The sequence below is a fragment of the Plantibacter sp. MCCC 1A11337 genome (assembly GCF_013349365.1).
GTDB lineage: Bacteria > Actinomycetota > Actinomycetes > Actinomycetales > Microbacteriaceae > Plantibacter > Plantibacter flavus_A.
The window spans coordinates 451,361-506,389 of the sequence record NZ_JABJWX010000002.1 but is presented as its reverse complement, the minus strand read 5'-3'; the positions used below and the strand labels follow the sequence as shown (position 1 = coordinate 506,389).

Sequence of the window (55,029 nt, the reverse complement as noted above, 5' to 3'; positions counted from 1 at the left end):
AGAAGATCGAGGGCATCTCCCAGATCGGCGGCAAGGAGATGGTGCAGTCGAGCGGGTACTCCTCGCGCATGCTCGACCGCTCGTCGACCTCGGTCGCCGGGGCGAAGCGTTCGGGTGACAGCGCGCAGATCAAGGTCGCGACCACGCTCGGTGACCTCCGCAGCACCGTCGAGGACCTCACTCCCAACCAGGCGGACCTCGGCGTCGGCCGCAAGATCCTCGGCTTCATCCCAGGCGGCAACAAGCTCGCCAAGTACTTCCAGAAGTACGAGTCCGCGCAGACCCAGCTCGACAAGATCATCAAGTCGCTCATGGCCGGACAGGACGAACTCCTGAAGGACAACGCCTCGCTCGCGGGCGAGAAGGTCCAGCTCTGGGAGACCATGCAGGCGCTCAGCGAGTACGCCGTCTTCGCCAAGGCGCTCGACGCCGCGTGCGTCGCCAATATCGATGAAGCCCGCTCCGCCGGGCGCATCGAGGAGGCGCAGAAGCTCGAGGCCGACGTCCTCTTCCCCGTCCGTCAGCGCCACCAGGACATCCTCACGCAGCTCGCCGTCTCGGTGCAGGGCTACCTGGCGATGGACCTCATCCGCAAGAACAACCTCGAGCTCATCAAGGGTGTCGACCGCGCGCGCACCACGACGATCGCCGCTCTTCGGACCGCCGTCGTCGTCGCGCAGGCCCTCGCGAACCAGAAGATGGTGCTCGACCAGATCGACGCGATCAACACCACGACGAACAACATGATCCTGCAGACCAGCGAGATGCTGAAGGACCAGACGACGCGCATCCACCAGCAGGCGTCCACCTCGGGTGTCAGCGTGGAGACCCTGCAGCGCGCGTTCGACAACGTCTTCCAGACCATGGACGCGATCGACACCTTCCGTGCCGAAGCGGCCAAGAACATGGAGGGCACCGTCAACGCGCTCGAGACGGGCCTCGAGAAGGCGAAGCCGTACCTCGAGCGCAGCCGTCAGGCCGAGCAGCGCGAACTGCGGTAGCCTCACGCTCGGGTGACCGGGCGCACGGGTCGCTGAGGACGAAGGGGACGAGGGATGGCATTCGGACGACTGCTGAACGCACTGCGGACCGGCGGGGCCGAGCCGCTCGGCGTCGTCGACGCCACGCCGGCGCCCGTCGGTGAGACCGAGGACGAGCAGACGGCCCGGCACCTCGACGAACTCCGCGACTCGGTGCGCTCCGTGGGGCGCGACCTCCCCACCCTGCTCACCTCGCAGCTCCGACAGATCGACGACCAGTTGCGCCTCGTCGTGGCGACGATCGCCGACCAGGGCGCGTCGACCGAGCAGCGCGTGCTCCTCGCCGCGATGGTGACGGACTACCTCCCGAGCCCGCTGCGCTCCTTCCTCGCGCTGCCGGCCGCGGACCGTACCGACGACTCCCGCAGCACGATCGTCTTCGCCCGTCAGCTGGAGCTCATCGAGGAGACCATCCGCGACCTGCTCAACCAGATCCGCATCGGTGCGATCGCCGAACTCTCGACGCACGGTCGGTTCCTCTCCGACAAGTTCCAGGAGCCCGACGCCGGTCTCGTGCTGGGTGCACACTGATGGCGTCGCTGATCGCGGGCGCGAACGCCGCGCTCACCGCCGAGAACCCCGGTCTCGACGCCGTGCTCATCGGGTTCGGCTGGGACGTCATCGCGAGCCGTGGGCCGCAGAGCGAACCCGTGCCGCTGGCGATCATGTGCGGCGACGACGGCAAGGCGCTGTCCGACGACCATCTCGTGTTCTTCAACCAGGTCGAGAGCCAGGACGGCGCGGTCACCTTCTCGTCCGAGGCCGACGACGAGGAGATCGACGTCGAGCTGTCGCGCGTGCCGGACGCCGTGTCGAAGATCGCCTTCCTGCTCTACATCGACCCCGACGTCCGCGGTCCCGGCGACTTCTCGCCCGTGCGCTCGGCGTTCGTCCGCGTCGCCACACCCGACGGTCGGGAGCTCGTGCGCTTCGACGTGCCGATCGCCGAGGTCCGCAGCAGCCAGGCGCTGCTCCTGGCGGAGCTGTACCGGCACCGCTCGGACTGGAAGTTCCGCGCCCTCGGACAGGGGTACGCCGGCGGTCTCGCGGGCGTGGCACGCGACTTCAGAATCGACCTCTGAGCCGTGCCGCTCAACACCTCCCCGGTGCGACGGGACATCGACTACCTCCGTCGTCGGGTGAAGCCGAGGCCCGCGCCGGTCACGCGGGCGGAGCCCGTGGCGAGCGCCCCGACGGCACCTCCTCCTGCAGCGCCGGCCGCATCGGCAGCACCGTCGACCGGACTCACGCTCGGTGGGCCGTCCACGTCCGCCGCCGCACCCCCTGCCTCGGTGGCATCGGCAGCGTCTGCACCGTCGACGGGACTCTCGCTCGGCGGATCCTCGTCGACCGCTCCCGCTGCGCCGTCGGCACGCCCGGCCACCACGCCCGCCGCAGCTCCGACGACCCCACAGCCCTTCCCCGCCCCGACGGCCGAGGAGGTCCGCGTCCTCGACGACGAGACCCCGCTGGTCCGGCTCGACCCGCGTCAGTCCGCGATCGGCAGCCTCATCGTCGGCGGAGCGACGGCGATCGTGTGGGAGACCGTCGAGCTCGTCACGGGTGTCGCGACGGCCGACGGTGTCGACGGCACGCCCGTGACGACGCCCGGCAACCGGCCGCTGCTCGGCTTCGACGGCGGCGACGCGATCCTCGCCCTCCGGCACGTGCACCTCATCCGTCGAGCGCTGTTCGTCGGCACAGCCGGTCGTCCGCTGACGGTGCAGCTCTTCGACGGTGAGAGCTTCGCAGCCGCCGATGAGACCGGCGCCGCCCCGGTCGTCTCGCTGCTGCGCATCGGGTCGAGACTCGAACTCCGCCTCGAACCGCTTCCCGCCGAGATCCCCCTCCAGACGCTCCTGCAGCAGTTCGGCTTCGAGCCGACGCCGTACGTCGTCGCCCGCGAACCCCGGAGACGATGACCATGCGGCACTTCAGTTACGTCGACGACAAGCGCGCGTCGCGGCTGTTCCACAAGCTTCCGAGCCCCATCAGCATCGACTCCCCGCCGGAACACGTGGCGGCGGCACTCGGTGCCACCCTCTACAGCCCGGGCACGCGCCCCACGCTCGCGAAGGACGTCGTGAAGCAGGCGAAGCACGGGTGCCTGAGCATGGTGCTGTGCCTCGAGGACTCGGTCCCCGACGACGCGGTCGAGTTCGCCGAGACGAACGTCGCGGAGGCGATGCAGCAGCTCGCCGCCAAGAACTCGGGGTCCAAGCGCCCCATGTTGCCGCTGCTCTTCATCCGCGTCCGCACGCCCGAGCAGCTCGAGCGGGTCGCCGGGCTCCTCGGTCCGGGACTCGACCTCCTGAGCGGCTTCGTCATCCCCAAGTACGAGAACAGCGACGGGGTGGCGGACCGCTTCTTCGAAGCGCTCGGTCGCGTGCAGCGCGACTACGGGCAGGACGGGTCGAACGGTGCGCGTCGGCTCCGGGTCATGCCGATCCTCGAATCGCCGCGGATGATCCACCGCGAGACCCGCGACGACACCCTCTCCGGGATCGTCGACGTCACCAAGGCCCACCGCGAGGACGTCCTGGCGGTCCGCATCGGCGCCACCGACCTCTCGAGCGCCTTCTCGCTCCGGCGCTCGCGTGACCTCACCGTCTACGACGTCAAGCTCGTCTCCTCGGTCATCGCCGACGTCGTCAACGTCTTCGGTCGACCGGGCGACGACTTCGTCATCACCGGCACGGTCTGGGAGCACTTCCACAACGCGGAGCGGCTCATGCGCCCGCAGTTGCGCATGACGCCGTTCCAGGATGCGAACGAGGCGCAGCTGCGGCAGAAGCTCCTCCTCAAGGGACTCGACGGCCTCATCCGTGAGATCGCCCTCGACCAGGCGAACGGGCTGCTCGGCAAGACGGTCATCCACCCGAGCCACGTGCCGGTCGTCCACGCGATGTCGGTCGTGAGTCACGAGGAGTACGTCGACGCCCTCTCGGTCGTCGGCGACGTGGGCGGCGGCGCCAACGCCTCCCCGTACCGGAACAAGATGAACGAGATGAAGCCGCACCAGGCGTGGGCGCGCAAGACCCTGCTCCGCGCGGAGGCCTTCGGGGTGGCCGCGGAGGAGACGACCTTCGTCGACCTCCTCGAGACGAGCATGCGGTGACGGTATCGATGGGCGGCTACGGGGCCGTGGCAGCGAACACGACCTTCGACGACCTCCTCGAGACGAGCATGCGGTGAATGTATCGATGGGCGCATGGACAGGCGGTTTCGTGCGCGACGCCGTCGGCATCGGCCTGCGCTCGGACGCGTCCCGGAGCCTGATCCCGGTGGAGGACCTCGTCGGTCTGGCGCTCCGCGACAACCCCAAACGCGCGCAGCTGCTCGTGTCGACGGTCCTCGCCAAACACGTGCCGACCGTGCCCGGCCTGGCACTCGCCGCCGGAGAGCTGCTCGGACTGCTGGTGCGCAGCGCGCTCGACGGCAGCGATCCGGAGACCGCTCCGTTCGACACCGTGGCGCAGCTCCTGGCCCGACGGGAACGGCCGGATGCTGACGGTCTCGCGGCCCTCACCGCCGTCCGTGAGCACCTCGCCCAGCTCCGCGATGCAGCCCCAGCGGCCGGCCCGGAGCTCGTCACCGTCGGTTACGCCGAGACGGCGACCGGGCTCGGCCACATCGTCGCCGACGCACTCGGCTCGCCCTACCTCCACTCCACGAGGCACGAGGCGGACGTGCCCTTCACGCCGTTCGAGGAAGAGCATTCGCACGCGAGCGACCATCGCCTGTATCCGACTGACCCCGCGTGGGCCACGGTCGGCGGGACCACGGTACTCGTCGACGACGAGTTGAGCACCGGCCGCACCGTCCGCAACACGATCACCGCGCTGCACGCCACCACGCCGCAGGCGCACTGGGTGGTCGCGGGTCTCATCGACCTCCGTTCGGATGCGGACCGACAGCGCTTCGACGACCTCGCCGACCGGCTCGGCACCCGGATCACCGTCGTGGCGCTCGGTGTGGGTGCCGTCGACCTTCCGGAGGACGTCCTCGCCCGCGCGCGAGCGGTCATCGACGCCGCACCCGCCGCGTCGTCCGCCGGATCGACCACGGCCGGCGACGTCGTCGTCGTGGACGCCTCCGGCCTGTCGCCCGTGCGGAGCGCGCGCTTCGGTGCGCCAGGACGCCTGGACGACGCGATGACGGCCGCGATCGCCGACCGGGTCCTTCCGGAGCTGCCGGACGGCGAGGTCGTGGTGCTCGGCTCCGAGGAGTTCATCGCGGTACCGCTGGCCGTCGCCGCCCACCTCGACCGCACGCGCGGAGCGACGCGCTTCTCCACCACCACGCGGTCCCCCATCGCCGTCATCGACCGTGACGACTACGCCATCGCGAGCGCGGTGTCCTTCACCAGCCACGACCGCACGATCGACGGCTTCGGACCCCGCTTCGCCTACAACCTCTCCCGCGGTGGTTCACGGTTCGCGGCGGTGGTCCTGTTCCCGGAGCCGGGCGCCGACCGCGAGCTCCTGCTCCGGCCCGACGGCGTCGTCGAGGCATTGCGGACCGTCACCGACCACGTCATCGTCGTCCTCCTCTCCGAATCCGTCCCGACCCCAGCCGAATGGAACCCCGCACCGTGACCATCGACGCCGCCGCCCTCCCCGAGCCGCTCACCGGACCGGACTTCGGGTCCTACGACGCCTCGGAGGTGCGCTGGCTCCTGACCGACCTCGGCGACACCCGCCTCGAGGCCGACGCCTCCGAACGCGAGGCCGCGATCCAGAGCGGGCGCGCGCATTACGCCGAGTCGCTGCCCATCGAGTACCTGCCCTCCCCCGAGTACGAGGAGCTCTATCGCGACGCCCTCGCGCGGTCGAGCCGGCGCCTCGCGGTGGCCGTCGGCGTCGTCACCGACCTCGTCCTGGCCTCCCGTGCGGACCGCCCCGTGCTGGTCTCCCTCGCCCGCGCCGGAACGCCCATCGGGATCCTCATGCGTCGCTGGGCGATGGAGGTCCGTGGGATCGATGTGCCGCACTACACGATGAGCATCGTGCGCGGGGTCGGCGTCGACGGGACCGCGCTGCGCTACCTCGCGACGCACCATGACCCGGAGCAGATCGCGTTCGTCGACGGCTGGACCGGCAAGGGCGCCATCGCGCGCGAGCTGACGGCGGCACTGGAACTCTTCGCCGAGACCGACGGCATCCGCTTCTCCGACGAGCTGGCTGTCCTCGCAGACCCCGGCCACTGCGTGCCCGTGTACGGCACCCGCGACGACTACCTCATCCCCTCGGCATGCCTCAACTCCACCGTCTCCGGCCTCGTGTCCCGCACGGTGTACAACCGCGAGCTGCTCTCCGACGACCAGTTCCACGGTGCCAAGTTCTACCGCGAGCTCAGCAGTCACGACGTCTCCGGCGCCTTCCTCGACGCGGTCTCGGGCCGCTTCGCCGAGGTGGTCGACGACGTCGCCGCGGGTGTGGAGGAGGCCTCGACGGCCGACCGTGAACCGAGCTGGATCGGCTGGGAGGCCGTCGAACGGATCCGGGAACAGTACGACATCCCGACCGTGAACCTCGTGAAGCCGGGTGTCGGCGAGACCACCCGCGTCCTGCTCCGCCGAGTGCCGTGGAAGGTGCTCGTGTCGCCGGACGCCCTCGACGACGTCGCGCACGTGCTCCTGCTCGCCGAGCAGCGCGGTGTGCCGGTCGAGGTCGTGCCCGGGTTGCCCTACAGCTGTGTCGGGCTCATCAACCCGTTGAGCGACGCCGCGGCGGGAGACGCCCAGTGAGCGCCCTCGTCGCCTGCGACCTCGACCGCACCCTCATCTACTCGCCGAAGGCGTTCTGGCTCGAGACGCCGGACCCGGAGGCGCCGTCGATCATCGTCTCGGAGCTCTGGAACGGCGTGCCGATCTCGTTCATGACGCGCGAGTCGGAGCGCCTGCTGATCGAGCTGCGCTCGCAGGCCGTGTTCATGCCGGTCACGACGCGGACGGTGGCGCAGTATCAGCGGGTGCAGCTGCCGGGCGGCGCGCCCGCCTACGCGATCACGAGCAACGGCGGCGAGATCCTCGTCGACGGCGTCCCGGACGCCGATTGGCGCGACCGGGTGCGAGCGCACCTCACCGACCACACCGCTCCGCTCGACGAGGCGCTCGCGCGCTTCGAGGAGCTGGCTTCGCCGACCTGGATCCTCAAGACGAACGTCGCCGACGCGCTGTTCTTCTACTCGATCGTCGAGCGCGACGCGATCCCGGCGGGCTGGCTCGAGCAGGTCGAGCAGGATTGCGAACGGCTCGGGTGGACCGTGTCCCTGCAGGGACGGAAGCTCTACTGCGTGCCGCGGACGCTCACGAAGCACGACGCCGTCAGTGAGGTCGCCCGCCGCCTCGACGGACCACTCGTCCTCGCGGCCGGTGACTCGCTCCTCGACCAGTCGATGCTGGAGACCGCCGACCTCGCGTTCCGACCGGCGCACGGCGAGCTCGACGACGAGGGCTTCACGATCGACACGCTGACGGTCACCGAGCGGCGCGGCATCCTCGCCGGCGAGGAACTGCTGCAGCTGATGACGGCTGCGGCCGTCCGGGGCCGCTGACCCGAGGCCCGATCACCAGGGCAGGTCGAGACTCGGTACCAGGCCGCCCGCGGCCGCGCCGGAGCCCGGGCACACGAGCACGCCATCGGCGTCGGCGAGCCCGCGGAGCATGGCTGCTCCCTGCCATGGCGTCGGCTCCGCATGCGGCGTCGCCGAATCGGGATCGTGCACCGAGCGGTAGGGGCGCAGCACCGTCCCTGAGCGGGCCCCGTCGACGGGCGAGGCGAGCACCGCCGGTCGCAGGGCCGGGAGCTCGAGTCCCTGGAGGCCCGCGAGCACCGGGTGCACGAGCGTGAGGACGCTGAGCAGGGCGGCGAGCGGGTTGCCGGGGAGCCCGACGAACAGGCGACCGTCCGGCAGCCGCGCGAGCAGCGCAGGGCCACCAGGGCGGACGTCGACGCCGTCCACGAGGAACTCGGCACCCGCGTCGCGGAGCAACGCTCGGACGTGATCGGCTCGGGAGTCGCCGGTACCACCCGTGGTCACGACGAGGTCCCGCTGGTGGCGGGCGGAAGCGGTGACCGCACGCGTCAGCCCGAGGGCGTCGGCCGTGGAGGGCGCGTCATCGCCGACACGGACGCTGGACGTGACGACGCCTCCGAGCGAGGCGATCACTCCCGGGAGCGATGGGCCGAAACTGTCGCGGACGAACCCCGGGCCGGGAACACCGCTCGTGACGACCTCGTCACCCGTGAGGACCAGGCGGACCCGCGGTGTCGGCACGACGGGCACGCGGTCGAAGCCGGCGCCGGCGGCGACAGCGAGGTGGACGGGACCGAGACGCGTGCCGGCGTCGAGGACGGTCGACCCCGCGGGTGACTCGGTTCCGGCGGGTCGGATGTGCCGCCCCTGCCGCGGTTCCCCGCTCGGTGCGGACGGTGCGAGGTGGAGGAGGACCGCTCCCGAGCCATGCCCGATCACGCCGTGCTCCAGTTGGAGGACCGCATCGGCGCCCGACGGGATCAGCCCACCGGTCAGGACGTCGACCGCGACACCGTCGCCGAGTCCGACCGACCGCGCGCGCTCGGCGTCCTCACCGGTCAGCAGGGTCCACGGGCCGCTCCCGGCCACCGCCCAGCCGTCCATCGCCGAGGAGGCATAGTGCGGGATCGCGATGGGCGAGACGAGCGGCGCCGCGAGCACGTGTCCGAGGGCCTCGGCGAGCGTCAGGGTATCGACGACGTCGGACCGATGCGCCGCACCCGTCGCATGCGCGATGCTGCGAGCGCCCCTCCAGGAGGCCCTCGTCATGCGGTCGTGTCCGAGGCGACCAGCCGTTCGACGGCCGTGGTCGCAGCCTCGGCGGCGGCGACCGGATCCGCCCCGCTCGCGAGCGCCTTCCCGACCGCGATACCGACGAGGTAGGTGGTGAGCGGGGCGGCCGGACGCCGCACGGCGTGCGCGGCCGTGCCCGCGAGTCCGAGGACGGCGTCGATGTCGACCGCGACGTCGCCGAGCTCCAGTTCGGCGGACACTCGTTCGGTCCAGTCCGCGAGGACGGCATGCAGGTCATCGGTCATGGGAGACGCTCCTCAGGGTCGGCGGTCGGCGTGGTGGACATGTTCGGCACCGGCGACTCGGCGGCGGTGCCGACCCCGAGTTCGGCGGCGTCGGCCCAGGTGTCGACGTCGGCCGAGCCGCCGTCGGGAACGGACACCTGGCGGAGGACGAGTCCGGCGAGCAGCTGGCGGACGGAGACACCCGCGAGGTCACCGCCGGGTCGTGACGCCCGGAGTGCGGCGACCCGGCGTTCCAGGGCCTCCCGGTGGTAGACGGCGAGCAGCGACTGCTCACGACCGGAGTCGTCGACCTCGACCCAGCCGTCGGCATCGGTCCCGGCCGCGGCGGCGGCTGCTTCGAGCACCACGGCGAGCGCCGGCGCGGCATCCGGCATGTCGCAGGCGAGGACGGCGACCTGTGTGGGGCCCTCGGCCGCGAGGCCGTCACGCAGGGCGTCCAGGCCCGCGGCGATGGCCGCAGCGGGGCCGCCGAAGGCGGGGTGCTCGCGGACGAAGCGGACCGGAGCGGTCGTCTCGAGCTCGGGGCCGACCACGACGACACGGCCGCCGGCCGCCCGCGCAGCATCGATCGCGAGCTGGAGGAGCGTCCGCCCGTCGCGGAGCAACGACGCCTTCGCGACGCCGCCGAGGCGGGAGGACCGCCCTCCCGCGAGGATGATCGCATCGACGGACATGGCACCAGCCTAAGCCGCGATCCAGCCCCCGAGGCGGCTGCGGATCCGGTGAGGCACCTTGCCCTCGTCCGATGGTGGTGATAGCCATGAGCCATGACTCGCATCACGGCGCGCAGACGCGTCACCCGCATCACGGTGGGACAGCCCGCACGCACCCGCGAGGACGTCCTCGCCGTCGAGGAGCCGCTCGAGATCCGCGTCGGTGGTCGTTCGCTCGCCATCACGATGCGGACGCCCGGTCACGACGTCGACCTCGCGATCGGCTTCCTCGTCTCGGAGGGCGTCATCGGTCGGGGTGACGACGTCCGCACCGCGCGGTACTGTGCCGGCGCGACGGACGAGGGCGTCAACACATACAACGTGCTGGACGTCGCGCTCTCCCCCGGCGTTCCCGCCCCCGATCCGAGCCTGGAACGGAACTTCTTCACCACCAGCTCGTGCGGCCTCTGCGGCAAGGCGAGCATCGACGCCGTCCGGACGAGCTCGCGGTACTCCGTCGCGGACGACGACTTCCGCCTCGATCCGGCGCTCCTGGTGACCTTCCCCGACCGCCTCCGGGCACAGCAGGCGGTCTTCGAGCGCACCGGCGGTCTGCACGCGGCCGGCCTGTTCGACGCCCGGACCGGCGAGATGCTCGTCCTCCGCGAGGACGTCGGCCGACACAACGCCGTCGACAAGGTCGTCGGATGGGCGGCGAAGGAGGGGTTGCTCCCGCTCCGCTCCATGGTCCTGATGGTGTCGGGGCGCGCGAGTTTCGAGCTCACGCAGAAGGCCTCGATGGCCGGCATCCCGATGCTCGCCGCCGTCTCCGCGCCGTCGTCGCTCGCCGCCGAACTGGCCACCGAACTCGGGATGACGCTCGTCGGTTTCCTCCGTGGCGACTCGATGGTCGTCTACAGCGGAGCGCATCGCCTTGCCGACCCGGCCGAAGGCTCGGCACCAGCAGCACTCCAGACCGGAGCGAACGCATGAGCGCCGAACCGCCCGTCGAGGACGTCACGGACGCCGACATCGAGGTCACCCACCCGAAGCACGTCGCCGTCGGCCTGCCCGGCATCCTGCACTCGATGGAGCCCGCCCTCCGGCGACTCGGGCCGAAGCGGACCGCGGAGCTCTTCACGTCGATCAACCAGCGCGGCGGCTTCGACTGCATGAGCTGCGCCTGGCCCGACCCGGACGACCGCAAGAAGCTCGAGTTCTGCGAGAACGGCGCGAAGGCCGTCATCTGGGAGGCGACGCCGGTCGTCATCCCGAGCGCCTTCTGGGCCGAACACTCGCTCACCGATCTCGCCGACAAATCGGAGTACTGGCTCGGCATGCAGGGGCGACTGTCGGAGCCCGTCTACAAGCCGGCCGGTTCGGACCACTACCGGCCGGTGGGCTGGGACGAGGCGTTCGCCATCGTCGGCGAGCAGCTGCGCGGTCAGGAGTCCCCCGACGAAGCCGTGTTCTACACGAGCGGCCGGGCGTCGAACGAGGCGGCGTTCGTCTATCAGCTCTTCGTTCGCGCCTTCGGGACCAACAACCTCCCCGACTGTTCGAACATGTGCCACGAGTCCACCGGCACGGCGCTCGGCGAGGTCATCGGCGTCGGGAAGTCGACCATCCGGTACGAGGACTTCGAGCAGGCCGACCTCATCATCGTGATGGGCCAGAACCCGGGCACGAACCATCCCCGCATGCTCACGGCGCTCGAGGACGCGAAGCAGGCGGGCGCGACGATCGTCTCGGTGAACCCGCTGCCAGAGGCGGCGCTCGAGCGGTACAAGAACCCGCAGACGGTCCGCGGCATGGTCGGGCGCGGCACGGTCATCTCCGACCAGTTCCTGCAGATCCGGCTCGGCGGCGACATGGCGCTGCTGCAGGCGGTCTCGAAGCGGGTCCTGGAGGCCGAGGCGGCGGCTCCGGGGACGATCCTCGACCACGCGTTCCTCGCCGAGCACTGCCTCGGACTCGAGGAGCTGACGGCCCACCTGGCCGACCTCGACGAGGCTGCGGTGCTCGAGGCGACCGGCCTCACGAGCGAGCAGATCGACGAACTCGCCGAGCGCTACATCGCGTCGAACGCGACGATCGTCACCTGGGCGATGGGTCTGACCCAGCACAAGGCGGCGGTCAACGGGATCAAGGAGATCATCAACCTGCTCCTCCTCCGCGGGAACATCGGCAAGCCTGGCGCCGGTGCGTCGCCGATCCGCGGGCACAGCAACGTGCAGGGCGACCGGACGATGGGTATCTGGGAGCAGATGCCCGAGTCCTTCCTCGCCGCCATGGAGCGTGAGTTCGCGGTCCCGATGCCGCGGGAGCACGGGGTCGACGCGGTGAACGCGATCCGAGCGATGCAGCGGGGCGAGGTCCGCACCTGGATCTCGCTCGGCGGCAACTTCGTCGCGGCGATCTCCGACACCGCCGCCGCCGAGGCCGCGATCCGTGGAACGCAGCTGTCCGTGCAGATCTCCACGAAGCTCAACCGCTCGCACGCGGTCACGGGCGAGGCGGCGATCATCCTGCCGACCCTCGGGCGCACCGAGATCGACCTGCAGGCGAGCGGGCCGCAGATGGTCAGCGTGGAGGATTCGGTGTGCGCTGTCCACGCCTCGCACGGCCGCATCCCGCCGGCAGCGCCCGGTCTGCTCTCCGAGGTCGCGATCATCACGCGCCTCGCGCGAGCGACGCTCGGCGAGGACTCGGGCATCGCCTGGCAGGCGTTCGAGGACGACTACGACACGATCCGCGATCACATCGGACGGGTCGTGCCGGGCTGCGAGGGGTACAACGAGCAGATCCGCCGCGAGGACGGCTTCGTCCTGCCGAACGGGCCGCGGGACTCCCGCACGTTCACGAACCCCGAGGGTCGCGCCCTGCTGACAGTCAACGAGCTCGAACCGATCCACTGCCCGCCCGGTCGGCTGGTCCTGCAGACCCTGCGGTCACACGACCAGTTCAACACGACGATCTACAGCCTGAACGATCGGTACCGCGGCATCAAGAAGGGCCGGAACGTCGTCTTCGTCAACCCGGACGACCTCCGCGACCTCGGCCTGGAGGACGGGCAGACGGTGGACGTCTTCAGCGAGTGGGCCGGGCAGCCGGATCGGGAGCTCCGCGGCTTCCGCGTCGTCTCCTACCCGACCGCTCGCGGATGCGCCGCGGCGTACTTCCCCGAGGCGAACGTCCTCGTCCCGCTCGACTCGACGGCCGACCGCAGCAACACCCCGGTCTCGAAGGCGATCGTGGTGCGGTTGCAGCCGGCGGCCTGACAGCCGGAGCGACGTCGACCCGGGCGACGGTCTGAGCGGTTCATTCGTACGCTCGGAGGAGTTGCCAGCGTCCGCGCGCGGCATCGAGTCGGATGTCGAAGACGAAGGACCGGCCGTCTGCAGCGGTCGCCTGGAACCGCCAGGCGGGGGTCGCCGCGGGCGGATGGGTGACGAACGAGACGTTCGGCTCGAGCGGGGTCGGGGTGTCGGTGACGAGGTACCGGGCTCCATCCCAGAACAGTCGCTCCGGCACGCCTGCCGGCGTCGTCCAGACCGCGATCTCGGTGCTCGTGATCAACATGCGTGGCCTCCCGTCGTTCGAACATACGTTCGATAGAGAGTGAGCCTAACCCGACATCCGACGACACGCCAGCCCGGATCGGCCGGGGATTCAGTCTCCCGGCGTGTCGGCGAGGAACCGCTCGATGTCCTCGCCCATCACCGTCGCCTCGGTGTGGTGCAGGTAGTGGCCGCCGTCGAGTCGGACGAGCTCACCCCGCTCGACTCCGGCGAGCTGCTCCTCGTGGAGGGGCACCCAGTCGGAGAGTTCCGGGTCGTCGCCGACGACGAACATGAGGATCGGCAGGTCGGCCGGGAACGCTTGGGATCGGGCCGCCTGGAAGTTGCCGGGCGTGTGGGCGATCTCGTCGAGCAGCGTCGGCGACATCGCATTGCGGTTCGTCAGGATCGCGAGTTGGCGCTTCGTGGCGGCGTCGTACGGGAGGCCCTCGTACGGGTCGGGCGCGATGGCGGTGAGCAGGCGGAGGATGCCGAGCGCCTGCAGCGCCTCGACCCCGTCCGTCGGCGTCGACTCGTCGCTTCCGGGCTGGGTCGGGACGCTCGTGTCGATCCCGATGAACGCCGTCACCTCGGCGCGGAACCGCTCCAGATACTCGAGGGCGTAGACACCGGCGATCGAGTGTCCGGCGAGGACGTAGCGGTCGATGCCGAGGTGCTGCAGGGCGGCGTGCACCTCGCCGGCGATGTTGGCCGAGGTCCGGGGCACGTCCGTCTGATCACTGAGGCCGTAGCCGAACGGCTCGACGACCACCACCCGGTACTGGTCGCGAAGCTCGTCGACGAGCGGCTCGAAGTCGAGGCCGGGTGCCGCGGTGCCCTGACCGGGCAGCAGGACGATCGTCTCGGCGCCGGATCCACTGATGACGACGTTCATGTCCTTGCCGTCGACGTCGACCGTCTGCCCATAGGGCTGCAGTTCGCCCGCTTCCGACGAACTCGCGACGGCGTTCACGATGCTCGTCGTCGCGAGGCCCGCCGCGACGAGGCCGGCGATCGTGGCGATCGAGATCAGTGGAACTTTCAGGAGCTTGCGCATCGTCACCCGTCGTGTGGAGCCAGCGGCGGGCGGTCGCACCGCGCCGATTCCATACTCATGGGGCGAGCGCATCACCACATCCGCCGCTGGGCGAAGACGTGCCAGGTGTGGCTACGCAGTTGTACGCAAGCAGAACCCGACTCCGAATGCGACCGACGACGGAGCCGGCTGGAAGCGGTCGGCTTCCAGCCGGCTCGTGGTCGGTTCGCCTACTCGGCGGGCGGCGGGCTCTGCGGCTGCGCCGGCTGCTGTGACTCCGCCGGCTGCTTCGGCTCCTGCGGAGGGCGGGACTCCTGCGGACGCTCCTGGTCCTGCTGCGGAGGCGCGGGCGGAACCGGCGACGACGGAACCTGCGGCTGCGGAGGGCCCCACTGTTGCGGCGCGAGCTGTGCCGGAGCAGGCTGGCCGGGCGCGGAGCCCTGCCAGGACGGCGTGGGCCACTGCTGGCCCGGCTGCGGCGGGGTGGGCTGCTGCGGTGCGGGCTGCCCCTGGTACGGCTGCCCCTGGTAGCCCTGCCCGGGGTGTCCCTGCCCGTACTGGCCGGGGTTCGGCTGGCCGCCGTACGGCTGCTGCTGCCCCTGGCGTGGCGGCTGCGGGTACGGCTGGGCCTGATACGACTGCTGCGGCTGCTGTCCCGGGTAGAACTGCTGGCCCTGGTATCCCTGCTGCCCCGGATAGCTCTGAACCGGGTAGCCGGGTGCGGCCTGCTGGTACACCTCCGGGCGGTACGGCTGCTGCCCGTAGGTCACCCGCTCGCCCTCCGGCTTCGGCGAGAACGCCCGGACGATGACGGGGATCACGGCGGAGATCGCCGCAGCGAGCGTCGTGGCCGCGGCGATGCGCCACCACCAGTCCGCCCAAGTGCCCTCGGGGAACGCCATGGGCAGCACGAGCACGAGGACCGTGGCGATGATCAGCGCGATCGTCACGATGCCGGTGGCTCTGACCACGGTGGACGTGGCACGGGTGACGAAGTGGAGGAAGTACACCTGGATGATGATGAGCGCCAGACGCACGATGATGAGGATGCCGAGGAACAGCATGATCTGCGTGGACCAGACGAACCCGTCGGAGGTGTTCGGCGGCTGGAGCCACCCGTTCCACAGCTTCAGGAGGCCGACGGTGACGAGGAAGATGTTCACCAACGTCGACGCCGCGAGATACCACTTGTTGGGCCCGTGCCCTGCTGCGGCGTCGAGCGACACGGCACCGACGAAGGCCGCGAGCAGGAGCAGCGTGAGCCAGACCCGCCCGGCGATGTCGGCCTGATCGCCGACGATGATGAAGTACCCGCCGATGATCGCCGCCGCGACGAGCGTTCCGATCGTCAAGGTCAGCGCGAGCACGGCCGACCGTGAGCGGCGCGGTGTGGTCTCGACCATTCGAAATCCCCAATCTGTCGTGAGTGCCAACAGTACCGGGGCACGATCCGAGCGGAAGGGAGCGGTCCCTACCCTGTGGAGTGCGCCGGTCTGGGAACGCCTGTGATGCACGCTCGAGCAGAGGTTGCCACCCCACCCCCACCCCCTTGATCCGCACTACTGTGGACTCCGTCCCCGCAGAGCCCGCAGCGGTGTGACCCCGAGCCAAGGAGAAGCACATGTCGGTCGGCCTGCTCGCCGTTGTCGATGACATCCTCAGCGCAGCCCTCAAGGCGAGTGCGAAGACCGCCGGCGTCGTCATCGATGATGCGGCCGTCACCCCGCAGTACGTGCAGGGCCTCACCCCCGCCCGGGAGCTGCCGGTCGTGTGGCGGATCGCCCGCGGCAGCCTCATCAACAAGTTCGTCATCATCATCCCGATCGCCCTGCTGCTCACGGCGTTCGCCCCGTGGGTCCTGCCGTTCCTCCTCATCATCGGAGGCACGTACCTCTGCTTCGAGGGTGCGGAGAAGGTCATGGAGTGGTTCGGCATGCACCACGCGGAAGCGGAGGAGGACGTCCGCGACGAGAAGAAGCTCGTCTCCGGCGCCGTCCGCACCGATCTCATCCTCAGCACGGAGATCATGCTCATCTCCCTCGCCAGCCTCGACTCGGGGCTCGGCATCTGGATGACGCTGGGGGCCCTCCTCGTCATCGGCCTCGTCATGACGGCGGTCGTCTACGGCGCGGTCGCCCTGCTCGTGAAGATCGACGACATCGGACTCCGGCTCATGAAGAACCCGTCACGCGGCGTCCGCCGCACCGGTGCACGGATCGTCGCGTCGATGCCCGCGGTCTTCCGCGTCATCAGCATCGTCGGCACGGTCGCGATGCTCTGGGTCGGCGGCCACCTCGTGATCGCGAACCTCGCCGAGACCCTCTGGCACGGCCCGTACGACCTCCTGCACGTCGTCACCCACGCGATCGAGGCCGCAGGACCGGTCGTCGTCTGGATCGCCGACACCGCGATGTCCGCCGTGTTCGGACTCGTCCTCGGCCTGATCGTCGTCGCGATCGTGACCGGGATCTCACGCTTGCGCTCACGGAACCAGCCCGCGAAAGCTGCTCACTAGCGACGACAGCCGCGCTGCCGACCGTCAGCGGAGCGGGCGGGCGTAGCAGAGCGACATCGGGATGACCTCGTACGGCGAGTAGATCGGGATGGGTTCGTACCCGAGCCACTCATAGAGCCGCACGGCTTCGGGCTGGCGGTCGCCGGTCTGCAGGATGAGGCGGGAGGCCCCCTCGGCACGGGCGGTGTCCTCGACGGCTGCGATCAGGCGCTTCGAGACGCCCCGGCCGCGGTGGTTCGGGAGGGTGACGACGCGCTTGAGCTCCCATTCGCCGTGCAGACGGCGCAGGGCGGCGTGGCCGACCGGCTCGCCGTCGATGAGGGCCAGGAAGGTGGCGCTGATGTCGGCAGGATCGACGGCGAACGCGGTCTGGGCGCGCTCTGCGGCCTCGGGGTCCCAGTCCTCCCAGGCCGATGCGTACCGCGCACCCATCTCCTCGTCCATCGCGGCGCGGAGCCGCACGGCCCGCTCGTCGTCCCAGGCGACTCGCTCGATGACGACGGGGTTCAGCTCGGGCATGCGGTTCCTTCGGGACGGGCTGCTGCGGCGCGATCGGCACGTCGACGCCGTCTGCCAGTGTCCCACGCGAAATCCGCACCGGCCCCGCCAAGGGCGATCCGGCCCCGCAGCGACCGAGCAGACCGGGCGATGGGGACTCCTGCCCAGCCTGCGCTGCTAGCGTGGCGATCCCCAGAGAACCCGTCAACCGCGGAGGCACCGTGCTCACCATCCCAGGCGTCGTCGTCGGCCCCGCCCTCCGACTCATCCGGGCGAACCGGGCCTTCGTCAGCGAGGCCGGAGCGCGCCGCCGGATCCGGGAGCGCACCCTCAGGCCGGCGTCATACGGTCCACCCGGCACCCTCCGAAGCGACGTCCGGGTCGACGTCGAACGTGTCGGAGACTGGCCGGTGTACACCGTGTCCCCCACGCGGCGACCGACGATTGGCGGGGTCGTGTACGCGCACGGCGGCGGCTGGGTCGGCGAGATCGCACCGCAGCACTGGACGCTGGCCGCCACCATCGCCGCGGAGACCGGCGCCGTGGTCACTCTCCCGATCTACCCGCTCGTGCCCTACGGCACGGCGGCCGAGGCACAGACCGGCGTCGTCGAGCTGGTCCGGCGCAGCATCGAGCGGCACGGGCCGACCGTCCTCGCGGGCGACTCGGCCGGCGGTCAGATCGCACTGTCGGCTGCGCTCCGACTCCGGGACGAGGGCGTCGTCCTACCGATGACCACCCTGTTGTCACCGGCGCTCGACCTCACCTGGAGCAACCCGCGGATCCCCCTCGTGCAGCCGAGTGACCCCTGGCTGGCGACGCCCGGCGGACGCGTGTTCGCGGAGCACTGGCGCGGCGATCTGGACATCACCGATCCGACCGTGAGTCCGCTCTTCGGCGACCTCGCCGGGCTCGGACCGCTCACGGTCTTGAGCGGGACCCGCGACGTCCTCAACCCCGATGCCGAGGTGCTCGTCGAACGAGCCGAAGCGGCCGGCGTCATGGTCGACTACCACGAGGGCGCCGGACAGTTCCACGTCTGGGCACTGCTGCCGACCCGTGCCGGACAGGCCGCCACGCAGACGATCGTCCACAGCGTCACGCGCGGGCTGCACTGAGTCGCCCGAAACGGCTCGAGATCGCGGCGGAATCGAACACGTTCGGCGACTCAGGGCCGGATCGAGACCAGGCTACGCGGTCCGGCGCTTTCGGACCTCACGCAGGACCATCTGCTCCGGGCACACGGTGGACAGGAAGTCGCCAACCGATAGAGCGAGGCGCTCACCGACGAGTGAGTAGAGGATGCGGTTCGCGTCGCGGCGCTCCGAGACGAGGCCGGCCTGGCGCAGGACGCTCAGGTGCCTGGAGATGGTCGGGCCGGTGGCGTCGAAGCGTGCGGCGATCTCCCCCGCGGCGAGCTCGCCGTCTTTGAGGTCCTGCAGGATCTGCCGTCGCGTCGGGTGAGCGAGCGCGGCGAAGATGTCCGACGCTGTATCTGCCATGTTTGCAATCTAGCACAATTGCGATATACAGTTTCGCTATATTGCTAACAAGCGAAGGAGACAGCATGCGAGTGGCCATCACCGGCGGGACCGGGTTCGTCGGACGGCACCTCGCCGAGCGGCTGCGGCACGACGGACACGAGATCGTCGTCGTCTCCCGACGCACCGGCGTGGAGGTCGACGACGTCGAGGCGTTGACCGCTGCGTTCACCGACTGCGACGCGGTCGCGCACTGCGCCGGGATCAACCGCGAGCTCGGCGAGCAGACCTTCCAGCGCGTGCACGTCGACGGCACCCGGGCGGTCGTGGATGCGGCCCGTCGCGTCGGCGTCGGTCGGATCGTGCTGGTGAGCTTCCTCCGCGCCCGCCCCGACTGCGGCTCCGGATACCACGAGACGAAGTGGGCGGCCGAGGAGATCGTGCGGGGCTCGGGTATCGCGCACACCGTCCTCAAGTTCGGCATGATCTACGGCGCAGGCGACCACATGGTCGATCACGTCACCAAGGCCGTCCGCACCTTCCCGGTGTTCGCGACCGTCGGCTACCGCGAGCGCCGCGTGCGTCCGGTGCCGGTCGCGGACGCCGTCGACGTCCTCGTCGCAGCACTCGAGGGCCGGGTGCAGGAGCCGACCGTCGCGGTCATGGGCGCCGAGGAACTCGAGCTGGGTGCGGCCGTGCGCCGGATCGCGCACGTGGCCGGACGCCGCCCGCTGTACGTCCCGGTACCCGTCTGGACGATCCGCCTGCTCGCGCGCGCGACGGAACGCCTGATGAAGACGCCGCTCGTGGCGAAGGCGCAGGCGCAGATGCTGGCCGAAGGGGTGAGCGAGGCGGCTCCACCGGCACCGGAACTCCCTGCGGACCTCCGTCCCTCACGCCGCTTCGACGAGTCCAGGATCCGTGCCGCGCTCCCCGCTGGCCGGTTCACCCTGTCCGACCTGCGGAGGTTCCCCTGATCAGGCGCCGGCCGTCGGGCGCGGCCCCGTCGACTCGCGTTCGATGAGTGTGGTCGCGAGCTCGAGGTGGTGGGAGAACGGCTTCTCCCCGGCATGCAGGCGGAGCAGGGTGTCGACCGCTGCACGTCCGATGTCGTGCATGGACGTGTGGACCGTGGTGAGGAGCGGGACGGTCAGCATGGCCGAGTAGGTGTCGTCGTAACCGACCACACTCACGTCCTCCGGCACCCGAAGTCCGGCCCGCAAGACGGCGCGCACGACCGCGAAGGCGTCGGCGTCGTTGGACGCGAACACGGCGGTCGGCGGATCCGAGCTGGCCAGCATGCGCGCGACGGCGTCCCCGGCGGTCCCCATCCCCTCCTCGGAGACGAGGTCCGGATCGAGCGGGATGCCGGCCCCGCGAAGTGCTTCGCGGTACCCGACGGCCCGCGCCCGCAGGCCCGGATTCGCCGGGTTCCCTCCGACGAAGGCGATCCGCCGGTGGCCGAGATCGAGCAGGTGCTCGACCGCCTGCTGCCCGCCGGCGGCGTGGCTCGAGCCGATACTCGCGACCGAGCGGTCGAGCGGATCAGGCGAGTCGACCGCGACGAGCGCGATGCCCGCGTCGAGGCACGCGTCGACGACGTCGGCGGCGATGGGGGTCGTGACGACGATCATGCCGATCGCACCGCGCGCCGCGACGCCGTCGACGAAGCCGCGGTCGAGCGCCACCTCGTCTCCGGTCGCATCCGTGGAACCGAATCCGGAACCGGGCGACAGCACCCGCGTCACGAGGTCGATGTCCGACCGCTGTGCCGCGGCGACCATGCCGTCGAGCACACGGAGGGAGTAGACGCTGTGCAGGGTGTCGAACACGACGTGGATGCTTCGTGGAGCACCGGAAATCGACCGGGGTGTCGGGCGGTACCCGAGCTCGCGCACGGCCACCTCCACCCGGGCACGGGTCGCCTCGGACATGCCCGACCGACCGTTGATCACCTTCGAGACGGTCGCGATCGAGACTCCGGCGCGGTCCGCGATCGATGCCAGCGTCGGACCCGTCATCGGCGTTCGTGCCATGGAGTCCCCTCCCTCGTCCCGCAGCGGGCAGCCGTCGGTCGCGCCCAGCCTAGCGAAACTGTTTCGAGTCGACGCGTTGACGATGCCACTCGGCCTCACTTAACGTCGGGATCACGGCGCGCGACGCCGAAAGACTTTCGTCATCCCGATCTGCACTGGAGCACGTCATGACCACCATCCCGTTCACCGGCGACTGGATCGTCCGCGCACCCCGAGGCCCGTTCGCCGCCGTCCAGGGCGGTGCGGACGACTCGCGAGCCGTGACCCTCCCGCACGACACCCTGCGCGACGCCGCGCGCTCGCCGGACGTACCCGCCAAGGGAGGGGCCGCCTACTTCCCCGCCGGCGCCTTCAGCCAGGTCAAGACCTTCGAGGTCCCCGCCGAGTGGTCCGGTCGCATCGTCCGGCTCGAGGTCCAGGGCGCGTTCCGACACGCGATGGTGTATCTCAACGACGAGTTCGCCGGCAACCGTGCCGACGGTTTCGCGCGCTTCTTCGTCGAGCTCACTCCGTTCCTCCGCTTCGGCGAGACGAACACGCTGCGCATCGAGACCCGCGCAGGACAGGACTCCCGCTGGTACGCGGGAGCCGGCCTGCACCGGCCGGTCCTCCTGCACGTCGACGAACCCACGCACGTCGAGCCCGACGGCGTCCGCATCACGACGATCCGGATCGAGGACGACCAGGCGGTGCTCGAGGTGGCGACGACCGTCGTCAACCGGGGTCTCATCAGGAGTGCGTGCATCGTCGCGACGGAACTGGCCGGCCCCGACGGGAGCGTGGTCGAGGGCGAGCGCACGCCGGTCACCGTCGCGCCAGGCGGTAGCGCGCTCATCCGCCAGCGGCTGTACGTGCCGGACCCGGCCCTGTGGAGCGTCGACTCACCGGCGCTGTACTCGGCGCGGACATCGCTCGAGGTCGACGACCGGCCCGCCGACGAGGCGGCCGTCGTCCGCACGGTCCACGGCATCCGCACGGTCACGGTCGACCCGCGGAAAGGTCTCCGCATCAACGGCGAGCCGGTGCTCCTCCGCGGCGCCTGTATCCACAGCGACAACGGTCCGCTCGGTGCAGCATCGATCGCGCGCGCCGAGGAACGGCGTGTCCAGCTCCTCAAGGACGCCGGATTCAACGCGATCCGCGCGGCCCATAACCCGGCGTCGCCCGCCATGCTCGACGCCTGCGACCGCATCGGCATGCTCGTCATGGACGAGGCCTTCGACATGTGGGGTCGGGGCAAGACGGACAACGACTACTCCCTCGACTTCGCGCAGTGGTGGCGGGCCGATCTGGAGTCGATGGTGGCGAAGGACATGAACCATCCGAGCGTGATCATGTACTCGATCGGCAACGAGATCGTCGAGGTCGGCACCCCGCACGGCGCGATCCAGGCGCGGGAACTCGCCGAGCACGTGCGCTCGTTGGATCCGACACGACTCGTGACGAACGGCGTGAACGCGACCCTGGCCGTGCTCGACGATCTGGACGGCATCATGGCGTCGGACCAGGGGTTGAACGAACTGATGGGCGAAGCGGGCGCGAACATGATGAGCCTCATCGGTTCCTCCGACGCCGTCACGACGAGGACGGAGGAGTCCAGTGCAGCCCTCGACGTCCTCGGCCTCAACTACGCGGACGGCCGCTACGCGAGCGATGCCGAGCGGTTCCCGCACCGCGTGATCGTCGGCTCGGAGACCTTCCCGACCCAGATCGGCGACCTCTGGCCACTCGTCGAGGCGAACCCGAACGTGATCGGCGACTTCACCTGGACCGGCTGGGACTACCTCGGCGAGGTCGGTATCGGTGCGACCTCCTACGCCGAGGACCCCGAGGCGAACGGCGCACTCGAGCGCGAGTTCCCCTACCTCACCGCGTGGTGCGGCGACTTCGACATCACCGGCTGGCGGCGGCCGGTGTCCTACTACCGGGAGATCGTCTTCGGTCTGCGGTCCGAGCCGGCCATCGCGGTGCTCCGACCGGAACGGCACGGGCAGACGATCACGATGCAGTCCCCGTGGGCGTGGAGCGACTCGGTCGACTCGTGGACGTGGCCCGGTTTCGAGGGCGCGCCGGTGACGGTCGAGGTCGCCGCCGACGCCGACGAGGTGGCCCTGCTGCTCGACGGTGTCGAGGTGGCGCGGGGCCCGGTGGGTGGACGCCGGCCGAAGCTCGCCGAGTTCGAGACCGTCTACCGGCCGGGCACGCTCGAGGCGGTCGCGTTCCGCTCGGGCGCGGAGGTCGGCCGCGCCGCGCTCGTCTCCGCCACCGGCCCGACCAGGCTCGTGGCGACCGCCGACCGGACCACGCTCCGCGCCGACGACACCGATCTCGCCTTCATCGCGATCGAGCTGCGTGACGCGGCCGGCGTCCTGGTGACCGGCGCCGACCGCGAGATCTCGGTCAGCGTCATGGGCGCGGGTCAGCTCGCGGGCTTCGGAACCGGTGCCCCGAAGACGACCGAGCGCTTCGACGCGACCACGCGCACCACGTTCGACGGACGGGCGCTGGCGATCGTCCGGCCGAGCCGGGCCGGCGCCATCACCGTGACGGTGAGCGGTGCCGGCCTGGCGGACGTCGTCCTGGATCTGGAGGCGGCGGCTTACTGAGTCGCCCGGATCTGCACGATCTCGGCTTGAATTCGTGCAGATCCGGGCGGATGAGTCCGCCTAGTGCGGGTCGAGGCGGTTGAGCATCGCGACCGTCTGGTCGTACTCGCCGCGCACCTCGGCGTAGCGGAGGAACTTGACGTTCTCGACCTGGATCTCCGTGGCGTCGGGCTGAGACTCGATGAGGCCCATGACCTCGTCGGCGAACGCATCGAGGGGCATCGCGAAGTCACTCTCCTCCTGGCCGGGCATGAGCGAGGTGCGGACGGCCGGCGGGACGAGCTCGACGACGCGGACGCCCGTGTCCGCCAGCTGGAGGCGGATGGACTCGCTCAGCATGTGGATGGCCGCCTTGCTCGCGTTGTAGGTCGGCGTCACCCGCAACGGGGTGAAGGCGAGCCCTGACGAGACGGTCATGATCGTCGCGTCCGGTCGACTGCGGAGCTGCTCGATGAACGCACCGATGAGCCGGATGGGCCCGAGGACGTTCGTCGTGATGATCTCCTCAGCGGTCGCGACGAAGTCGGAACCGGTCCAGTCCTCCCCGCGCATGACGCCGGCCATCGTGATGAGCACGTTCAGCTCGGGGTGCTCCGCGATGACCTGCCTCGCCGCAGCTTCGATGCTCGCGGGGTCGGCCGTGTCGATCCGCACGGTGTGGAGGCCGGGCTCGTCGGCTGCGATCGACTCGAGGAGTTCGGTGCGTCGCCCGCCGATGATGACGGTGTTGCCGGCTGCGTGGAGGCGTCGTGCGAGAGCGAGGCCGATGCCGCTCGTCGCGCCGGGGATGAAGACGGTGTTTCCGGTGATCTGCATGCATCGAGTCTCCGTCGGTGACGTCGGCCGCACCAGGGTCCGGCGATCCATGGATCCGCGATCCCTGGATCGCCTGGCCGCGGAGGCGGATACTGGCGGGATGGATCGCCAAGCGCTCGCCGACTTCCTCCTCCGACACCGGTCGACGTTGCAGCCCGCGGACGTCGGTCTGAGCAGCGGATCTCGGCGACGGACGGCGGGGCTCCGACGCGAGGAGGTCGCGCAGCTCGCAGCGATGTCGACCGACTACTACGCGCGGCTCGAGCAGCAGCGGGGTCCACAGCCGAGCACGCAGATGCTGGGTTCACTCGCCCGCGCCCTCCGGCTGAGTGCCGAGGAACGCGACTACCTGTACCGGATCGCCGGGCACAACGCTCCGACCCGTCTCGCAGCGACCGACTATGTCGCGCCGGCACTCCTGCGCGTCCTCGACCGGCTCACCGACGCACCAGCGCTCATCCTGTCGGCGCTCGGTGAGACGCTCGTGCAGAACGATCCTGCCCGGGCGCTGTTCGGTGATGCGAGCCGGTACCGGGGCCTGGAACGCAGCGCGATCTACCGCTGGTTCCTGCACCAGGAGGAACGCGAGCGATACCCCGCCGAGGACCGGGACCGGCAGAGCCGAGCGCAGGTCGCGTCGCTGCGTGCGGCCTACGGCTCCCTGGGGGCGCAGTCACCGGCGGGCGAGATCGTCGAGGCACTCACCGGGCACAGTGAGGAGTTCCGGCGGCTGTGGGCGACGCACGAGGTCGGGCGGCGCTTCGAGGACCACAAGGTGCTCATCCACCCAGAGATCGGCCCCATCGAGCTGGACTGTCAGGCCCTGTTCACCGAGGACCAGTCGCAGGCGCTCCTCGTCCTCACGGCCGCGCCGCACACCGAGGCCGCAGGCAAGCTCAAGCTCCTCGCCGTCCTCGGCACCCAGACCTTCGAGGGTGCGCGGTAGCGGAGGCGCCGGCCGAGCGGTTCAGCCCGTCGGTGCTGTCCGCAGCTTCCGACGCCGGACAGCCCCGCCGATCGCGACGCCGACGACCCCGACGATCACCGGGACGACCAGCCCGAGGACGACGACTGCTAGGAGCGCCAGGACGAAGCTCGGCATCATGCCGCCGCCGATCAGGTCGACCACGAGCAGCGGGATGAACGCCAGCAGCACGAGCCAGGCGAGCCCCGGCTGACGCGACACCGCGAGGATCCCGACCGCGAGCCAGACACCCGCACCCCACAGCAGCAGGCCGAGGACGAAGCGCCACGAGTCGTACGCCTGGTACGGCAGGAGCTGAGGACCGGGTGCGGCCAGATCCGGGTTGCCGATCACGACCAGCGAGGCGATGACGAGGCCGATGGCGGCGAGCACGAGGGCAAAGACTCCGAAGACACGCACGGCTACCTCCTAGGGGACGACTGCTGGACACCTGCGGTCGGGTCAACCATACGGGCAGGCGCGCCGCGCTCGGTAAGGAAGATGTGCTGGACTTGCCTGATGACCACACCGCTCGAACGCGCGCTGGCCCTGCAGGCGATGCACGTCCCCGGAGACAGGCCTGCGAGAAGGTCAACTCGCAAGGGTGACGCTGCGATCCCCGAAGTCGGCGACAACCCGGACCTGACCGCCCAACGCGGCGACGTACTTCCTGATGGTGTCGAGTTCGAACGACTCAAGCTGCCCGTGTTCGATGGCCGACACGCGACGCTGCGATACGCCCATCGTCTTACTGAGCTCCGTCTGCGTCAGATCTGCTTCCTTCCGCAGCGTGACCAGTTGATAAGCGAGCACTTCTGCCTCGGCGGCGTGGCGAGCGGCTGCGACGCGCTCCGGATCTCGGCCCAACTTCGCGCGCGCGCTCCCCCAACTCACTGGCTTCTCACTCATCGTCATCACCCTTCTGCCATTCACGAAATCGCTGTTCTGCGGTCTTGATCGCCGGCGGATACCAGCCTCTCCAGTCGCCGCGCTTGTCACCATCACCAAGAGAATCCCACGACTCTTCGGATCGAACACGAAGAGGATCCGAACCGAATCCGCGCGAAGCTCCTTCATGTTGTGGATCGTGCTGCCTTTGATCCGATCCACGATGGGACGTCCCAGCGACGGGCCATATTCGGACAGCATGTCGATACGGGCGGTGATCTGGTCGCAGAGATCAGGATCGAGCTCGGCCAAAGCAAGGATCTGCTTCTCGACATCGGGCCAAAGCCGAATGTCCCAGGTGTACTCCACCACGTCATTTTAGAATGCTTGAGTTCTCAAGACAACCCGATCGAGCATCCCGATCCGACGCCGCGCGATACCCTCACGGACTCGACGGGATCACCGTCGCCGTCGCTCCGTCGATCAGCAGGGCCTGATCGTCGCGGAGCGGGACCAGCGGGTAGTCGTCGGCATACTGCTCCAGCGTCCGGCTGATGAGCTCCGGCGGGTACGGCGGCAACTGGCCGTCGGCGTGCGGGATCACCGTTCGGTCGTCCAGCGCGAGCCCGGCGAATCCGGTGAGTGTCGGGCCGTCGGCAGGGTCGTCCAGGAGCGAGGCTGGGGTGGCGTCCGGTCCGGCGATAATCGATCCGGCGCTGGAACCGATGTACGGCAGGCCCGCCCGCACGTGCCTGGTGATCACCGTGTCGTTCCCGGAGATCCGCAACGCCTCGAGCAGGGCGAAGGTGCTTCCACTCGCGACGTAGACCGCGTCCAGGTCCGCCAGCGTGCGGTCGAGGTCGGCAGGCGCGGTCTCGCGGACGGTGACCCGGACGACCTCGTGGCCGAGGGACTCCACCGACTCGCGCTCGGCGCGGACGAAGGGAGCCTCGGCGAACGCCACCTGTGCGTCGTCGACGTACCCGAGTCGCAGCCGACGACCCGCCGCATCGGTCGACTCGGCGAGGAACGGCGCCATGGCGCCCGGTTGGCGGGACAGCAGGAGGATCTTCACGGAGACACGCTAGAAGATACCGCCGACACGGCCGCTCGCGGGCCTGTACCACCATCACCGCGAATGCGCGGGATTGGACCGGCTCCCCTGGCTGTGCTGGAGTGGACGTATGACATCACCGCAGGTCCTGGACCGGGAACAGGTCCGCGCCGCCGTGGACGTCGAGCAGCTCACCGAGGAACTCGGTGCAGCACTCCGCTCGTACACGGGCGAGGGTGCACCGCAACGCATCCGCGTCCCGATCAACGACGACCTCACGGCCATGGTCCTCGTGCCCGGTCGCCACGAGGGCATCCCGGCCTACACGGTGAAGGTCCATGCGAAGAACCCGACCGCACGCGAGGCCGTGCACGGGACCATCCTGCTCCACCGCCTGCCCGACGGCGCCCTGTTGTCGATCATGGACAGTGGCTGGCTCACGGCCCAACGAACCGCGCTCAGTGCCGCGTACGTCCACGACCACCTGACCGCAGCCGCGACACCGGGACCGGTGGCGATCATCGGAGCCGGCGTCCAAGGGGCGACCTTCGCGCGAGCCTTGCAGCGTCGACGCCCCTCGGTCGGATTCCGGATCCACGACCCGGATGCCGCCCGAGCCGAGTCGCTACGGGCCGAGCTGGGCGAGGGCTCGACGGTCGCGGCGACGGTCGAGCAGGCGTTGACGACGGCGACCTCGGCGATGACCGCGACCTGGGGACGCCGGCCGGTCGCCGAAGCCGCGGCGCTCGCGGCCTGCGAGCACATCACGGTGCTCGGCATGGACGAACCCGGCAAACGCGAGCTTCCCGAGGAGACGCTGGCGGGTGCGACCCGCTACGCCGACGACCCAGCCCTCGTCGAGCCGATCCTGCAGCGACCGACCACGCCGATCAGCCTGGTGCTCCGGGGTGAGCGGATCGCCCGGTCCGCGCACGATCGCACCGTCTACCTCGCCGTCGGCCTGCCGATGCAGGACTGCGTCGCAGCCTGGCACGTGCACAATCGGGCGGGGTAGCCTGAACGCAGTGAACCGTTCTTCCGCTCTGTGACCCAGAGGCCTTTCAGCGACACCCGTTCGCTCCTCCAACGAGGGGCGGTGATTTCGTGCGCCCGGAACGGGAGCTCCCTGCGGAGTTCCCCTGTACCCCGGCCCCCACTCGAAACCACTCCGGAAAGAACACCCACGTATGACGTCCATCGACGCTTCTTCCACCCCCTCCGACGGCCGCTCGGCGCTTCGCGCGAACTGCGCTGACTGCTTCGCGCTCTGCTGCACCGCCTTCGGGTTCCAACGATCGACCGACTTCCCGATCGACAAACCAGTGGGAACGCCCTGCCACAATCTGGCGGACGACTTCTCCTGCACCATCCACGAATCCCTGCGTCCGAGAGGATTCCGCGGGTGCACCGTCTTCGACTGCTTCGGCGCGGGCCAGCTCGTCTCGCAGGAGCTCTTCGGCGGCACGAGTTGGCGGGAACGCCCCGACACGAGCGCCGAGATGTTCGCCACGTTCTCCGTGGTGCGCCAGCTGCAGGAGATGCGCTGGTACCTCGTCGAAGCCGCCGAGCGAACGACCGCGTCAGACCTGATGGCGCACATCAGCCGGCTCCGTACCGGGATCCAGCGGACGCTCGACGGTGGGACCTCCGAGGTGCTCGCCTGCGACGTCGATTCCCTCCGCGCCGAGGTCCGGCACCTGCTGATCGACGTCAGCGAGGAGGCGCGGGGCGGGTACCTGGCCGGCGCCGACACCGCGCCGGACGACGACCTCCATCCCTCGGCAGACCTGGCTGGCCGCGACCTGCATGCTCGTCGACTGTGCGGAGCCGACCTGCGCGGTGCGGTCCTGATCGGCGCAGACCTCCGCGGAGCGGACCTGGCAGGCGTGGACCTGCTCGGTGCCGATCTCCGCGGTGCACGACTCGACGGGGCCGACCTCTCGGACGCCCTGTTCCTCACCCAGATGCAGCTCAACGCGGCCCGAGGTGACGAGGCGACGCTCGTACCGACCGCCCTCGACCGACCGGGTCACTGGACTGGGCCCTTGCCCGCCTCCCCGACGGATGGGGAGTTGTCCCCGTGGGCCTCGAGCACCCATCCCCGATACCGTCGATGACATGATCCGCATGCGCCGCACCATCGCCCTGACCGCCCTCGTCGCAGCGACCGCCGGGATCACCCTCACCGGGTGCTCGAGTCCGCCGCAGGCACCCGACGACGCCCTGGCTCTCGGCACGGGCGTGGCGGTCGAGGTCGGGACGGGCGTCGAGATGTCGTTCGCCATCGACGACGTCCGGGAGGGGAAGCTCAGCGACCTCGCCGACATGGGTGTCCAGTCGAGCCCGTCGGATGAGGGGAAGACTCCGTACTTCGTCACCTATTCGGTCACGCTGACGGACGGCGACATCAAGGACGCCGACCGATCCGCCCTCCCGGTGCCGACGACGGACGAATGGAAGCTCAGGGGCAAGGGCACCTACCAGCCGATCCAGGTCGTGGGCCAGTTCGACTGCACCCCGGACGGTAATGCGACGGCGGGGGTGTCCCCCGACGCCCCGCTCGTCGCCTGCCAAGCCTTCCTCGGCGAGGAGGACGCCCTGCCCACGGTCATCGAGGTCAAGGACCTCGGCACCTGGGCGACGAAGGACTGAGCTCCCGCGACTCGAGCTGCACCTGCACCGGCGAACGGTCTTCCACCGTGCGCCGGTGCAGGGTAGTGTCTGCCGTGCGATAAGCGAACAGCCTGTTCCATTATCGAATTCTTGACGATGAAGTGAGGAATCGATGCAGTTCCACCACCACGGCTATGTCTCCGGTGATCCGCGGGTGCTGCCTGCAGCGGGCGTCGGGGTCGATCGACCCGACGAGCTCCCGGACGAAATGGACGTCCTCATCGTCGGCAGCGGGCCGGCGGGCATGATCGCGGCCGCCCAGCTGTCCCGCTTCCCGACCATCACCACCCGTATCGTCGAGCGCCGACCGGGACGCCTCGCCATCGGCCAGGCGGACGGCATCCAGGCGCGCAGCGTCGAGACCTTCGACGCCTTCGGCTTCGCCGAGCGCATCACCGCCGAGGCCTATCGCATCACCGAGATGGCGTTCTGGCAGCCCGACGCCGAGGACCCGGGTCGGATCGTCCGCGGCGCCCGACCACTCGACGACACCACCGGCGTCAGCGAGTACCCGCACCTCATCGTGAACCAGGCCCGCGTGCTCGACTACTTCGCCGAGTACATGGCGAACGCCCCGACCCGGATGCGCCCCGACTACGGGTGGGCGTTCCAGGGACTCGAGATCGACGACGATGCGGAGCACCCCGTCGCGGTCACGCTGCTGGACACGAGCGACGAGTCCTCCGGCGCGACCAGGACCGTCCGCGCGAAGTACGTCATCGGAGCCGATGGCGCCCGGAGTGCCGTCCGCCAGGCGATCGGGTGCACCTTGGCCGGTGACCAGGCGAACCACGCGTGGGGCGTCATGGACGCCCTCGCCGTCACCGACTTCCCCGACATCCGCACGAAGTGCGCCATCCAGTCGGGTTCCGGCGGCAGCATCCTGCTCATCCCCCGCGAGGGTGGACACCTCTTCCGCATGTACGTCGATCTCGGCGAGGTGCCGTCCGGCGGAAGCGAAGCCGTGCGGTCGACCTCGATCGAGCAGATCATCGACCACGCGAACACGATCCTGAGTCCCTACCGGCTCGACGTGAAGCATGTCGCCTGGCACAGCGTCTACGAGGTCGGCCATCGCCTGACGGACCGCTTCGACGACGTCCCGATCGACGAACTCGGCTCGCGCACGCCGCGTGTCTTCATCACCGGAGACGCCTGCCACACCCACAGCGCGAAGGCCGGGCAGGGGATGAACGTGTCGATGCAGGACGGCTTCAACCTGGCGTGGAAGCTCGGCCACGTGCTCGAGGGTCGGAGTCCCGAGAGCCTGCTGGCGACGTATTCGGCCGAGCGTCAGGTCGTGGCCCGGGAGCTCATCGACTTCGACCGCGAGTGGTCGAGCCTCATGGCCAAGCGGCCGGAGGAGTTCGAGGACCCCTCCGAGCTCGCCGACTTCTACGTGCGGACGGCGGAGTTCCCGGCCGGCTTCATGACCGAGTACGGCCCGTCGGCGATCGTCGGCGAGGCGACCCACCAGCACCTCGCGGGTGGCTTCCCGATCGGCAAGCGGTTCAAGTCCGCCCTCACCTCCCGTGTCGCGGACGCCAACCACATCCACCTCGGACACCACGCCACGGCCGACGGCCGGTGGCGGATCTACGTCTTCGCGGACGCCGCTTCGCCAGCGTCGGGCCGATCGGCCGAGCTCGCCGCCTGGCTGCAGGACGCACCGGAGTCACCGCTCCGCGCGGTGCCCGACGGCGTGCGGGCCGACGACTGGTTCGACGTGAAGATCGTCTACCAGCAGCGCCACACCGACATCGACCTCGGCGCCGTTCCGCCGGTGTTCCTGCCGCGCGTCGGCCCCTTCGACCTCATCGACTACGAGAACGTCTACGCCCGCCATCCCGACGTCGACATCTTCGCCGAGCGCGGCGTCGACCGAGCGGGTGCCGTCGTCGTCGTGCGGCCGGACCAGTACGTCGCCCATGTGCTCCCGCTCACGGCCACCGCGGAGCTCGCGGCGTTCTTCGACGGCGTGATGGGACGGCAGACGACGATGACCGCTCACAGCTCCGTCAAATGATGGATGGATAACCTCGTGGGCACTTCCCAGTGACCCACGAGAGAGAACCCCCGTGAGCCGACATCGCACCTCCACCGACCAGGAGGGTCGATCATCGATCCCCCTCGCACGTCGAGGGGGTGAATCAGGATGCTCGAAGCGACGCTGACACTCGTCGTCGGCATCGTCCTGACCGCGGTGATCATCGCGGCGTGCGGATTCTTCGTCGCCCAGGAGTTCGCGTACATGTCGGTCGACCGGGCGCGGACGGCGGTCCAGGCCGAGAAGGGTGACACGCAGGCGAAGCGGGTCCTCGCGATCACCAAGCGCACGTCCTTCATGCTCTCAGGTGCCCAGTTGGGCATCACGGTCACCGGTCTGCTGATCGGCTATGTGGCCGAGCCGCTCATCGGCGCTTCGGTGGGCACGCTGCTCGGGGGAGCGGGCATCGACCCGGTCGTCTCGGTCCTCATCGGCACCAGCGGCGCGCTCCTCCTCGCCACGGTCGTGACGATGGTCTTCGGTGAGTTGTACCCGAAGAACCTCGCGATCGCGAACCCCGAACCGTTGGCCCGCGCGCTCGCCGTGCCGACGCGCATCTACCTCCTCGTCTTCGGCGGGCTCATCACCGTGTTCGACAAGGCTGCGAACGCCCTCCTTCGAGCGCTCCGCATCGAACCGCTTGAAGACGTCGACGAGAGCGCCACCGCCAAGGACCTCGAGTCGATCGTGGCCGAGTCCCGCGCGAGCGGAGACCTATCCGACGAACTCTCCCTCGTCATCGACCGCATCCTCGACTTCCCGCAGCGCGATGTCGAGCATGCGATGGTGCCGCGTTCCCGTGTCGATTCGGTCCCGCCCGACACGACGGTGGGTGAGGTCCGCGCGCTCATGAGCACCGGGCACACGCGCTACCCGGTCGTCGGCGACGAGGACACGCCACTCGGCGTCGTCGAGCTGATCGACCTCCTCCGCGAACCCCGTGCGGACGACACCCTGGTGTCGAGCGTGATGCGCCCGGCCGTGGTCCTCCCGACGGCGATGCTGCTCCCGGTCGCGTTGGAACGCATGCGGCGGACCCGCAACGAACTCGCGTGCGTCGTCGACGAGTACGGCAACTTCGATGGCATCCTCACGGTCGAGGATCTGACGGAGGAGGTCATCGGCGAGATCACCGATGAACACGACTCCGAAACCGTCGGCGTCGCCGAGCTCGGGTCCGGGAGGTGGACGCTGCCGGGCGACATCCACCTGGACGAGGTCGAGCGCGTCATCGGCCACGACCTCCCGCGAGAGGACGCCGAGACCATCGCCGGTCTCGCCATCAGCACACACGGCGACCTCCTCGAGGTCGGTTCCGTCGTGCGGATCCTCCTCCCCGAGCGACCATCGGAGGCTCTGGAAGGTCGCCAGGTGCAGCGGACGCTCGCCGTCGAGGTCGTCGAGGTCGAACGCCTCGTACCCTCGCGGGTGGCGGTACACCTGATCGAGACGGAGCTCGACCAGGACCGAGGCGCAGTCACGATCCTCGATGAGGAGGCCACCCGATGAGCTGGTGGCTGGTCACGATCATCACGACGGTGCTCATCATTGCGAGCGCCTTCTTCGTCATCGTCGAGTTCGCCCTCCTCGCGGCCCGGCGACACCGTCTCGAAGCGGAAGCGGGCCGGAGCGTCGCCGCACGCGCCGCGCTGCGGGGGATGAACGAGCTCACCGTCATGCTCGCCTTCGCGCAACTGGGCATCACCGCCTGCACGTTCCTACTCGGCGCGATCACCAAGCCCGCGATCGACTATGCGCTCTCCCCCGTGCTCGCCCAGTGGGGGCTCCCCGCGGTGCTCGCGGACGTCATCGCGTTCCTGCTCGCGCTCATCGTGGTGACGTTCCTCCACCTCGTGATCGGCGAGATGGCTCCGAAGTCCTGGGCGATCGCTCACCCCGAGGTCGCCGCCAAGTCCACCGCGGTCGCGGCGCGTGCGCTCACCTGGCCGCTTCGTCCTTTCCTGCTGTGGATCAACCATCTGGCCAACCGCCTCGTGCGGGCGTCCGGCGTCGAGCCGGTCGAGAAGGCGGCAGCCGGAGGCCAGGACGCGGAGACCATCCGCGAACTCGTCGCGCACTCACGAGCCGCCGGCACGCTGGGCGTGCAGTATTCGGAACCGATCGTGCGTGCGATCGGTCTGCGGACGCTGACCGTCGGGGACATCGTGCAGACGGACCGGGTACCCACTTCGGTTCCTGCAACCGCCCCGGTCGCAGAGGTGCAGGCGATGGCGGCCACGTCCGGCCACCTGCGGATCCTGCTCGGAACCGGAGCGGACTGCCGCGTCGTGCACGTTCGCGACACCCTCACCGTCGATGCCGGGACCTCCGCGGCGGACGTCGCTCGCGACCCACTCACGCTGGCACCGGCCGTCTCCGCGCACGATGCCCTGGCTCGAATGCGACGAGCTCGTGTGCAACTGGCGATCGTGGTCGACGGCGCGCGCCTGCTCGGCGTTGTGACCCTCGACGACCTCCTGCGCGAGATCCTGCCAGGATCGGGTCCTGGCAGCGATGCGCTGCCGGCTCCGCAGGACTGAGTCGTCACCTCGACCGAGCGTACGACGCCGCCGTCACCAGCTGTCGGGCGTCTGCTGGTGGTTCGTCGCGCCCGGCTTCGAGACGCGACCGCGCTGCGACCGACGTCCGCCGGCGTGCCGCGCAGCCGCGTCGCCGTACTGTTCCTGTCGGCGACGGGCGTCACGTTGCTGCCGAAGATGGTTCAGCACGAGCGCGAGCACGGACAGCACCACGAATGCGACACCGACGACGAGCGCCACGGTCCAGAACTCCATGGGCCCACCCTATGCGCCGGACGCTCCGACGACCTCCGCACCTGTCGCATCGGAGCGCAGCAGACGGGTCGTCGGCCGCTCCGATCGCGAGGACGACCGCGATACGCGCAGCGCGGCGAGGATCGACAGTACGGCGAGCGTCGCGCTGGTCACCGAGGTGCCGGCCACGAGGAGGAGCACCACAGCAGCCAGCCCGAGGAGGACGCCGACCGTGATCCGGCCGCGCGAGTGCGTCGCCGTCGGCGTCGAAACCGCCTCGACGCGGGCGAACACCATCGCGACCAGCGCGGTCAGTGTCAGTGCCACCCCCAGCCAGAGAGGTCTCCCGAGCCACCACCCGAGGCTGTCCGGCGCGGGGAGGGCGACGCCGGTCGTCAGCGCGAACACGGCGGACGCACCGGCCATGGCGAGGAGCACCGGCATGTGCCAGAGGTAGATCGTCATGGCGCGACGGGTGACGAAGTCGGTGACGAACGCTACCCGGCGATGCTCGCTCAGCCGAGTGAGTCGCTCGCGGACGAGCGACAGCAGTGCCGTGTGGGCGACGCCGACGAGGAGCAGCGCCGCGGTGGGCGGGTTGATGTTCGCGATGAGGTCACTCGAGTAGACGCCGGTCCACCAGGTGACGACGAGGACGACGACCGCCCCGACACCGGCGAGCGACCGGACACGTCGGCTGAGCGCGCTGATCGAGCCGTCGGCCAGGAAGAACCCGAGTTGTTGGAGCGCGGTCCAGACGAGGACGAGGTTGATGAATCCGAGGGCGTCGACACCAGTGGCCGCACGCAGGACGTCGACCAGCACGGCCGCGGAGGCGAGCGACGCGATCGAGCGGAGCGGTGCGCGCTCATGGGCGGCGGCGAGCGCAGGCAACAGTGCCTGGCAGAGCAGGAAGACGCCGAGGAACCAGAGTGGCTGGCCGAACCGGAAGCCGGCCATGGCGACGAGGTCGGCGGGGACACCGGCCAGGGTCAGCATCACGAGGGCTACTCCCACGCAGCCGATGGTGACGACCGCGGGGAGCAACAGGCGATGGAGTCGCGCGGCGACGAACGCCGAGGCCGATCCACCGTGCGACCGGTGGCGTCGGTGCGCGAGCAGGCCGGCGAACCCGCCGATGACGAAGAAGAGCGGCATGACCTGTAGAGCCCAACTGAGCGGGGCGATCCAGGCGGTGCCGTCGCTCGCGTTCTCGAACACGGGACCGGCGGCGGTCACCGTCACGCCGACCATCATCGCGTGCAGGACGACGACCCCGACGATGCAGCAGGCACGCACGAGGTCGATGCCGCGGTCGCGTTCGCCCCGGGTGCGATCGAGCCCGGTGCGGACCGGTCTGGCGCGATCGGTTCCGGCGTCGATCCGTACTGCGTGGGTGATGGCCATGTCGGTCCTCCTCGGTGGTGTCCGAGGAGGTTACGGACGCGGTACCCGAGGGCACATCACCCGGCGGTGTCGTCGTGACCCGTACCCAAGGGTGAGGTGTCGACGCGCGGAGTCCGGGTCAGGACGGGGCGACGAGTCCGGTGTCGTAGGCGAAGATCACGGCCTGCACGCGGTCGCGCGCGCCGACCTTGGCGAGCACTTTGCCGACGTGGGTCTTCACGGTCTGCTCCGCGATGAACAGGGTCGCGGCGATCTCGCTGTTCGACCGCCCCTGGCCGATGAGGACGAGCACCTCGCGCTCGCGCTCGGTGAGCTCCGCCAGCCGCGCGGCACCATGCGAGGCATGGGGCTTCTGCGCGGCGAACTGGGCGATCATCCGCCGGGTGACGCTGGGTGCCAGCAGTGCGTCGCCGGCCGCCACCACCCGCACGGCGTGCACGAGGTCCTCGGGCAGCGCGTCCTTGAGGAGGAAGCCGCTCGCCCCGGCCTGCAGGGCGTCGTAGACGTAGTCGTCGATGTCGAAGGTGGTGAGCATGATGATGCGAGGCACCTTCGCCGCCGGGTAGCCCGGGCCGAGGATGCGCTTCGCCGCCTCGATGCCGTCGAGCTCGGGCATGCGGACGTCCATGAGGATGACGTCGGGGTCGAGTCGCGCCGACAGCGTGACCGCTTCGGCACCGTTCGCGGCCTGCCCTGTCACCCGGATCCCGTCGTGGGCGTCGAGGAGCGCGGCGAACCCGGCTCGGACCATGGCCTGGTCGTCGGCGATGAGGACGTCGATGGTCACTGGCGGTCCTTCGTCGAGCTGGATCGGGGGCGGGATGGCGTCGAGGTCGGTTCCCCGGTGGGCAGCACGGCCGTCACGAGCCAGCCGCCTGCGCCGTCGGGGCCGGCGTCGAGGGTGCCGTCGAGGAGGGCGGCGCGTTCGAGCATGCCGCGGAGGCCGTGTCCGGCGCCGTGCTCCCCCGTACTCTGCGCAGGACCGTTGTGGATGCGCAGCTGTACCGCGGTCGTACCGACTCGGACATCGACGACGATGGGCGCGCCCGGCGCGTGTCGGACGGCGTTGCTCATCGCCTCCTGCACGATGCGGAACGCGGCGATCTGCACGGTCGGAGGGACGGGCAGGGCGCCCTCGTCGCCGCGGTCCATCGAGAGGGTGATGTCGGCACCCACGCGGCGCAGGCCGTCGGCGAGTGCCGGAAGGTCGTCCAGGCCCTGTTGCGGCGCGAGTTCCGCGATCTGGTCCTCGGTGCGCAGCACCCCGAGTAGACGCCGCATCTCGACGAGCGAGCCCCGAGCGGTGGCGGCGATGTCGTCGAACTCCGCCGCGGCGTCCTCGGCGAGGCCGGGCACGCGGTACTTCGCCGTCGAGGCCTGCACCTGGATCACGGACATGCTGTGCGCGACCACGTCGTGGAGCTCGCGGGCGATCCGGGTGCGCTCCTCGACGAGCACGCGCCGGGACTGCTCAGCGGCGGAGGTCTCGCGCTCACGAGTCAGCTCCTCTCCCAACCGCACCCGCCCGGAGATGAGCAGAGCCACGAGGTACGCCACCCCCGCGACGGAGGACGCGACGATGAGGTCCGCGGCCATGGCGGTCGCGTCGGCGGCGGACGGGAGGATGAGTGCCGCGACGAGCGAGCCCGCGATGCCGACGAGCAACGGGATGAGTCCCAGCAGCCAGCCGTGGAGGAAGGTGACGACGCCGACGAACACGGCGAAGGCGATGAGCGCGGGCACCGACCACGGCCACGGCCAGACCGGGTCGTGGTCGGGCGAAGCGACCAGCGGGAGCACGAAGGCAGCAGCTGAGAACAGCACGATCGCGACGCGCGGGAGCACGACGGACAGGAGCGGCGCGCCGCAGACCGCGGCTCCGAGGAGGAACGACGCCGGGAGCACGGTGCCGTAGAGGAGGCTCTGGATCGGAACGAGGACGCTCAGCAGGACGACGCCGACGCCCGCGAGGACGAAGCATCCGACGGTGCGGCGGGAGGTGCCGCGCGCCGTCCGATCCATGAGGGTCATTGTCCCATCAGCGCCAGGGCCGGCGGGTGTTCCTCGGTGTCTGATCCCGCCGGCGTCCCGTCGCTGGCCGCCTCGGACCGCTCACGGCGGCGACGACGGACGGCTGCGACCCGGTCGACGACCAGACCGAGGACGAGCGCGACGCCCACACCGAGCACGGAACTGAGGAACGGCTGGTCCTCGAAGAGCTTGCCGGCGACGACGCCGATGATCGCGCTGTAGGCGGCCCAGGTCACTCCCCCGATGACACTGAGCGGCAGGAACCGTCGCCACGGGTATCGGAGGGCACCGGCGGACATGTTGACGACGACGCGGCCGACCGGGATGTACCGCGCCCCGAGGATCAGCGGGGCGCCGCGACGCCCGAGCGTCCGCTCTGCCCGATCGAAAGCCGCCGCGATCCGGGGACGCCGCATCCACGCGAAGCGCGTCGTGCCGACCCCGCGTCCGATGAGGTAGGCGATGTTGTCGCCGATCGCCGCGCCCACGGCCGCGACGGCGCAGAGGAGCAGGAGGTTCGATCCGCCGGTCGAGACCGCGACGGCCGCCGCGGCGACGAGCACCGTCTCGCTCGGGATCGGCGGGAAGAACCCGTCGATGACGGCGGTCGCGAACATCACCACGTACAGCCACGGTGAGGTCACTGCGTTGAGGATGAGCTCGTTGATGACGTCCATGCTCCGACGCTACGAAGCGGACGGCACCGCAGCATCACCCTGGGGTATCGCGGACCCCCTACCCCGGTGGTGTTCTGCGGCGCCGTCGGTGCCGTTCCCCCTCGGTGCCGGTCCTAGTCGACGACGGCCGGGACCGTCGGTTCGGCGTGCCCACGCGGGGCGAGCGCTTCGTGCGTGCTGATCTCGTAGGCGTTCTCGGCGTGGAGGACGACGTCGAGGCCCTGCGCCTCCGTCTCGGCCGGGACACGGATGCCCATCGTCTTGTCGAGCACCTTCGCGAGCACCCAGGTGATGGAGAAGGTGTAGACGAAGACGGCGACGATCGCGAGCGCCTGCTTGCCCAGGAGCAGGAAGCCACCGCCCGCGAGGAGCCCCTCTCCACCGCTCGGCGCGAGCGGCACAGCGAGGACACCGATGAGGAGGCCGCCGACGACACCGCCGACGAAGTGCAGCGCGGTGACGTCGAGGGCGTCGTCGAAGCCGAGGCGGACCTTGAGGCTCACCGCGAAGTAGCAGACGACCGCCGCGGCGGCACCGATCGCGAGGGAGCCGAGCGGGGTGACCGCACCGCAGGATGGCGTGATGGCGACGAGTGCGGCGATCGCGCCCGAGCAGGCACCGAGGGTGGTGGGGTGACCGTCGCGCAGCTTCTCGACGACGAGCCAGACGATGACGCCCGCGCAGGTCGCGGCGACGGTGTTGAACACGGCGACGGCGGCGTTGTTGTCGGCGGCACCGAGGGCGCTGCCGTCGAAGCCGATCCAGCCGACGAAGAGCAGGCCGGCGCCGAGGAGCGTGAGCGGGAGGCTGTGCGCCTTGGGCTGCGACGGGAAGCCATTCCGCTTGCCCAGGACGATGGCGAGGGCGAGGGCGGCGACCCCGGAGTTGACGTGGATCGCAGTGCTGCCGGCGTAGTCGATCGAGCCGATCGTGTTGGCGAGCCACCCGCCCTGCACGCTGCCGTCGGCGGAGTCGAAGGCGAAGACCCAGTGCGCGACCGGGAAGTAGACGAGCGTCGACCAGACACCGGCGAAGACCATCCACGCGCTGAACTTCATCCGACCGGCGGCCGCTCCGGCGACGATCCCGATCGTGAGACCGGCGAACATCAGGTGGAGCGCGGCGAGCGCCAGCGGCGGCAGCGCGCTCCCCTCAGGGGCGACGAGCAACTGACCGAGGCCCGGGTACTCGGTGGGGTCGCCGACGAGTCCGAGGCCACCGAGACTGTCGCCGAAGACCATCGAGTAGCCGAACGCGACCCAGAGGATCCCGACGAGACAGAACGACGCGAAGATCATCATCATCATGTTCATGGTGATGCGACGACTGACCATGCCGCCATAGAACATCGCCAGGCCGGGCAGCATGAGCGCCACGGCCACCACCGCCGTCAGGAGCCATGCCGTGTTGCCCGCGATTGCAGCCGTGTCCATCCGGACCTCCAGGGTTCGCGCGGGATCCGAAACGGACGACCGCATTTTCAATAGGTCATCCAATTGTCGTGACGACCGATTTCAATGCAGTATCGAATCCGTTTCGTGTTCGTTACGTCGCGTCTCCATAGACTTCCGAACACATTCCGAATACCATGAGTGGATGAGCGCTTCGACCTACCTCCCGACACTCAGCCGCCGTTCTTCCGATCTGAGCAAGCACTCGGCCGAGGTCTTCGCCGAGGCCGACGATCACCCAGTCACGGTGACCCGACGTGACGGCGAGCCACTGGTCCTCATGTCACAGCGTGAGGCCGAAGCCCGCGCGCACCTCCTGGACTTCGCTGCACAGCTCATCACCGTGACCCTCGACGACACCGGCACACTCGCTGAGCGGATGTCCCGGGCGTTCCCCTGGATGCTCGCGCTCTCGAACGCGGACCGGGCTACGTGCGCGCAAGACCTGGTCGACGCAGCCCGCGCGTCGATCGCGACCGATCAGCCGCACCTGGCGATCACCCGGCTGACCTCCTGGAAGGAGACGGCCACGGCCTTGGCTGCGGGCCTCGGCGCGGTCGATCTCGTGTGGCTCGAGACCGACGAGGTCGGGCCGGTGGAGCGCCCCTGACCGTGGCGGCATCCAAGAGAGGAGCGCTGGTTCCGCGCCCGCCGAAGAAGATCCAGTACGAGATACGCTTCGCGACCGCCGAGGCCAGCCGCGGGTGGCAAGACCTCGTCGCCACCATTCGGAACTCCATGGCCGACACCTGGGACTTCCTCACCTCGACACCGTTGAACACCACGCTCACGAATTACCGACTCATGGGCGATCTCGGCGTCATCACCCGAGCTGGGCAGACGCACGAACGCTGGCAACACAAGCCGACCGCGAAGGGGACGGCGCGTATCTGGTACTACGTCGACGGACGCACCGTCTACCTGGAGCAGGTGCACACGAGCCACCCGAACGAGACCAAGTAGTGCGGCATGGTCGACGAGAAGACTGCAGACGTTTGCCTTTTCATTGCCGAAGAGGCAAAAAATTACGATGCCCTACCAATGGGTCGTATCCACCCACGTAGCTCCGGTCGAGGCCGTTACGGGGATTGGCTGCAGCAAGTCGCCTGCGCCGCCAGCCACCCGACCCGCCACGGCGCGGTGAAGCCGATCGGCCACTAGGCACTGCGAGTCCGATCGCGCCCGAGACCAGCCCAGAACAGCTCACCAACGTGCTTACCGACTACCTGCGACCCACCCACCATCGGTTAGTGCGTATTCGCGTGCGAACTTGAACCCATTCTGTCACTCTATAGTTTGATAACTAGGGGGAAACATGCGTGTTGGACTGCCTGACCGGGCTTACTTGGCCGACCTGGAGCGATTCTTGACGATGATCGTCGACGATGAGTCACCGGATCTTACCTTCGCGCCAAAGCAAGGTCTGTTCTCACTTCACCCACTCGTCCTATGTATGATTGCCGCTCTCGCCGACAACTGCCGGACCAATGGCGGGCAGGTGAAGGTGGAAGGGCTCATCGCCAACAACAGCACACGCTACCTCCAGCGCATGGGGCTCTTCAAAATGATGGGCGTCGAGACTGACCTGCCTGTCGTAGAACACGACCCATCCGGTAGATTCATTCCGCTTACTCGAATTACAAACAATGCCGATTTGACGAAATTCGTGACGGACTTCGTGCCACTCCTCCACGCGACTCCAGGTGAGGCGGATTCCGTCAAGTACGTCCTTTTCGAGCTGATTCGTAATGTGCTCGAACATGCTGGCTCTAAAGACAGAGGCGCCATCGCGGCTGCTCAAGTTACCAAGTCCGGGCGTCTGCTTATCGGCGTGGCGGATTCCGGAATCGGAGTCAGGAAGTCACTCAGTCGGTCACATTCAGTGACAACCCACCAGTCAGCGATCACGCTCGCCTTTCAACCTGGCGTGACCGGCACAACTGCGCAATTTGGCGGGAACGAGACGAATGGCGGCGCTGGACTCTTCTTCATGAAGGCAATGAGCACCCTGGCACGACATCACATGGTCATGGTCACTGGAGACAGGCTCATGAAGCTCCTCACTCAGAAGCGGGTGAAGGGCGGGGCACCTGCCATCAAGTCAAAGCTTGAGGATGATCGGGTTCGCTGGCGGGAACTCTCATTTGAATTTAGCGGGACCGCTGTCGGTGTCGATATCACGGTCAAAGAAACACTGGCCTTCAACGAGCTACTCAAGGAGATTCGCGAGGTGTATCACGTGAACGTTCGAAAGTCAAAGCGCGAGAGGAATAAGGCGAGGTTTTCATGAGAGTTTTTGACCTTACCGGTGAATTCGCTGGAGACAAAGACGCCGCAGCGTCGATTCGCGATGACTATATCCGCCCAGCTCTTGCAAGCAAGAAGCAGGTGACGCTGGACTTCCGCGGTGTCGACCTCGCCACACAGTCGTTCATTCACGCACTGATCGCAGGCATAGTCCGAGAGAATTCAGACCACCTGGAATCAATCAAATTCAAGAACTGCAATGAGAACGTTCGTTCACTCATCGAGATAGTAGTTGAGTACGCACAAGATGACTTTGAGTGAACAAGTCGGTGACGACCACTTAATACTGTTCGCGTTCCCGCAGGCGCCTTCCGAGAGAACGTGACGGCCGTCAGCCGAAGGACGCAGTCGGATGTAGGCCGGCCTGAAGCCGCCGCATAGAATCCTCGCATGGTCAAGGCGAACGATCCCCGGTACCAGACACCACGGCTGATCCTGGGCTGGGCTTGGGCGGCCCTCGGCCTTGCACAACTCGCATTCAGGTTGCCCGCCGGCGCTGAGAGCCAGGGCTATCTGCTCGGGGTCATCCTGGGTGCTGCGCAGATCGTCCTCGGCGCGGTCGTGCTGGTCCAGGCCTGGCGGCTCCCGAAACGCCCGCCCCTCGACGCAGCCCGGACCGATGCCGGAGCCGGGCGATGACCCGTTCCCGCAAGCTGTGGCTCGTGGCGGCAATCATCTTCCTGGCGCTCGTGGCTGCGCAGCTCTGGATCATCGTCTCGGACTGGTCAGGGACGAGTCGAGACTGGTTCCAGCTCGTGCTCGCACTGACGACCGGAAGCGCGCCGAGCGTGAGGCCGCAGCGTGACGTACGACGAGGCGATGTTGCTGATGGCCGGCGCGATCGTTGCCTGCCTCCTCATGCTCGCGGGGCTGGCCGCGCTGAACTCGCGCGGCCGGCCCCACCCGCCAAAGCGATCCTCGTCATCACGGAAGCAGGTCGGTCACGACGGAACCAATGACGACGCCAGCGACTGCAGTACTGACGTACCTAACGGCGGCCCATCCCCGCTCGGCCCGACTGACGTAAGTCTCAGCTCTAGTCTTCCGGGTGATCCAAGTACCCGAGTACGCCGTCAGTGAGCTACCAGCGGAACCGAGCAGCGGGCTAACGGTGAGCACCAAGCTCCAAACAGGCGCACCGACCGACACGATCAGAACGGTCGGAACCAAAAACGCCAGCGCCGAGAGAAGCGCCAACGCCCGAGGAATCTTGTTGGCCTCGACCGCCACTCGTTCCCAGGGGTTCGCCGCGTGTCGGCGGAGAAACGCGACGATGTCATTACCCAATGACGACACGTGGCTGTCGTCGTCGATCGACGAAACCAACGTTCGTGCGCTGGTTAGCTCGATGGTGAAGCGGGGGCTCCGCGTCTTGATCCTGAGCTCGCGCAGTTCCTTGCCAGACAGCGAGACCACGTCAGCAGCCGAATCCATCGCGACGTCCTCGCCAGCCATGAGACGCGGCTGAGCGCCCCTGTCCTCCAGCATCTCGATCAAGCCTGCGAGATCGTCCTGAAACAGTCGCACCCGCGGAGCAAATTCTCGGAACGTGTAGTAGGCATCTCTGCCGCTTCTTCTGACCGCCATGTCGCCGCCTCCTGCGATGTTTCGCTCACCTTACAGCGAGGCAGAGACGGCGCAATGATTCTACCGAGACCCTTGGATTACGACTCGGGCCGTCCGTCGTTTGCCGCGCGAATCGACCCATTCTGCTTCACCCTTCGCGCCGTACAGATCGGCCTCCAAGCTGTCGCCGCAAAACATCTCGAAGCGATACCGCCCGTCGAGGCTCGACTTCCCATGCAACGGCCCCTCGAAATCGACATAGTTCGGCAGACCAGTTGTCAGGTGAAGTTTCACCGTCGGCGAGACAAGTGACCCTTCACCGGCGTTGAAAAGCGTCCACTTCGCAGCGTCACTCGCAACCTTCATTCCTCGAAAGAGCTCGGCCGGCTCTGCACTCCGAATCAGTGTGAGATGCACGGATCGTTTGTCTCTCCAGCTTCGGAGGTTCACCCAGGTGTTGACCACAGCCGCCCCGAATGCGAGTAGCGAGATCGCAAGTGCCGCAATCGGCACCCAGTCGGGTACGCCTCCGACGGCGGCAGCGGGCATCGGCGATGGCGTCATCTCGCGAGCCTACCGACCCGCGAGACCTCCGGTGCTGGGCTGTATTGCACGAAGAGGCATCGGCGTGTACGAAAGCGTCGATGACCACAATGGCCATCGACGCTCTCGCGTGCTATCTATACTGGCCGGGCTGTGCGCACTCCATTGGCGAGCTCGGCCCCGCTCGGTTCACGAGTACCGTCCTCGACCCGGAGGATCCTCACCTCAACCGTGTGCGTGCTGCTGTGGCGATCGGCGGAGCACACCGTGAGGTCAGCGATGAGGCCATCGCGGTGCTGGTGCTCGTCCGGCACCGGCTCATGCAGGACCTGGTGAGCGCGCTGGTGCGAAACCCCCATGATCATCCCGATGTCACGCATCGAGATACCCCCGCTGGAGAGCCGACGTGCGGCGATCCGGGTCTCGATCGTCGCTTCTTGGGCGACCCAGTCCGCGACGGTCCGCAACTCGCGTGCTCGTTCGAGGTGCTCGGACGCCTCCTCCGGTAGAACCGGCTGCACGTCGATCTCGACTTCTTCCTCCGGCACGCCGGCGACGAACGCGATCGCTTCCTTAATCTGGTCTGCCTGGTCGAGCCGTGCCACCTGCGTGATCGCACCCGGCACGTCCACCGCCTGCAGTACCCACCACTTCGCTGTGCGCTCTGCGGTGACTGTGTATGTGGTCACTTCCTCCACCATCCCTTTCCGAGTTGGTCCGCGAACTGGTCGAAGAACTTCCGCGCGGTCACATCATCAATCTCGCTGTGCCTACCGAGGGTCGAGCGCTTGCCGTCAATCGTGATGCCTGTGTGGTTCTTCAGCTCGCTTTCGTCGTAGCTCAGGCCGCAAGCTTTCGCCGCATCCCTGAGCTTCTTCAGCACTGCTGTCCGTTTCATGACTATAGTCTACCTGAGATAGACAAAGCAAGTCAAGTTGAACTAGACGGATTCCCGACAGTCGGTCGGGTCGGACCGTCGGGACGCTCCCGGGACGCCAGCGCGCTGACCGTCATCACCGCGGGCCTGGGGTCCCGCCGCGGGGACGGCCAGGTGCAAATCCAACCCAGAGACAAGCCTCCGGCGGGTTAGCCGGCAGCGAGGTCGAGGTGGAGCGCAGCCCGCTCGACGTCGGCGAGCGCTGCGCGGTCGACCAACAGGCTGTGCAGGGTGGCGGAGGCGGTGCGCCGCGCGAAGGCCCTGATGCGGTCCGTCTCGCTCGCACCCTCGGCGGCCTCGACCGGCGGGTACTGGGCGGCGATGTCGCCGGAGCCATAGCGGAAGGCCTTCTGCATGCCCTCGTTGGCGTGGAGTGCGGCGGCCGCAGCCCACTCCGGCGTCTCGCTGCCGCCGAGGACGAGGGTCCCCTGCTCGACGCCGTCTCGGATGAGTCCGGCGATGAACGTGAACAGCGTGCGGTAGTCGTCCCAGAACGACGCGAGGTCGTCGGGATGCTCCGCCGCGAGCCGCTCGATCTCGTTGTAGTCGAAGGGCGCCTCGCAGATCGCGACACCGTCCTCGTAGAGGACGCGGTAGAGCTTCGCGGGGACGTCGGCCTCGATCGGACCGAGGGCCTCCGCGGCGCCGACCGACTGGCGGTTCGAGGCGGCGGTCGCCCGGAGCACCTCGCGCTTGTTCGCGAACCAGTAGTAGAGCGAGGACTGCTTCATCCCGCACGCTTCGGCCAGCATCGTCATGCTCGTGCGCTCGTACCCGCGCTCCGCGAACAGCCTGGTCGCGACCTGGATGATCTCCTCACGAGGATCCTCGGCGGCGACCCCGCTGGCGCGAGGACGACCTGGCGATGCTCCTGTGCGGCCGGCCATCGATCACCACTCCCTGCTCGCGGACACCTCCGCCAATCCTACGGGCGGGCACAGCGCCTCAGCCCTCGGCCAGCAGCTCCCGCATGGCCGCCTCGATCACGGCCGTCTCGGCGGCGCGCACGCCAGGCCGCCCAGCCACGTGTCCGAGGTCGGACTCGATCACCCGCACCTCGCTCCGACGCATCATCGCCGACTCCAGGACGTTGTCCTCGACGGTGAAGTAGAGGTCGGTCGACGACGGCATGACGATGCTCCGCGCGCGCACTCGCCCGAGCGCCGCAGCCAACCCGCCCTCGACCCCCTGCCCGGGATCCGCCCGCTGCCAGGTGCGCAGCATCGCGAGCAGGTCGTTCGCGTCACACCGCTCGTGGTCGGCCGCCCAGTCCTCGAGGAGGTCTGCGACGTCGGCGTACCCGAGCTCGCGGTAGGTGCCGTCCCGGAAGAACGCCTGCGAGTAGGCCCACCCCGCATAGACCCTCCCGAATGCGCGGAGTCCGGTCCGCGGCGGTGTCGTGTATCGGCCGTCGTCGAAGGCCGGATCCGCCCGGAGCGCCGCCTCGACGCCCGCCAGGAAGACGGCGTTGTGGGGCGAACACCGCGCGGCACCGGCGACGGGGAGGAACGCGTCGACGAACTCCGGATACCGCACCGCCCACTCGTAGGCCTGCAGCGCGCCCATCGACCAGCCGGCGATCAACCGCCAGCGGCGGACACCGAGGTGGTCGGCGAGCTGCCGTTGCGCACGGACGTCGTCACCGATCGAGACCTCGGGGAACGCGGCACCGCGCACCTCCTCAGCCGCGTTCGACGGCGACGTCGAGACGCCGTTGCCGAACAGGTTCACCGAGACGATGAACCAACGGGCCGGGTCGAGCGCGCGGCCCGGCCCGATCCACGGCTCGTAGCTCGCGTGCGTCCCGGTGTAGTAGCTCGGGAGCAGGACGGCGTTGTCACCGTCGGCGTTCAGCGCGCCCTGCGTCGTGTACGCGAGTCGCGCCTCCGGGAGGTCCGCGCCGGACTCCAGCGCGAACCTCCCGAGGTCGAGGACCTGGTGCATCGGGATCAGAAGAACTTCAGGTAGCGGGCGGTCTCCCAGTCCGACACGTGCGCCTGGTACTCGTTCCACTCCTGGCGCTTGTAGTCGATGAACGCGTCGTACATCGCCTCGCCGAACACGGCACGCGACAGCGAGTCGGTGGCGAACTCGTCGACCGCCTCACCGAGGCTGCGCGGCAGCATGCCGATACCGAGCTGAGCGACCTGCGCCTCGGTGTAGTCGTACATGTTCTCGGTGTGCGGCGCTCCCGGATCGAGGTCCTCACGGATGCCCTCGAGGCCCGCGGCGAGGATGAGCGCCGCCCCGAGGTACGGGTTGCAGCTGATGTCCGCAGCCCGGCACTCCACGCGCCCGCCCTGGAGCGGCACGCGCAGCATGTTGGTCCGGTTGTTGTTGCCGTAGCTCACGAAGACCGGAGCCCAGGTGGAACCCGACATGCTGCCCTGACGCACGAGCCGCTTGTAGCTGTTGACCGTCGGCGCGATGACCGCCGAGAGCGCGGGCGCGTGCTTGAGGACACCGGCGATGAACTTGTAGCCGAGCTCCGAGATGCCGCAACCACGTGGGTCGTCGTCGGTCTCGAACAGGTTCTCGCCGGTCTCGATGTCGGCGAGCGACATGTTGAAGTGCGCGCCCGACCCGCTCCGGTCGGCGAAGGGCTTCGGCATGAAGGTCGCGAAGTAACCGTGCTTGCGGACGATCTCGTTGGCCATGAGCCGGAAGAAGACGGCGCGGTCGGCCATGGTGAGGGCGTCGGAGTAGTTGAAGTCGATCTCGAACTGCCCCGGGGCGTCCTCGTGGTCGAACGAGTACACGCCCCAGCCCATCTCGGTCATCGCCTCGACCAGCTCGGTGAGCCAATCGAGGTTGTCGAGCGCGGCGGTCGCCGTGTAGCAGGGCTTCGCGAGGTCGTCGCGGTCGCTGACCTCGGTCACACCCTCCGGGGTGTCCTTGAGGACGAAGAACTCGGTCTCGATCCCGAGGTTGAAGGTGAAGCCCATCTCGGCAGCCGCATCGAGCTGGCGCTTGAGGATGTTGCGCGACGCCGCCTCGAACGGCTCGCCCTTCGTGTAGAGGTCGCTCGCGAAGAAGGCGACGTCCTTCCGCCACGGCAACTGCACGGCGCTGTCGAGGTCGGGACGGGCGGAGAGCTCCTCGTCACTGATCGCCTGCGGGAGGCCGTCGAGCGCAGCCCCCGTGAAGAGCTCCGATCCCCCGGCCATGCGCTCGAGGTGGGACAGCGGGACGAACTTGGTCTTGATGCTGCCGTGCATGTCCACGAAGCTCGCCATCGCGTACTTGACGCCGGCCTCCTGCAGGCGGGCGCGGACGGACTCCACGGTGGTAACGGTCTCGACGACGGTCATGGGATGCTCCTCCGGTTGCGTCGCTGCCCTCGCCGCGACTCATTTCGATACTGTATTGAAAGTATGCGCGGGCGGAGTTTCGATGCAGTGTCGAAAGTGTTTCGAGGGTGTGAACGCTGTGCCGAGGTGCACTGGAACACAGAACCGGCGCCCGCCGCGAGTGCGACGGACGCCGGTTCCGAGCGGCGTGGTTACGGGACGATGACCGCACGCCCGCGGATCGTTCCCGCGTGCAGGTCCTCGTAGGCCTTCGGGGCGTCGGCGAGCGAGTACGGCTGCACCTCGACGTCGACCTTGCCCGCCTTCGCGAGCTCGAAGACCTCGATGAGCTCGCTCCGCGAACCCCAGTACGGCACTCGCACGGCGGCGTCGTAGGCGATCGACCCGAAGCCGACGGTCGCCGAACCGCCGCCGATGCCCACGATCGTCACGTCGGCCTCCATGGCGGCGACCGCGGTGGCCGTGGCGATGGTCGGGCCTGCGCCGACGAAGTCGAACACGGCGTCGACCCCGATGCCGCCGGTCAGCTCGCGGATCTTGCCTGCAGCCGATTCGTCGCTGATGAGCGTGACGTCGGCACCGACGTGCTTGGCCAGCTCGAGCTTCTCGTCGCTCACGTCGAGGACGATGACCGTCGCACCGGAGAGCGCCTTGAGCATCTGGATGCCGACGTGACCGAGGCCACCGGATCCGATGACGACGGCGAAGGTGCCGGCACCGAGCTTCGGCAGGCTGCGCTTGATCGCGTGGTACGGCGTGAGGCCCGCGTCGGTGAGCGACACGTTCTTCACGGGGTCGAGGTCGCCGATCGGCACCAGGTGACGCACGTCGTCGACGATCATGTACTCGGCCATCGAGCCCTGGCTGCCGAGCCCGGGAGGACGGATCCCCTCGGCGACGGCGTTCGTGCAGTAGTTCTCCTTGCCCTGCGAACAGTTCAGGCAGTGGCCGCAGCCCCACGGCCCGTAGACGGCGACCGCGTCTCCGATCTGCAGGCCCGTCTCGACACCCTCACCGAACGACTCGATGACGCCGGCACCCTCGTGTCCGAGCGTGAGCGGCAGCGGGTACTGCTGCGCGAGGTAGTCCTCCTCGGGGAGGCTCATGACGTAGTCGTCGGAGTGGCAGACACCGGCGGCGGTGACCTTCAGCAGGATCTCACCCGGCCCCGGTGTCGGCTTCTCGATCTCGACGACCTCGGGGGCCGAGCCGATCTTCGTGTACCGCAGTGCCTTCATGGTGAGACATCCTCCTCGAGCGTCGGAACCGCACGCCGCAGTCGCTCACTAAGCGACGTGTGTCAGATAAGTCTGACCGTTCCAGTATGCGCCTCGATCCGTCGGCCGGCACCCCGTTGACAGGCCGGGCCGTCGACACCCGTCAGGACGGTTCCCAGGCCAGGACGACATCGAGGAGCTCAGCACGCGACAACCCGCTGTCGACCTGGAGGACCGGTTGCGGCAGCGTCGCGAGCCAAGCCTCGTGCGACGCCCGACTCCGGCCGTCGAACGCAGGGTCGTCGTAGCCACTCGCCCAGGCTCGGAACTCCCGCCACGCACGGTCGTCGTGCGGTTCACCGGCCCGCCGCTCGATCTCTCGGGCCTCCAGACGCCGCAGCCGTTCCGCCGGGTCGAGGGTCACGAAGACGATCGCGTCGCATTCGGCGACGATCTCGTCACCCCAGCCGGGCATCGAGCCCGACAGGACCCAGGCCTCGCGCGGCACGAACAGCTCACGCATGAGCCGCACCCGCTCCGCGTCCGAACGCTTGGTCACGTAGGGCGGGTCGGTCGGCACCCAGAAGTAGTCGTCGGCGTCGGCGTGCGGGACGGACCAGTGGTCGGCGAGCGCCCGCCCGAGCGTCGTCACGCCACTGCCACTCGCACCCATCACGTGCACTCTCGATCGTCGCATCCGTCCATTCTGACCGGTCGGACGCGGACGAGCTCAGGCGCGGTCGTGGAGGGTCAACTGGTAGCCGTCCGGGTCGGCGAAGGTGAAGGTGCGACCGAACGGGCCGTCGATCGGCGCCGAGACGATCGTGTGCCCGTCGGCGACGAGGGCGTCGTGGATCACCTGGACGTCCGTGGCGTGCAGCCAGATCGCCGCGCCGATCCCAGGCTGGGGCACGGAGGCGAGATCGGTTCCGGGGACGATGTCGCGCAGGGCGAAGGCGGTCGGCGTCGCCTCGAAGACGACCGCGTGCGGCGGGCCGGCCTGCGAGCGGACGAGGCCGAGGTACTGCTCGTAGAAGGCCTGCGAGGCGTCGAGGTCGGCGACCTGGAGGGAGATGAAGTCCGGTCCGGTGACGGGCATGATGTGCATCCAATCGTATTGTGTCAGTTATCTGACACGCATCACTCTATGTCAGAATACTGACATGGGTCAAGATCGGATCGAACTGGACACGTCGCTCGGCTACCTCCTGAAGGAGGCGGCGAGCGCGCTCCGCTCAGCGATGGAGGCGGTCTTGCGGCCACTCGGCATGACGATCACGCACTACTCCTGCCTCGAACTCCTCGCCCAGCGACCTGGGCTGTCGAACTCCGAGCTCGCCCGCGGGGCCTTCGTGACCCGCCAGTCGATGAACGTCCTCTTGCAGGCCCTCGAGCGCGACGGCTTCGTCAGCCGCCCCGAACAGGCCCCCGTCGGCAAGGCGCTGCCGACGCGACTCACCCCGCTCGGCCGCGAGCAGCTCGCGCAGGCGTCCGCCGCCGTGCGATCGGTCGAAGTCCGGATGCTGAGTGGCATGACCCCCGATCAGCAGCGGGAGGCGCTCGTCGTCCTGCGCAGCATGATCCGATCACTTCGCGACGACGAGGACTGAGGAGCCGATCAGTCGGTGACGGGAAGCGTCTCGACGAAGGCCTGGATCCGGTCCGCCACAGCGACCGGCACCTGCCAGGCCGTGAAGTGCGCCCCGCGATCCAGTTCCGTCCAGCTCCGGATGTCGCTGTACGCCCGCGCCGCGTAGGAGCGCGGGAGTCCGCGTTCGCCCGTCTGCACGGCGACGGCCACGGGCACCTCGATCAGCGGGAGTTCGGGCTGCTTCGGGTGGTCGCGATACGGCCGGAACGAGGATCCGATGCTCTGCGTGAACCAGTACAGCGAGACCGTGGTCAGTAGCTCGTCGTCGGTCCACCAGGTGCCGTCGCCCGCCCACGCGAGCAGCTTCTCCGCGATCCATGCGGCGAGGCCCACCGGTGAGTCGTTCAGGGCCGTCGCGAGGATCTCGGGCCTGGTGGCCTGCACCCGGGCGTAGGCGAGACCGCGAGCCCACTCCTGGTCGTGTCGATCGAGCCAGCCCTGCTCCTCGGCGGTGAGGTCGCGGGCTCGGGACGCCGCCGGGAAGGCGGCGTGGGTCGCGAACTGGCCGATCACCGATTCGGGATGCAGCGCCGCGAGCCAGTCGCTCGTCGTCGAACCGACGTCCTCGCCGTAGGTGAGGTAGCTCACGTGCCCCAACACCTCGGTCATGAGCGCGTGCATCAGTTCGGCGACCACCGGACCGGTGAACGGCCGGTCCGAGAGCGGCGCCGAGAACCCGTACCCGGGCAGGGAGGGGACGACGACCTCGAAGCCGAGTGTCCGGCCGCCTCCGAGGTCGACCGTGCGTCCTGCGAGTTCCCTCGCCAGCGGCAGCATCTCGACGAAGGAGTACGGCCAACCGTGGAACGCGATCACCGGGACCGTCACCGTGACGCCGCCCGATGCCGGTAGCCGCGCGACATGCAGCCGCTGCCCGTCGACCTCCACCTCGAACTGTGGCACCTCCTGGAGCTCGCGTTCGACGCGCCGCCAGTCGAAGCCGTCCCGCCAGTGGGCGACGAGTGCCCGCAAACGGTCGAGCGAGAGGGCGCTCTCCTCGGCCGCATCACCGATCGCGGCGGGGAGGCGAACCGTGTCGAGTCGCCGCCGCAGGTCTTCGAGGTCGGCATCGGGCACCTGGATCCGGAACGAACGCATGCACTCGACGCTAGAGCAGAGGTCCGACAGGGGAGAACCATGCGCAGCGACACCGCCCGGCCTGGCGCGTACCATCGTCCACACCGGGACTTCCCTCCCCGGTCGTGGCCCAGACCCCGCCGCCGCTCGAGCCGGCACCCGAATGTCTGGATCGCCGCGGCGGGGCTGGGTCGACGCACCGGGAGCGGGATGGCCATCTTGCGAACGGATGGGCCCTTCCGACGACACAGACCAGGCCCAGCACGTACCATGATGCGTACCGGGCTCCCTCGCCCGGGTGTGGCCCAGACCCCGCCGCCGCTTGAGCCGGCACTCGGGTGCCTGGACCGCGGCGGCGGGGCTGGGACTGCGCATCGGTGACCGCCCCCAGGCCGCACCGGCCGGCCGGGGTCAGGCGCGGTAGTGCGCGGCCAGGCGTTCGAGGCCCTCGTCGATCGAGACCGTCGGCGTCCAGTGCAAGGCCGCGCGGGTCTGTCGCTGGTCGAACCAGTGCGCGGTCGACAGCTGCTCCGCGAGGAAGCGCGTCATCGGCGGCTCATCGGCGCCGGGGCGGATGCTCCACAGGCGCTCGACGAGCCCACCGGCAGCTCGGGCGACGCCGGCGGGGACACTGAAGGCGGGCGGCTTCACGCCGGCAGCACGGCAGATGCCCGCGAGCAGCTCGCCGACCGGACGCGGCTCACCGTTCGTCACCACGAACGCCCGACCGTGTGCCGTCTCCGCGTGTTCGAGCGCCGCCGCGATGGCCGACGCCGCGTTCGCGACGTACGTGCTGTCGATGAGGGCGGTGCCGTCGTCGAGCAGGGGCAAGCGACCGCGGCGCGCACGGTCGACGATGCGCTCGACGAGCTGTGGATCGCCCGGGCCCCAGACGAGGTGCGGCCGCACCACGACGACCGCGAAGCCGCGGCGGTCACGCGCGAGGGCGAGCAGCTCGCCCTGCGCCTTCGTGCGCGCGTACTCACCGCGTGCCGCGTCCGGGTCGGCCGGTTCCGCACCCACACCCACGAGCGCCGAGCCACCGTGCGCGACGGACGGCGAGGAGATGTGGACGAACCGCGAGACGCCTGCGGTCTCGGCCGCGTCGAGGACGACCTCGGCCCCGGCGACGTTGACGTGCTCGAACTCCGCCGGGTCACCCGCCAACGAGACCTTCGCGGCCAGATGCACGACCGCGTCGACACCGTCCATCGCCGACTCGACGACGGCTGCGTCGGTGATGGATCCGCGCACCTCCTCGACGTCGGTGAGCGCCGACGGTCCACGCTGCAACACCCGGACGCGATGTCCGCCACGGAGCAGCTCCAGGGCGACCTCGCGGCCGAGCATGCCGCTCGCACCGGTGACGAGGACGGTCACGGGGTGCTCAGCCGTTCACCGGCCAGGATGCCTTCCGCCCACACCGACAGGCGGGTGCGGTCGATCTTGGAGTTGTGGCGGATGTCGGTCGGCAGCTCGGGGACCACGAAGACGGCGACGAGCGGCTGCGGCGAGGCGTCGCGCACCTGTGCTGCGAGCTGGGCCTCGGCGAGGCGGACGCGCTTCGTGCCCGTGGTGGTCTCGACGATCGCGACGCACTGGCGGAGACCCTCGGGACCGACGCCCACGACGGCGGCGCGGCGGACGAGCGGCACCGTCTCGATCGCCTGCTCAGGTCCGACCGGAGCGATCGGTCCGTCCTGGGTCGCGATCACGTGCGGCAGACGGCCTTCGATCCAGAGGCGGCCGTCGGCGTCGAGATGCCCGACGTCGCCGGTGCGGTGCCAGCGTCCGTCCTCGGCGACGTCGCGGACGGCGGCCCGGTCGGTCAGCCAGAGCCGGTCGTACTGCGACTTGAGGTGCTCGGCCGAGATGATGACCTCGCCGAGGCGGTCCGCGTCCTGCGTCGGCGCACCGGTGGCGCGTCCGGCCTCGTCGAGCGGGCTGATGCGCACGTCGACCCCACCGATGGGCGTCCCGACGCACACCCCCGTGTGCTCGGTGTCCTCGTCGGGCAGCGTGTCGAGGGTGATGTCCGAGACGAGCAGACACTCGGTCATGCCGTACACCGCGTGTGCGGACGCATTGGGCAGGACACCCACGAGTGCCGTGAGGAGCTGGCGGCTGACGGGTGC

Annotated in this window: 59 protein-coding genes (2 of these 59 only partly in view); 27 read left to right on the top strand and 32 right to left on the bottom strand. The window is 69.1% G+C overall.

From position 1 onward, the window contains the following. The 8 genes from HOW07_RS09740 to HOW07_RS09705 all read left to right on the top strand — a co-directional run. Positions 1 to 1,001: the 3' portion of a toxic anion resistance protein gene (locus HOW07_RS09740; protein WP_175116794.1), read on the top strand. The gene continues 211 nt to the left of window position 1, outside the view; the window shows 1,001 of its 1,212 coding nt (coding positions 212-1,212); the start codon falls outside the window, past its left edge; it ends in the stop codon at positions 999 to 1,001. A 54-nt stretch (positions 1,002 to 1,055) separates the two neighbouring features. Continuing rightward, entirely contained in the window at positions 1,056 to 1,571 is a 516-nt protein-coding gene (locus HOW07_RS09735; RefSeq protein WP_079704609.1) for a hypothetical protein, read from the top strand. Continuing rightward, positions 1,571 to 2,122, top strand: a complete 552-nt coding sequence (locus HOW07_RS09730; RefSeq protein WP_064295863.1) for a TerD family protein — start codon at positions 1,571 to 1,573, stop codon at positions 2,120 to 2,122. The genes HOW07_RS09735 and HOW07_RS09730 overlap by 1 nt, the downstream gene beginning before the upstream one ends. A 3-nt stretch (positions 2,123 to 2,125) precedes the next feature. Further along, positions 2,126 to 2,962, top strand: coding sequence for a hypothetical protein (locus tag HOW07_RS09725; RefSeq protein WP_175116793.1), 837 nt, complete (start codon positions 2,126 to 2,128; stop codon positions 2,960 to 2,962). A 2-nt stretch (positions 2,963 to 2,964) separates the two neighbouring features. Continuing rightward, entirely contained in the window at positions 2,965 to 4,158 is a 1,194-nt protein-coding gene (locus HOW07_RS09720) for an HpcH/HpaI aldolase/citrate lyase family protein (RefSeq protein WP_121293209.1), read from the top strand. Positions 4,159 to 4,243: 85 nt separating this feature from the next. Then, positions 4,244 to 5,638 carry a phosphoribosyltransferase domain-containing protein gene (locus HOW07_RS09715; protein WP_175116792.1) on the top strand — a complete coding sequence of 465 codons (1,395 nt, stop codon included), beginning with the start codon at positions 4,244 to 4,246 and terminating at the stop codon, positions 5,636 to 5,638. Continuing rightward, positions 5,635 to 6,789: a cysteine protease StiP family protein gene (locus HOW07_RS09710; protein WP_158596642.1), complete on the top strand. Its 1,155-nt coding sequence runs from the start codon at positions 5,635 to 5,637 to the stop codon at positions 6,787 to 6,789. Before HOW07_RS09715 ends, HOW07_RS09710 begins: the two co-directional genes overlap by 4 nt. Then, positions 6,786 to 7,598 (top strand): HAD family hydrolase, encoded by an 813-nt coding sequence (locus HOW07_RS09705; RefSeq protein ID WP_175116791.1) that lies wholly within the window; start codon positions 6,786 to 6,788, stop codon positions 7,596 to 7,598. The genes HOW07_RS09710 and HOW07_RS09705 overlap by 4 nt, the downstream gene beginning before the upstream one ends. 12 nt (positions 7,599 to 7,610) lie before the next feature. Here HOW07_RS09705 and HOW07_RS09700 read toward each other — a convergent pair whose 3' ends face one another. The 3 genes from HOW07_RS09700 to HOW07_RS09690 are packed head-to-tail and all read right to left on the bottom strand — an operon-like array spanning position 7,611 to position 9,792. Next, complete coding sequence (locus HOW07_RS09700; protein ID WP_175116790.1) at positions 7,611 to 8,849, bottom strand: molybdopterin molybdotransferase MoeA; 1,239 nt, start codon at positions 8,847 to 8,849, stop codon at positions 7,611 to 7,613. Next, entirely contained in the window at positions 8,846 to 9,118 is a 273-nt protein-coding gene (locus HOW07_RS09695) for a DUF6457 domain-containing protein (RefSeq protein ID WP_175116789.1), read from the bottom strand. Before HOW07_RS09695 ends, HOW07_RS09700 begins: the two co-directional genes overlap by 4 nt. Continuing rightward, positions 9,115 to 9,792, bottom strand: coding sequence for a molybdenum cofactor guanylyltransferase (locus HOW07_RS09690; RefSeq protein ID WP_175116788.1), 678 nt, complete (start codon positions 9,790 to 9,792; stop codon positions 9,115 to 9,117). Before HOW07_RS09690 ends, HOW07_RS09695 begins: the two co-directional genes overlap by 4 nt. Before the next feature lie 93 nt (positions 9,793 to 9,885). On the opposite strand from HOW07_RS09690, the gene fdhD reads away from it, so the two are divergent. Together fdhD and HOW07_RS09680 are read left to right on the top strand one after the other, a co-directional pair. Further along, positions 9,886 to 10,764, top strand: a complete 879-nt coding sequence (gene fdhD / locus HOW07_RS09685; RefSeq protein WP_159876975.1) for a formate dehydrogenase accessory sulfurtransferase FdhD — start codon at positions 9,886 to 9,888, stop codon at positions 10,762 to 10,764. Further along, the gene (locus HOW07_RS09680; RefSeq protein ID WP_175116787.1) at positions 10,761 to 13,052 is read left to right on the top strand and encodes an FdhF/YdeP family oxidoreductase; all 2,292 of its coding nucleotides are present in this window, start codon (positions 10,761 to 10,763) and stop codon (positions 13,050 to 13,052) included. The genes fdhD and HOW07_RS09680 overlap by 4 nt, the downstream gene beginning before the upstream one ends. Positions 13,053 to 13,092: 40 nt before the next feature. Here the strand turns inward: HOW07_RS09680 and HOW07_RS09675 are convergent, their stop codons facing one another. From HOW07_RS09675 to HOW07_RS19720, 3 genes are all read right to left on the bottom strand, one after another. Next, on the bottom strand, positions 13,093 to 13,353 hold the full coding sequence (locus HOW07_RS09675) for a hypothetical protein (RefSeq protein ID WP_064295852.1): 261 nt from the start codon (positions 13,351 to 13,353) through the stop codon (positions 13,093 to 13,095). Positions 13,354 to 13,443: 90 nt separating this feature from the next. After that, positions 13,444 to 14,388 carry an alpha/beta fold hydrolase gene (locus HOW07_RS09670; RefSeq protein WP_121293299.1) on the bottom strand — a complete coding sequence of 315 codons (945 nt, stop codon included), beginning with the start codon at positions 14,386 to 14,388 and terminating at the stop codon, positions 13,444 to 13,446. A gap of 209 nt (positions 14,389 to 14,597) precedes the next feature. Next, positions 14,598 to 15,770: a hypothetical protein gene (locus HOW07_RS19720; RefSeq protein ID WP_175116786.1), complete on the bottom strand. Its 1,173-nt coding sequence runs from the start codon at positions 15,768 to 15,770 to the stop codon at positions 14,598 to 14,600. A gap of 218 nt (positions 15,771 to 15,988) precedes the next feature. Here HOW07_RS19720 and HOW07_RS09660 point away from each other — a divergent pair, with 218 nt between their 5' ends. Further along, positions 15,989 to 16,882 (top strand): DUF808 domain-containing protein, encoded by an 894-nt coding sequence (locus HOW07_RS09660; RefSeq protein ID WP_064295849.1) that lies wholly within the window; start codon positions 15,989 to 15,991, stop codon positions 16,880 to 16,882. Between the two features lie 24 nt (positions 16,883 to 16,906). Here HOW07_RS09660 and HOW07_RS09655 read toward each other — a convergent pair whose 3' ends face one another. Further along, positions 16,907 to 17,401, bottom strand: coding sequence for a GNAT family N-acetyltransferase (locus HOW07_RS09655; RefSeq protein WP_175116785.1), 495 nt, complete (start codon positions 17,399 to 17,401; stop codon positions 16,907 to 16,909). A 161-nt stretch (positions 17,402 to 17,562) separates the two neighbouring features. On the opposite strand from HOW07_RS09655, the gene HOW07_RS09650 reads away from it, so the two are divergent. After that, positions 17,563 to 18,498 carry an alpha/beta hydrolase fold domain-containing protein gene (locus HOW07_RS09650; RefSeq protein WP_371743630.1) on the top strand — a complete coding sequence of 312 codons (936 nt, stop codon included), beginning with the start codon at positions 17,563 to 17,565 and terminating at the stop codon, positions 18,496 to 18,498. Between the two features lie 72 nt (positions 18,499 to 18,570). Here the strand turns inward: HOW07_RS09650 and HOW07_RS09645 are convergent, their stop codons facing one another. Continuing rightward, positions 18,571 to 18,882: a metalloregulator ArsR/SmtB family transcription factor gene (locus tag HOW07_RS09645; protein ID WP_064295846.1), complete on the bottom strand. Its 312-nt coding sequence runs from the start codon at positions 18,880 to 18,882 to the stop codon at positions 18,571 to 18,573. 65 nt (positions 18,883 to 18,947) lie between these two features. Between HOW07_RS09645 and HOW07_RS09640 the strand changes: the two genes are divergently transcribed. After that, the gene (locus HOW07_RS09640; RefSeq protein ID WP_175116784.1) at positions 18,948 to 19,838 is read left to right on the top strand and encodes an NAD-dependent epimerase/dehydratase family protein; all 891 of its coding nucleotides are present in this window, start codon (positions 18,948 to 18,950) and stop codon (positions 19,836 to 19,838) included. Here the strand turns inward: HOW07_RS09640 and HOW07_RS09635 are convergent, their stop codons facing one another. Then, positions 19,839 to 20,897 carry a LacI family DNA-binding transcriptional regulator gene (locus HOW07_RS09635; protein ID WP_217485245.1) on the bottom strand — a complete coding sequence of 353 codons (1,059 nt, stop codon included), beginning with the start codon at positions 20,895 to 20,897 and terminating at the stop codon, positions 19,839 to 19,841. 167 nt (positions 20,898 to 21,064) lie between these two features. Between HOW07_RS09635 and HOW07_RS09630 the strand changes: the two genes are divergently transcribed. Continuing rightward, a complete protein-coding gene (locus HOW07_RS09630; protein ID WP_175116783.1) occupies positions 21,065 to 23,503 on the top strand; it encodes a glycoside hydrolase family 2 TIM barrel-domain containing protein in 2,439 nt (812 codons plus the stop codon). A 60-nt stretch (positions 23,504 to 23,563) separates the two neighbouring features. On the opposite strand, the gene HOW07_RS09625 is transcribed toward HOW07_RS09630, so the two are convergent. Continuing rightward, entirely contained in the window at positions 23,564 to 24,319 is a 756-nt protein-coding gene (locus HOW07_RS09625) for an SDR family oxidoreductase (RefSeq protein WP_121293181.1), read from the bottom strand. 100 nt (positions 24,320 to 24,419) lie between these two features. Between HOW07_RS09625 and HOW07_RS09620 the strand changes: the two genes are divergently transcribed. After that, positions 24,420 to 25,265, top strand: coding sequence for a helix-turn-helix transcriptional regulator (locus tag HOW07_RS09620; RefSeq protein WP_121293179.1), 846 nt, complete (start codon positions 24,420 to 24,422; stop codon positions 25,263 to 25,265). A 21-nt stretch (positions 25,266 to 25,286) separates the two neighbouring features. Here HOW07_RS09620 and HOW07_RS09615 read toward each other — a convergent pair whose 3' ends face one another. The 3 genes from HOW07_RS09615 to HOW07_RS09600 all read right to left on the bottom strand — a co-directional run bounded on the left by HOW07_RS09615 (position 25,287) and on the right by HOW07_RS09600 (position 27,246). Next, a complete protein-coding gene (locus HOW07_RS09615; RefSeq protein ID WP_175116782.1) occupies positions 25,287 to 25,703 on the bottom strand; it encodes a hypothetical protein in 417 nt (138 codons plus the stop codon). Between the two features lie 171 nt (positions 25,704 to 25,874). Beyond that, positions 25,875 to 26,540, bottom strand: coding sequence for a type II toxin-antitoxin system RelE/ParE family toxin (locus HOW07_RS19165; RefSeq protein ID WP_199687225.1), 666 nt, complete (start codon positions 26,538 to 26,540; stop codon positions 25,875 to 25,877). Between the two features lie 73 nt (positions 26,541 to 26,613). Continuing rightward, complete coding sequence (locus HOW07_RS09600) at positions 26,614 to 27,246, bottom strand: Type 1 glutamine amidotransferase-like domain-containing protein (protein WP_175116781.1); 633 nt, start codon at positions 27,244 to 27,246, stop codon at positions 26,614 to 26,616. A 109-nt stretch (positions 27,247 to 27,355) separates the two neighbouring features. On the opposite strand from HOW07_RS09600, the gene HOW07_RS09595 reads away from it, so the two are divergent. The 6 genes from HOW07_RS09595 (at position 27,356) to HOW07_RS09570 (ending at position 34,485) form a co-directional block, all read left to right on the top strand. Continuing rightward, the gene (locus HOW07_RS09595; RefSeq protein ID WP_064295834.1) at positions 27,356 to 28,240 is read left to right on the top strand and encodes a hypothetical protein; all 885 of its coding nucleotides are present in this window, start codon (positions 27,356 to 27,358) and stop codon (positions 28,238 to 28,240) included. A 172-nt stretch (positions 28,241 to 28,412) separates the two neighbouring features. Then, a complete protein-coding gene (locus HOW07_RS09590) occupies positions 28,413 to 29,342 on the top strand; it encodes a pentapeptide repeat-containing protein (protein WP_175116780.1) in 930 nt (309 codons plus the stop codon). 1 nt (position 29,343) lies between these two features. Then, complete coding sequence (locus HOW07_RS09585) at positions 29,344 to 29,877, top strand: hypothetical protein (protein WP_175116779.1); 534 nt, start codon at positions 29,344 to 29,346, stop codon at positions 29,875 to 29,877. 133 nt (positions 29,878 to 30,010) lie between these two features. Next, positions 30,011 to 31,924 carry an FAD-binding monooxygenase gene (locus HOW07_RS09580; RefSeq protein ID WP_175116778.1) on the top strand — a complete coding sequence of 638 codons (1,914 nt, stop codon included), beginning with the start codon at positions 30,011 to 30,013 and terminating at the stop codon, positions 31,922 to 31,924. 129 nt (positions 31,925 to 32,053) lie between these two features. Then, positions 32,054 to 33,454 carry a hemolysin family protein gene (locus HOW07_RS09575; protein WP_175116777.1) on the top strand — a complete coding sequence of 467 codons (1,401 nt, stop codon included), beginning with the start codon at positions 32,054 to 32,056 and terminating at the stop codon, positions 33,452 to 33,454. After that, complete coding sequence (locus tag HOW07_RS09570; protein ID WP_175116776.1) at positions 33,451 to 34,485, top strand: CNNM domain-containing protein; 1,035 nt, start codon at positions 33,451 to 33,453, stop codon at positions 34,483 to 34,485. The genes HOW07_RS09575 and HOW07_RS09570 overlap by 4 nt, the downstream gene beginning before the upstream one ends. Positions 34,486 to 34,518: 33 nt before the next feature. Here the strand turns inward: HOW07_RS09570 and HOW07_RS09565 are convergent, their stop codons facing one another. The 6 genes from HOW07_RS09565 to HOW07_RS09540 all read right to left on the bottom strand — a co-directional run bounded on the left by HOW07_RS09565 (position 34,519) and on the right by HOW07_RS09540 (position 40,267). Then, the gene (locus tag HOW07_RS09565) at positions 34,519 to 34,740 is read right to left on the bottom strand and encodes a hypothetical protein (RefSeq protein WP_175116775.1); all 222 of its coding nucleotides are present in this window, start codon (positions 34,738 to 34,740) and stop codon (positions 34,519 to 34,521) included. Positions 34,741 to 34,749: 9 nt separating this feature from the next. Then, positions 34,750 to 36,126 (bottom strand): acyltransferase, encoded by a 1,377-nt coding sequence (locus HOW07_RS09560; protein WP_175116774.1) that lies wholly within the window; start codon positions 36,124 to 36,126, stop codon positions 34,750 to 34,752. A gap of 118 nt (positions 36,127 to 36,244) precedes the next feature. Beyond that, on the bottom strand, positions 36,245 to 36,913 hold the full coding sequence (locus HOW07_RS09555; RefSeq protein WP_175116773.1) for a response regulator transcription factor: 669 nt from the start codon (positions 36,911 to 36,913) through the stop codon (positions 36,245 to 36,247). After that, on the bottom strand, positions 36,910 to 38,148 hold the full coding sequence (locus tag HOW07_RS09550) for a sensor histidine kinase (protein ID WP_254628271.1): 1,239 nt from the start codon (positions 38,146 to 38,148) through the stop codon (positions 36,910 to 36,912). Before HOW07_RS09550 ends, HOW07_RS09555 begins: the two co-directional genes overlap by 4 nt. Before the next feature lie 5 nt (positions 38,149 to 38,153). Next, entirely contained in the window at positions 38,154 to 38,834 is a 681-nt protein-coding gene (locus HOW07_RS09545) for a DedA family protein (protein WP_175116771.1), read from the bottom strand. 113 nt (positions 38,835 to 38,947) lie between these two features. Then, on the bottom strand, positions 38,948 to 40,267 hold the full coding sequence (locus tag HOW07_RS09540; protein ID WP_079000762.1) for an ammonium transporter: 1,320 nt from the start codon (positions 40,265 to 40,267) through the stop codon (positions 38,948 to 38,950). A 163-nt stretch (positions 40,268 to 40,430) separates the two neighbouring features. On the opposite strand from HOW07_RS09540, the gene HOW07_RS09535 reads away from it, so the two are divergent. From HOW07_RS09535 to HOW07_RS09515, 5 genes are all read left to right on the top strand, one after another. Further along, positions 40,431 to 40,895: a type II toxin-antitoxin system Phd/YefM family antitoxin gene (locus tag HOW07_RS09535; protein ID WP_064295825.1), complete on the top strand. Its 465-nt coding sequence runs from the start codon at positions 40,431 to 40,433 to the stop codon at positions 40,893 to 40,895. A gap of 2 nt (positions 40,896 to 40,897) precedes the next feature. Further along, positions 40,898 to 41,248: a hypothetical protein gene (locus tag HOW07_RS09530; RefSeq protein ID WP_175116770.1), complete on the top strand. Its 351-nt coding sequence runs from the start codon at positions 40,898 to 40,900 to the stop codon at positions 41,246 to 41,248. A 352-nt stretch (positions 41,249 to 41,600) separates the two neighbouring features. Beyond that, positions 41,601 to 42,575 (top strand): ATP-binding protein, encoded by a 975-nt coding sequence (locus HOW07_RS09525; RefSeq protein ID WP_175116769.1) that lies wholly within the window; start codon positions 41,601 to 41,603, stop codon positions 42,573 to 42,575. Continuing rightward, positions 42,572 to 42,853: an STAS-like domain-containing protein gene (locus HOW07_RS09520; protein WP_175116768.1), complete on the top strand. Its 282-nt coding sequence runs from the start codon at positions 42,572 to 42,574 to the stop codon at positions 42,851 to 42,853. Before HOW07_RS09525 ends, HOW07_RS09520 begins: the two co-directional genes overlap by 4 nt. Before the next feature lie 129 nt (positions 42,854 to 42,982). Next, a complete protein-coding gene (locus HOW07_RS09515; protein WP_175116767.1) occupies positions 42,983 to 43,231 on the top strand; it encodes a hypothetical protein in 249 nt (82 codons plus the stop codon). A gap of 285 nt (positions 43,232 to 43,516) precedes the next feature. On the opposite strand, the gene HOW07_RS09510 is transcribed toward HOW07_RS09515, so the two are convergent. The 10 genes from HOW07_RS09510 to HOW07_RS09465 all read right to left on the bottom strand — a co-directional run bounded on the left by HOW07_RS09510 (position 43,517) and on the right by HOW07_RS09465 (position 51,265). Further along, entirely contained in the window at positions 43,517 to 44,179 is a 663-nt protein-coding gene (locus HOW07_RS09510; RefSeq protein ID WP_175116766.1) for a hypothetical protein, read from the bottom strand. 60 nt (positions 44,180 to 44,239) lie between these two features. After that, the gene (locus tag HOW07_RS09505) at positions 44,240 to 44,722 is read right to left on the bottom strand and encodes a hypothetical protein (RefSeq protein ID WP_175116765.1); all 483 of its coding nucleotides are present in this window, start codon (positions 44,720 to 44,722) and stop codon (positions 44,240 to 44,242) included. 116 nt (positions 44,723 to 44,838) lie between these two features. Next, positions 44,839 to 45,402, bottom strand: a complete 564-nt coding sequence (locus HOW07_RS09500; protein WP_175116764.1) for a hypothetical protein — start codon at positions 45,400 to 45,402, stop codon at positions 44,839 to 44,841. Further along, on the bottom strand, positions 45,387 to 45,599 hold the full coding sequence (locus HOW07_RS09495) for a ribonuclease PH (RefSeq protein WP_175116763.1): 213 nt from the start codon (positions 45,597 to 45,599) through the stop codon (positions 45,387 to 45,389). The genes HOW07_RS09500 and HOW07_RS09495 overlap by 16 nt, the downstream gene beginning before the upstream one ends. Before the next feature lie 188 nt (positions 45,600 to 45,787). After that, positions 45,788 to 46,525, bottom strand: coding sequence for a TetR/AcrR family transcriptional regulator (locus tag HOW07_RS09490; RefSeq protein ID WP_175116762.1), 738 nt, complete (start codon positions 46,523 to 46,525; stop codon positions 45,788 to 45,790). A gap of 58 nt (positions 46,526 to 46,583) precedes the next feature. Continuing rightward, a complete protein-coding gene (locus HOW07_RS09485) occupies positions 46,584 to 47,582 on the bottom strand; it encodes an alpha/beta fold hydrolase (protein ID WP_175116761.1) in 999 nt (332 codons plus the stop codon). A gap of 5 nt (positions 47,583 to 47,587) precedes the next feature. Further along, entirely contained in the window at positions 47,588 to 48,949 is a 1,362-nt protein-coding gene (gene glnT / locus HOW07_RS09480) for a type III glutamate--ammonia ligase (RefSeq protein ID WP_064295821.1), read from the bottom strand. A 191-nt stretch (positions 48,950 to 49,140) separates the two neighbouring features. Next, on the bottom strand, positions 49,141 to 50,187 hold the full coding sequence (locus HOW07_RS09475) for an NAD(P)-dependent alcohol dehydrogenase (RefSeq protein ID WP_079000745.1): 1,047 nt from the start codon (positions 50,185 to 50,187) through the stop codon (positions 49,141 to 49,143). A gap of 142 nt (positions 50,188 to 50,329) precedes the next feature. Further along, positions 50,330 to 50,863 (bottom strand): hypothetical protein, encoded by a 534-nt coding sequence (locus HOW07_RS09470; protein WP_175116760.1) that lies wholly within the window; start codon positions 50,861 to 50,863, stop codon positions 50,330 to 50,332. A gap of 33 nt (positions 50,864 to 50,896) precedes the next feature. Next, the gene (locus HOW07_RS09465) at positions 50,897 to 51,265 is read right to left on the bottom strand and encodes a VOC family protein (protein ID WP_175116759.1); all 369 of its coding nucleotides are present in this window, start codon (positions 51,263 to 51,265) and stop codon (positions 50,897 to 50,899) included. Between the two features lie 64 nt (positions 51,266 to 51,329). Between HOW07_RS09465 and HOW07_RS09460 the strand changes: the two genes are divergently transcribed. Next, complete coding sequence (locus tag HOW07_RS09460) at positions 51,330 to 51,776, top strand: MarR family winged helix-turn-helix transcriptional regulator (RefSeq protein WP_071261399.1); 447 nt, start codon at positions 51,330 to 51,332, stop codon at positions 51,774 to 51,776. An 8-nt stretch (positions 51,777 to 51,784) separates the two neighbouring features. On the opposite strand, the gene HOW07_RS09455 is transcribed toward HOW07_RS09460, so the two are convergent. The 3 genes from HOW07_RS09455 to HOW07_RS09445 form a co-directional block, all read right to left on the bottom strand. Next, complete coding sequence (locus HOW07_RS09455) at positions 51,785 to 52,915, bottom strand: epoxide hydrolase family protein (protein ID WP_175116758.1); 1,131 nt, start codon at positions 52,913 to 52,915, stop codon at positions 51,785 to 51,787. A gap of 390 nt (positions 52,916 to 53,305) precedes the next feature. Beyond that, positions 53,306 to 54,274, bottom strand: a complete 969-nt coding sequence (locus HOW07_RS09450; protein ID WP_175116757.1) for an NAD-dependent epimerase/dehydratase family protein — start codon at positions 54,272 to 54,274, stop codon at positions 53,306 to 53,308. Beyond that, positions 54,271 to 55,029, bottom strand: partial view of an alpha/beta fold hydrolase gene (locus HOW07_RS09445; RefSeq protein WP_371743629.1) — the end only. Its footprint extends 1,920 nt past the window's final position; 759 of the gene's 2,679 nt are visible here — the last part of the coding sequence; the start codon falls outside the window, past its right edge; it ends in the stop codon at positions 54,271 to 54,273. Before HOW07_RS09445 ends, HOW07_RS09450 begins: the two co-directional genes overlap by 4 nt.

Coding starts and splice junctions, on each gene's coding strand:
- HOW07_RS19720 (WP_175116786.1), bottom strand. CDS start 15,770: ATGGTCGAGACCACACCGCGCCGCTCACGGTCGGCCGTGCTCGCGCTG.
- HOW07_RS09660 (WP_064295849.1), top strand. CDS start 15,989: ATGTCGGTCGGCCTGCTCGCCGTTGTCGATGACATCCTCAGCGCAGCC.
- HOW07_RS09655 (WP_175116785.1), bottom strand. CDS start 17,401: ATGCCCGAGCTGAACCCCGTCGTCATCGAGCGAGTCGCCTGGGACGAC.
- HOW07_RS09485 (WP_175116761.1), bottom strand. CDS start 47,582: ATGCACCAGGTCCTCGACCTCGGGAGGTTCGCGCTGGAGTCCGGCGCG.
- HOW07_RS09675 (WP_064295852.1), bottom strand. CDS start 13,353: ATGTTGATCACGAGCACCGAGATCGCGGTCTGGACGACGCCGGCAGGC.
- HOW07_RS09465 (WP_175116759.1), bottom strand. CDS start 51,265: ATGCCCGTCACCGGACCGGACTTCATCTCCCTCCAGGTCGCCGACCTC.
- HOW07_RS09545 (WP_175116771.1), bottom strand. CDS start 38,834: ATGGACGTCATCAACGAGCTCATCCTCAACGCAGTGACCTCACCGTGG.
- HOW07_RS09670 (WP_121293299.1), bottom strand. CDS start 14,388: ATGCGCAAGCTCCTGAAAGTTCCACTGATCTCGATCGCCACGATCGCC.
- HOW07_RS09490 (WP_175116762.1), bottom strand. CDS start 46,525: ATGGCCGGCCGCACAGGAGCATCGCCAGGTCGTCCTCGCGCCAGCGGG.
- HOW07_RS09505 (WP_175116765.1), bottom strand. CDS start 44,722: ATGACGCCATCGCCGATGCCCGCTGCCGCCGTCGGAGGCGTACCCGAC.
- HOW07_RS09575 (WP_175116777.1), top strand. CDS start 32,054: ATGCTCGAAGCGACGCTGACACTCGTCGTCGGCATCGTCCTGACCGCG.
- glnT (WP_064295821.1), bottom strand. CDS start 48,949: ATGACCGTCGTCGAGACCGTTACCACCGTGGAGTCCGTCCGCGCCCGC.
- HOW07_RS09630 (WP_175116783.1), top strand. CDS start 21,065: ATGACCACCATCCCGTTCACCGGCGACTGGATCGTCCGCGCACCCCGA.
- HOW07_RS09540 (WP_079000762.1), bottom strand. CDS start 40,267: ATGGACACGGCTGCAATCGCGGGCAACACGGCATGGCTCCTGACGGCG.
- HOW07_RS09720 (WP_121293209.1), top strand. CDS start 2,965: ATGCGGCACTTCAGTTACGTCGACGACAAGCGCGCGTCGCGGCTGTTC.
- HOW07_RS09695 (WP_175116789.1), bottom strand. CDS start 9,118: ATGACCGATGACCTGCATGCCGTCCTCGCGGACTGGACCGAACGAGTG.
- HOW07_RS09730 (WP_064295863.1), top strand. CDS start 1,571: ATGGCGTCGCTGATCGCGGGCGCGAACGCCGCGCTCACCGCCGAGAAC.
- HOW07_RS09520 (WP_175116768.1), top strand. CDS start 42,572: ATGAGAGTTTTTGACCTTACCGGTGAATTCGCTGGAGACAAAGACGCC.
- HOW07_RS09550 (WP_254628271.1), bottom strand. CDS start 38,148: ATGGATCGGACGGCGCGCGGCACCTCCCGCCGCACCGTCGGATGCTTC.
- HOW07_RS09455 (WP_175116758.1), bottom strand. CDS start 52,915: ATGCGTTCGTTCCGGATCCAGGTGCCCGATGCCGACCTCGAAGACCTG.
- HOW07_RS09680 (WP_175116787.1), top strand. CDS start 10,761: ATGAGCGCCGAACCGCCCGTCGAGGACGTCACGGACGCCGACATCGAG.
- HOW07_RS09635 (WP_217485245.1), bottom strand. CDS start 20,897: ATGGCACGAACGCCGATGACGGGTCCGACGCTGGCATCGATCGCGGAC.
- HOW07_RS09590 (WP_175116780.1), top strand. CDS start 28,413: ATGACGTCCATCGACGCTTCTTCCACCCCCTCCGACGGCCGCTCGGCG.
- HOW07_RS09645 (WP_064295846.1), bottom strand. CDS start 18,882: ATGGCAGATACAGCGTCGGACATCTTCGCCGCGCTCGCTCACCCGACG.
- HOW07_RS09565 (WP_175116775.1), bottom strand. CDS start 34,740: ATGGAGTTCTGGACCGTGGCGCTCGTCGTCGGTGTCGCATTCGTGGTG.
- HOW07_RS09495 (WP_175116763.1), bottom strand. CDS start 45,599: ATGAAACGGACAGCAGTGCTGAAGAAGCTCAGGGATGCGGCGAAAGCT.
- HOW07_RS09500 (WP_175116764.1), bottom strand. CDS start 45,402: ATGGTGGAGGAAGTGACCACATACACAGTCACCGCAGAGCGCACAGCG.
- HOW07_RS09620 (WP_121293179.1), top strand. CDS start 24,420: ATGGATCGCCAAGCGCTCGCCGACTTCCTCCTCCGACACCGGTCGACG.
- HOW07_RS09560 (WP_175116774.1), bottom strand. CDS start 36,126: ATGGCCATCACCCACGCAGTACGGATCGACGCCGGAACCGATCGCGCC.
- HOW07_RS09570 (WP_175116776.1), top strand. CDS start 33,451: ATGAGCTGGTGGCTGGTCACGATCATCACGACGGTGCTCATCATTGCG.
- fdhD (WP_159876975.1), top strand. CDS start 9,886: ATGACTCGCATCACGGCGCGCAGACGCGTCACCCGCATCACGGTGGGA.
- HOW07_RS09690 (WP_175116788.1), bottom strand. CDS start 9,792: ATGTCCGTCGATGCGATCATCCTCGCGGGAGGGCGGTCCTCCCGCCTC.
- HOW07_RS09715 (WP_175116792.1), top strand. CDS start 4,244: ATGGGCGCATGGACAGGCGGTTTCGTGCGCGACGCCGTCGGCATCGGC.
- HOW07_RS09625 (WP_121293181.1), bottom strand. CDS start 24,319: ATGCAGATCACCGGAAACACCGTCTTCATCCCCGGCGCGACGAGCGGC.
- HOW07_RS09535 (WP_064295825.1), top strand. CDS start 40,431: ATGAGCGCTTCGACCTACCTCCCGACACTCAGCCGCCGTTCTTCCGAT.
- HOW07_RS09470 (WP_175116760.1), bottom strand. CDS start 50,863: ATGCGACGATCGAGAGTGCACGTGATGGGTGCGAGTGGCAGTGGCGTG.
- HOW07_RS09640 (WP_175116784.1), top strand. CDS start 18,948: ATGCGAGTGGCCATCACCGGCGGGACCGGGTTCGTCGGACGGCACCTC.
- HOW07_RS09515 (WP_175116767.1), top strand. CDS start 42,983: ATGGTCAAGGCGAACGATCCCCGGTACCAGACACCACGGCTGATCCTG.
- HOW07_RS09525 (WP_175116769.1), top strand. CDS start 41,601: ATGCGTGTTGGACTGCCTGACCGGGCTTACTTGGCCGACCTGGAGCGA.
- HOW07_RS09585 (WP_175116779.1), top strand. CDS start 29,344: ATGATCCGCATGCGCCGCACCATCGCCCTGACCGCCCTCGTCGCAGCG.
- HOW07_RS09510 (WP_175116766.1), bottom strand. CDS start 44,179: ATGGCGGTCAGAAGAAGCGGCAGAGATGCCTACTACACGTTCCGAGAA.
- HOW07_RS09475 (WP_079000745.1), bottom strand. CDS start 50,187: ATGAAGGCACTGCGGTACACGAAGATCGGCTCGGCCCCCGAGGTCGTC.
- HOW07_RS09460 (WP_071261399.1), top strand. CDS start 51,330: ATGGGTCAAGATCGGATCGAACTGGACACGTCGCTCGGCTACCTCCTG.
- HOW07_RS09580 (WP_175116778.1), top strand. CDS start 30,011: ATGCAGTTCCACCACCACGGCTATGTCTCCGGTGATCCGCGGGTGCTG.
- HOW07_RS09700 (WP_175116790.1), bottom strand. CDS start 8,849: ATGACGAGGGCCTCCTGGAGGGGCGCTCGCAGCATCGCGCATGCGACG.
- HOW07_RS09735 (WP_079704609.1), top strand. CDS start 1,056: ATGGCATTCGGACGACTGCTGAACGCACTGCGGACCGGCGGGGCCGAG.
- HOW07_RS09595 (WP_064295834.1), top strand. CDS start 27,356: ATGACATCACCGCAGGTCCTGGACCGGGAACAGGTCCGCGCCGCCGTG.